Here is a 57,671-nt window from a genome sequence, read left to right as displayed (position 1 = left end):
GACGAGATTCCACCAGAACTGGATGTCACGGGTGGTGACGGGCTTGCCGTCGGACCACGTGTTGTCCTTCAGCGTGATCGTCAGCGTCTTGCCGCCGTCGCTCACCTCGGGCGGTTCGGCCATCGAGCGCCCGGGGTCGATGTTGTACTTCGCCGAGCCGTCCAGCAGGTACTCGTACAGGTGACGGTACTGGGCGGAGCCGAAGATGACGTTCTCGCCCTGGGTGAAGCCGGGTGCCGAGATCGGCAGGATCCAGTTCGGGGTCCTGAGGGCGACGGTCACGCCGTCCTTGCTCTGGCCCCCGCTCTGGGCGCCCTTCTGCGCGCCGCCGGCGGACCCGCTGCACGCGGTCAGCGCCAGCCCGAGGGCCAGCACGCCCGCCAGGGCGCCGGTGCCGCGGAGCCCGCGCCGGTGGAATCTGCTCCCCATGGGATCTCCTCGGTTGACGTCGCACGGCGCCCTGCGCTTACCGGGGGGCCTGGTGCGTTCGATGCGGAGAATGTATAGATGGTCCCGCACGAAGTCAACGGAACTAATTCGCTTTGTTCGCTGACTTCTTTCGGTTTAGAGTCGAAGTCGCCGGTGCCTCATGATGGGGCTCTGTTGCGACGACGGGCCTGCCGGGGAACCGGCCTGAAAGAGGAGCGGCATGCCGGAGCCATCGAGTCCCGCCAACCTGCGTGAGCAGGCGCTCAGCCTCTTGGCCAGCGGTGCGGCGACGTCGCGCGCCGATCTGGTGGAGACCCTCCAGGTGGCTCCGTCCACGGTCTCCAGCGTGGTCCGGCGGCTGCTGGAGGAGGGCGCCATCCTGGAGGAGGGCGTCGGCCGCTCCACCGGCGGGCGGCGGCCGCGGATCCTGCGGCTGCGCGACGTCCCGGGCGCCTTCGCGGTGTCCGAGCTGGGCGCCCAGCACGCGCGCGTGGGGCTGTGCGCGCCCGACGGCCGGCTGCTGGCCGTACGGGAGATCGCCACCGACATAGCGGAAGGGCCCGGCCAGGTCTTCGACGCCATCTGGCGGGCGTACGAGCAGCTCAGCACCGCCAAGGCCCCCGGCCAGACGCTGCTCGGCATCGGCGTCGCGCTGCCCGGCCCGGTCGAGTACCCGCACGGCCGGCTGATCGGCCCGGCCCGGATGCCCGGCTGGAGCGGCTTCGACGCCCAGACCCACCTGAGGGAGCGCTTCGGCGTGCCCGCGGTCGTCGACAACGACGCCAAGGCCGCCGCCATCGGCGAGTACGTCAGCCGGGGCCGCGACCCAGGCGACATGATCTACGTCAAGGCCGGCACCGGCATCGGCGGCTGCCTGGTCAGCGGCGGCCAGATCTACCGCGGCGGCCGCGGCCTCAGCGGCGACGTCACCCACGTGCGGGTGGCCGACAGCGGCGAGCGCGAGTGCTCCTGCGGCAGCCGCGGCTGCCTGGAGACGGTGGCCAGCGGCGCCGCCCTGGTCCGCCAGCTCAAGGACCGCGGCCTGCGGGTCAGCACGCCGCGCGACGTCGTCGCCGCCACCGTCGACGCCGAGCCGTCCGTCGTCACCCTGGTGCGCCACGCCGGCGAGCTGCTCGGGGTCGCCCTGTCCGGCCTGGTCAACTTCCTCAACCCCGACGCCGTCGTCATCGGCGGCGCGCTGTCCAGCCTCGACGTCTACGTGGCCGCCGCCCGGAGCATGCTCTACAAGCGCTGCCTGCCGTCCATGACCCAGTCACTGTCCATCGAGGCCAGCGCCGCCGGCCCGGACGCCGCCCTGATCGGCCTCGGGCACCTCGTGCGCGCCTCGGCCGACGTCCGTCCCTCCTAGGCAAGGAGTCCCCCGCCCGTGTCCCGTCCCCTCCGCGTCGCCGTCGGCGGCGTGCACATCGAGTCCAGCACCTTCTCCCCGCACCTGAGCACCGCCGCCGACTTCGAGGTCACCCGCGGTGACGCCCTGCTGGCGCGGTACGGCTGGCTCGCCGAGCCGTGGGCGGCCGACGTCGAGTGGATCCCGCTCGTGCACGCCCGCGCCCTGCCCGGCGGGGCCGTGGCCAGGGAGACCTACGACGCCTGGGCCGCCGAGATCGCCGCCGGGCTGGCCTCCGCGGGCCCGGTGGACGGCGTCCTGCTCGACATCCACGGCGCGATGAGCGTGGTCGGGCTGGAGGACGCCGAGGGCGACCTGATCACGGTGGTCCGCTCGGTGACCGGCGGTCAGCCGTTCGTCTCGGCGGCCATGGACCTGCACGGCAACGTCTCCCACCGGTTCTTCGCCGGCTGCGACCTGCTCACCTGCTACCGCACCGCCCCGCACGTCGACGTCTGGGAGACCCGCGAGCGCGCCGCGCGCAACCTGGTGGCGGCCCTGCGCCGCGGGCAGCGTCCGCACAAGGCGCTCGTGCACGTGCCGATCCTGCTGCCCGGCGAGATGACCAGCACGCGCGTCGAGCCGGCCAAGGGCCTCTACGCCCGCGTCCCCGAGATCGAGGCCAGGGACGGCGTCATCGACGCGGCCATCTGGATCGGCTTCGCCTGGGCCGACGAGCCCCGCTGCCGCGGCGCGGTGGTCGCCACCGGCACCGACGCCGACGCCACCGCCGCGGCCGCCCGCGAGCTGGGCGAGCAGTTCTGGGCGGCGCGCGACGCCTTCACCTTCGTCGCGCCCACCGGTTCCATGGACGATTGCCTCGACCAGGCGCTGACCGCGGTCAAGGACCCGGCCCGGCGCCCGTTCTTCATCAGCGACTCGGGCGACAACCCCGGCGCGGGCGGCGCCGACGACGTCACCTTCGCCCTCGAACGCATGCTGGCCCGTCCCGAGATCGCCGGCGGCTCGGTCCGCGCGGTGTACGCCTCGCTGGTCGATCCCGAGGCCGTGGCCCAGGTCGCCGGCCTCGCGCCGGGCTCGCCGGTCAGCCTGCGCGTCGGCGGCCGGATCGACGCCCGCGAGCCGGGGCCGCTGCCGATCGAGGGCGTGCTGGAGGCGGTCGCCGACGACCCCGACGGCGGGTTGTGCGTCAGCTTGCGGGTGGGCGGTCTGAGCGTGTTCGTCACCTCCCGGCGCATGCAGTACCGCGAGCTGGCCTCCTACGCCCGACTGGGCGTCCAGGTGGAGGACGTCGACCTGGTGACGGTCAAGATCGGCTATCTGGAGCCCGAGTTGTTCGACGCGGCCGGCGACTGGCTGCTCGCGCTCACGCCGGGCGGGGTCGACCAGGACCTGCAGCGCCTGCCGTACGAGCGCCTGGCCCGGCCGGTCTTCCCCCTCGACCGCGACTTCGAGGCCGACCTCACCGTGATCACCGGCCCATAGACGCCCTGACGCGCCGGCCCCCTCAGGCACCGGACCCGGCAGGGCTTGGAGGGGGCTCCCAGTCGGCTCCAAGCCAGGAACAAGAGGGCTAACTCATCATTTCCGCCTGTGAGCGGATATTTCAGGAAAAGGCTGATGAGGGTCGCCGCGGGTGCGGCGGTCGTCGCGGCGGTCATGCTGCCCGCGCTGCCGGCGGCCGCCGACGGCGCCCCCGACGAGCGGCCCGACATCCCGGTAGGCACCTGGCTGGCGGCGCGTACGCAGCCCGCGGTGCAGCTGACCAGCTTCACCTACACGGCGACGGTGTCCGTCCCGTCCAACACGATCAACGAGGCGGCCTACAACCAGATCGTCCAGGAGGCCGTCGCCGCCGTCCAGTCCGGCAAGATCTCCTCGGACGAGCGCAGCATCGGCAAGTGGGTCTTCCAGCAGATCGCCGCCAACGTGGACACCTACGTGTCCTCGACCACGCCGATGCGTACGGTCGAGGCCGAGGTCGGCGGCATGTGCACCGGCTGGTGGGTCACCCCCGACGGCTACATGGTCACCGGCGCGCACTGCGTCCAGGTCGGCGAGACCGAGCTCAGCCAGCTCTTCGCCCAGCAGGCGCTGGCCAAGTTCAACAAGCAGGACGCCAAGGAGATCATCAGCGGCCTGGGCGACCTCAAGAACGACGAGGAGATCCTCAAGCTCGCCCAGCAGATCTATGTCACGTTCAACTCGACCCACATGCAGCTCAGCAACCTCAAGCAGAGCCTGTCGGTCATGCAGAGCCTGCCCGGCGGCGGGGTGGACAAGACGGCCAAGGCGGTCCCGGCCGAGCTGGTGTCGGTCGGCGAGAGCTACCCGGGCAAGGACTTCGCGCTGCTCAAGGTGAACGGCCAGCAGAACCTGCCGACCGTGCCGCTCGGCGACGACGCCGACGTGCGCACCGGTGACACGCTCTACATCAGCGGCTTCCCCGGCCTGGTCACCAACACGCCGTTCTTCAGCCTGGAGTCGAAGCTGGAGCCGGCCCTGACCGAGGGCCCGTACAACGCCAAGCGCACCACGCAGACCGGCGTGCCGTACATCCAGACGCAGGCGCCGTCCTACCACGGCAACTCCGGCGGGCCGGTGTTCAGCAAGGACGGCAAGGTCGTCGGCATGCTGATCGCGGGCACGGTGAGCGAGGGCGGCGAGGCGTCGGAGAGCGAGAGCTTCGTCCTGCCGGTCGGCATCATCAAGGAGAAGCTCGGCGAGAAGAACGTCAAGCCCGCCCAGGCCGTCACGACGACCCGGTACAACGAGGCGCTCAACGACTTCTTCCGGCACTACTACTCCGACGCGCTGCCGAAGTTCCGCGAGGTCCAGGCGCTGTTCCCGAACCACCCGTACGTGGCCAAGTACATCAGCGACTCCCAGCAGGCGATCTCCGCGGGCAAGGACGAGACGCCCAAGCCGATCCTCATGTGGGTGCTGATCGCCGGCGGCGTGCTGCTGCTCCTGGTGCTGGTCGCGGTCGTGGTCAAGGTCCTGCGCGGACGCCGGCGGCCCCAGCCGGCCATCGTCTCGCCCCAGCCCGGGTACGGCGCGGTGCCGCCGCCCCCGTGGCAGCAGCTGCCCGCGGCCCAGGCCCAGCTCTCGCCGCCGGTGCACCAGGCCCAGAGCCCGTACGGCCACGGCGGCGACGGCTACGGCCCCGGCGGGTACGGCGCGAACGGCCACGCCGCGAGCCCGTACGGCTCGGCCCCGGACGCCCACTTCCACCAGCCCCCTCACCAGCAGCCCTCCTACGAGCAGCCCTCCTACGAGCAGCCCGGCGGCGACCAGACCAGGTCCGTCCGCTACGGCCAGTTCAGCCCGCCCGCGGACCCCAGGTCCGGGCAGGTCGCGGACCTGGAACGGCAGATCGCCGACCTCCAGCGCCGGCTCGGCGACCAGCCCCCGAACGCCTGACGGGCCCGCGTGAGCCGAGTCCCGCCAGACACGTCAGGATGCGTGGCCCCGGAACCCCATGACGGGTTCCGGGGCCACGACGTGTGCCCGCCGGATCCGGGCCGCAGCGCCCGCCGCGGCCTACGATGACCTCGTGGACGTGCTGAGCAGCCGCGTGCTCCTGCGGCCGACCGACCCCGCCCGGACCCGCCGCTTCTACGCCGACACCCTCGGCCTGGCGGTCTACCGCGAGTTCGGCCCCGACGACGATCCCGGCGTGGTGTTCTTCCTCGGCCAGGGTTTCCTTGAGGTCGCCGGGCGCTCCGACGGCCCCGCGACCGGCGGCACGCTGTCGATCTGGTTGCAGGTGCGCGACGTCGGGCGCGAGGAGGAGCGCCTGCGGCAGGCGGGCGTCACGGTGCTGCGCGAGCCGCGGCTGGAGCCGTGGGGCCTGGTCGAGATGTGGATCGCCGACCCCGACGGCCATCGCATCGTCCTGGTGGAGGTGCCGCCCGGCCATCCGCTGCGCCGCGACCCGCGGTGAACCGCCCCGCGCTTGCCTCCGGAGCAGATCGTGTGCTAGCTTTGATCCCGTTGCAGTTGTGGTACCCATAAAAGACTTTGTGCGCACCTGACCTAGCTGGACTTTCAGGTGCGTTTTTGTTTTCCGGTCATCTCCGGGATGGGCTCATCGCGGCGACACGGGGATCCGCACGGTGCGGATCCCGTCTCTGCACGTCATCTGAAGGAGATCGTTATGGCTACCGGTACCGTGAAGTGGTTCAACTCGGAAAAGGGCTTCGGCTTCATCGCGCAGGACGGCGGCGGCGCCGACGTCTTCGCCCACTACTCCAACATCGTCTCCAACGGTGGCTACCGTGAGCTGACCGAGGGCCAGAAGGTGGCCTTCGACGTCGTGCAGGGCCAGAAGGGCCCGCAGGCCGAGAACATCGTTCCCGCCTGACCTCACGCAGCCCGCGTCTGGGCCCGCACCCTCTCCGGGGTGCGGGCCCAGACCGCTTTCAGGGGCATTTGATCGGGTATGGACCGATCAGCTCCGCGCGGTTATGTTGCGAGAGCGTCAGGCACGTTGTCAGACGACGCCGGGGAGCACCACCAGGACTGCGTCTGAGAGGACCCTCGCATGTGCGGCATCGCCGGATGGGTGGACTTCGACCGCGACCTGACCAGCGAACGGGCCACCGCCCTCGCCATGACCGCGACCATGAGCTGCCGGGGCCCCGACGACCAGGGCCTGCACCTCGAACCGCACGCCGCGCTCGGCAACCGCAGGCTCGCCGTCATCGACGTCGAGGGCGGCCACATGCCGATCGAGGCCGAGGGCCTGGCCGTCATCACCTACAGCGGCGAGGTCTACAACTTCCGCGAGCTGCGCGAGGAGCTGGCCGCCAAGGGCCACCGCTTCCGCACCAGGAGCGACACCGAGGTCGTGCTGCGCGGCTACCTGGAATGGGGAGAGGGCGTCGCCGACCGGATCAACGGCATGTACGCCTTCGCCGTCTGGGACGAGCGCGCGCAGGAGCTCGTGCTGATCCGCGACCGCATGGGCATCAAGCCCCTGTTCTACTACCCCCTGCCCAACGGCGTGCTGTTCGGCTCCGAGCCCAAGGCGATCCTGGCCAACCCGCTGGCCCCGCCCGTGGTCGACCTCGACGGCCTGCGCCAGCTCCTCAGCATGGCCACCGTCCGGCAGCGGTCGGTCTACAAGGGGCTGTGCGAGCTGCCGCCCGGCCACCTGCTGCGCGTGGGCCGGCAGGGCGCGCGGCTGCGCCGCTACTGGTCGCTGGAGGGGCGCGAGCACACCGACGACCTCGACACGACCGTACGCACGGTGCGCGAGCTGCTCGACGACATCGTCGGCCGGCAGCTGATCTCCGACGTGCCGCTCTGCACGCTGCTCTCCGGCGGCCTCGACTCCAGCGTCGTCACCGCGCTGGCCAGGACGCACGGCCCGATCCGCTCCTTCGCCGTGGACTACGCCGGGTACGCCGAGCACTTCCGGGCCGACGAGTACCGCGGCGACCCCGACCGGCCGTTCGTGCGGATGCTGGCCGAGCACGTCGGCTCCGAGCACACCGACATCGTCCTCGGGCCGGCGGAGCTGGCCGACCCCGGGCTGCGGGCCTCGGTCGTCCGGGCCTGGGACGCGCCGAGCTTCCTGGGCGACATGAACTCCTCCCTCTACATGCTGTTCCGCGCCATCCGCGAGCATTCGACCGTGGCGCTGTCCGGCGAGTCCGCCGACGAGATCTTCGGCGGGTACGCCTGGTTCCACCTGCCGCAGACGGTCGAGGCCGACACCTTCCCGTGGCTGGCGATGGTGATGCGCGAGCAGCAGCCGACCGACATGCTCGACAAGTCGCTGATCCGGCAGCTCGACCTGGACGCCTACACCGCCGACGGCTACCGTACGGCGCTGGCCGAGGTGCCCCACGTGGCCGGGCAGGACGCCCGCGAGCGGCGCATGCGCGAGATCTGCTACCTGCACCTCACCCGCTTCCTGCCCTTCCTGCTCGACCGCAAGGACCGGATGAGCATGGCCGTCGGGCTGGAGGTGCGCGTGCCGTTCTGCGACCACCGGCTGGTCGACTACGTGTTCAACACACCCTGGTCGATGAAGACGTTCGACGGCAGGGAGAAGAGCCTGCTGCGGGCGGCCGGGGCCGACCTGCTGCCCGAGCCCATCGTGCGCCGGGTCAAGGCCCCGTACCCGGTGACCCAGGACGTGGGCTACGAGCAGGCGCTCCGGGACGCGCTGCGCGAGCTGGCCGCCGACAAGGACGCCCCGGTGCTGCAGCTGCTCGACGCCGACGCCGTCCGCGAGGCCGCCTTCGCGCCGGCCGAGAAGGTGACGACCACGATGAGCAGGTACGGCCTGGAGCTGGCGCTGGATCTGAACGTCTGGCTGACCACCTACGGCGTGCGCCTGGAGGTGTAGCGGGCACACTGGGCGGATGACGTCCACTGATCATCTGCCGGCCACGCCGTTCGAGGAACAGTTGTGGGCGGCCCACCAGGACGGGCAGACCGCCCTGTGCCTGGGCCTGCTCCGCGACGCCGACCTGGCGTTGCCGATCACCGCCGCCGCGGCGGCCGGGACCGAGCCGCCCGCCTGGGCGACGGCCACGGACTCCGGCCGTACGTGGGTGCTCGCCTTCACCTCGGTCGAGGCGATGGTGACCGCGACCGGCGGCCTGGCCACGCACTGCCGGATCGTCTCGCCCGCCGAGCTGGCGGCCGGCTGGCCGGACCCGCGATGGGGCCTGGCCGTCAACCCGGGCCTCGGGGCCTCGTTCCTGCTGGAGCCCGGGACGCTGGCCAGGCTGGCGGTGCCCACGCTCGTCCAGGACCTGCGGCTCGCGCCCGGGTCGGGGGTGCCGGTGGTGCAGAAGCTGCTGTCCCCGGCCGACATCGCCGACCTGCTGGCGACGGCCGAGCCGCGCGTCTCCGGCTACTGCCACCACGCCCTCGACGTCTCGCACATCGCCACGCCCACGGTGCTGGCCGACGCGCTGAAGCAGCCCGGCATGCTGACCGAGAGCGGCTCGCTGAACATCCTGCGCTGGCATCCCGTCGGCCTCGACCTCTACCGCACCCCGTACGGCGGGCTCGACGAGCAGGGCCGGGACGCGGTGGCCGGCTGGGTGGTCGAGGAGCCGCCGTTCGTGGGCATGGGCCTGGTGCCCAACGTCGACCAGGTCATCCGCGAGTACAAGGTGTACGGCGTCGGCCTGCCGCACGGCGCGGAGATCTGGGAGCTCACCCACGAGGGCACCGAGCACCGGCGCGCGCTCTACCACGGCGACCTGCGGCGATGGCTGCTGATCGGCCGGAAGGCGGCGGCATGACCTGGCACTTCTACCGCGCCCACTGGCAGGGCGCCGACTACGTGGCCAGCCCCGAGCCGCACCCCCTTGAGCTGTGGGTACGCCTGCGCGTCACCGGCCCGGCCGACGGCTTCGAGGAGGTGGAGCCCGGCTGTCACGTCCGCACGGTGCCGTTCACCGAGTGCGCGTCCCTGCAGTTCGTCACCACGGAGTGCACCTGGCGGGGCGAGCGGTTCCAGGTGCACGACGAGCGGGACGGCCTGCTCCTGCTCGAATACCTGGGCGGCTCCGCGCCCGCGGCGCTCGCGCTGGGGCTGGAGCGGGTCGAGCGGGGGGTGTACCGGGCGTGGGCCCCGCGGACGGAGATCACCGAGCTCCGCGAGGAAGTTGTGGCGATAAGTCCACAGGATGGGCCTTTTTGAAGATTGACTCTTGTCTCCTGTTGTTCATGTGACAGAAACTGACCTGAAAGGTGCATGTGACGTAAGAAACACGCGGCATGGGGGCGGGGGTGTCATGGATTCTCCTGACGTGGCGGGGATGCGGGCATACGGCGACGAGCTGCGCGACATGTTCCGCCAGATCCAGGACGTGGGCATGGAGCTGCACCAGCAGGCCAAGGCCGTCCAGGTGACCGAGACCTCGAAGGACGGCCTGGTGTCGGTCACCGTCGGCTCGCGCGGCGAGCTGATCCGGCTCGACCTCGACCCGCGCATCTACCGCCGCCCCGACGCCCGTCAGCTCGCCGACACCATCGCCGAGACCACTCGCCTGGCCGCCGAGCGCGCCCAGGAGCGCGTCACCGAGATCTTCGAGCCGGTGATCCCGCGCGAGGACTTCCAGGCGCATCTGAGCGGCGATCTCGAAACCGTCATGGCCCGGCTCGCCGACCGCATGGGAGGCAGCCGATGAGGCCCTGGGACGGCACCCAGATCATCCGGCCCGTCGTGAACTCGGGCATCTCCCAGTGGACCACCGTGGCCGAGGACTGGGAGAAGGAGTCCGAGCGGCTGGTCGCCGCGGTCGTCGAGGCGCTGGCCGCCGCGCCCTGGGGCAACGGCGCCGAGGGCCAGGCGTTCATGAACTCCCATTTCCGCGACGACGGCCCCAACCGCATGCTCAACCAGTGCGTCGAGCTGTCCAAGCAGATGATGGACGCGTGCGGCAGGCTGCGCGCGAGCATCGACAACACCCTCGGCGTGGACGCCGCCATCGAGCAAGACCTCAAAGCACGAGAGGTCTAACGCGTGACGCACAGCGCCACCGGCCCCCAGGGGTCGACTTCTCAGAATTCGTCGGATGTGTCCACCGTCCAGCCCCCGGTCCGCATCGACCGGGACGTGGAGCCGGTCTGGGAGACCGAGGTGCTGCCCGACTGGGTGGTCAACTGGTTGATCCCGATGTTGTCGGCCGGTCAGAAGTGGCCGGAGGCGAGCGAGAGCGGGATGTCCAAGCTCGCCCACGCCTACCACGCGCTCGCCGCCGGGGCGATCGGCACCGCGCCGCGCGCCGGCTCGGCCGTGCGCACCGTGGCGACCGGCTGGTCCTCGCCGGCCAGCGCCGACTTCGTCTCCCGCGCCAAGTACCTGTACGGCCACGGCGCCGGCATGGCGGGCGCGGCCGGCAAGTCGCAGAACTACCTGAGCCAGTCGGAGAACTTCGCGGTCGAGACCCAGTACTCCAAGCTGTCGGTCAACGTGGCGTTCTGGGTCACGGTCGTCGCCATCGCCATCGCGCTCTTCGTCGCCTTCTTCACCGCCGGCTCCGCGACGGCGATCATCGGGCCGTACGCCGCCGCGGGCCGCGCGGCGATCAGCCGGATCCTGGTCCGCCTCGCCATGATCGGCGCCAGGGAGGTGGGCGCCGGCAAGCTGGCCCGGGTGACCGCGCTCAGCGGCGCCACCGGGCGCGGCCTCATCGCCCGGCTGCTCGGCTCCGCGATCGGCAAGGAGCTGATCGAGGAGATCGGCGAAGAGTTCTTCATCGACGCCGGCGCCCAGTACCAGCAGATCCAGATGGGCACCAGGAAGGAATGGGACTGGAAGAAGTCCCGGGCGGCGATCATCGGCGCCGGCGGCGGCGCGCTCGCCGGCACCGCGCTGTCCGGGCCCATATCCAAAGTCACCCGGCACATGCCGGGCTTCCCCGGCCGTGCGATGACCACCGGCCTGACCAACACGATCGCTTCCCCGTTCGGCAGCTTCTTCGCCAACGGCCTGGTGTACGGCCAGTGGGACAACCCGTTCACGGCCGACGCCATCTTGGGCGGCTTCATGGGCGGCGCCGGGCGTACCGGGTCGATCAGCCCGTTCAACCCCGAGGTGTACACGACGCTGGCCAACCCGGTCACCGCCCTGGCCTCGGCCTACGACAGCGCGGCCCGTACCGACGCGACCCGCGCGGGTGGCGGCGACCCCAACGCCGGGGTCGGGAACCCGCCGGCCGGCGGCCCGGCCCCGTCGGGCGGCGGGCCCGTCGTCCCCGCCGGGGCGGCGCCCTCCTCCAGCCAGAACGACGACGTCAGGCGCGGCACACCGGCCACCTCCGCCCCCGACTCCGACGCCGGCCCGCGCCGCGGCTCCACCTCGCGGGACGACCGCCAGAACACCGACCGCGAGCCCCGGGCCGAGACGAACGAGGACTCGACCGACGACACCGCCGACGACGACGCCGCGGCGAACACCGACACGACGCCGCAGGCCCCGGACCCGAAGGCGAAGAGCAGCTCCGCACCGGCTCCGCAGACCACCGCCGCCCCCCAGACCCAGGACGACTCCCAGACCCAGGACGACTCCCAGGACGCCCAACAGGACGACCAGCAGCAACCGGCCCCCCAGCAGGACGCCCAGCCCGCCCCGGCAGCCCAGCCGGACGCTCAGCCGGACACCCAGCCGAACGCACAACAGGACGCCCAGCAAAACGCACAACAGGACGCCCAGCAGGACAACCAGCAGAGCGCACAACAGGACAACCAGCAGAACCCGCGGCAGGACAACCAGCAGGGGCCGATCGCGCAGCAGGGCGACCAGCAGGGAGCGGCCGCCCCGCAGAACGACGACACCCCCGCCACCACGTCGGCCGCCGCCCCCGACGACGCGCCGCCGCCCACGCCCGTCCTGGCGACCGTCCGGGCCCGTAACGCGCTGATGAACTCGCTCACCGTGGACTTCCCCGGCGCGGTCGTCGGCCCGAACGGCGACCTCCTCATCCCCTCCCCCGACGGCAGCGTGCGGGTGATCCGCGCCGCCACCATGAGACGCGTGCGCGCCGCCCTGGACACCCGCGCCGACGAGGTCACCGACGCCGACGAGCTGCAGGCCGAGGCCACCGCGCTGGTGCTGCTGGCCCAGGAGACGGGCGAGACCCGGCAGCCCGCCACGAGCAGGCCGGGCACGGTCACGTCCAGGCCCGTCCCGGGCACCCGGCACGTCCCCGACGCCCGGCCGGGCACCTCGTTGCAGCCCGACGAGGTCCAGGAGGGCGCCGACGCGCTGCGGACGTCCCACTTCCTCAACCAGGACGTGCAGGACATCACCTGGTCGGCCGACGGCACGCTCGTCGTCCGGACCAGGAACAACGGCACCCACCACTTCCGCCCGGTCATCGGCGGGACGACCGAGGGGCTCATGGGCGAGACCGAGCTCTCGACCGGCGAGGACGCCCAGAACGCCCACGTCGTGCACTTCGCCCCCGGCATGAACCCGAGCCAGGTCTCCCGGGTCTGGCTGCACGAGATCACCGACACCCTGCAGAAGCTCCAGGAGGACACCGCCCCCAAGCGGCGCGGCTTCCTGCGCCGCAAGCCGGCGACCAGCGAGCCCACGCAGGACATGTGCGCCCAGGCCCAGCTCAACGAGCTGGCGTTCCTGGCCGAGCAGTGGCACGCCGCGCAGACGCCGCAGGAGCAGCGGCTGCTCGCCCTCGACATCGACGGCGTGTCCCGCCAGCTCACCGAGCGCGGCCACACCCCGCCGCTGCCGCCGTGGGCCCCCAAGCCGGGGTCCCGGCCCACGCACGCGCCGCCGCTGCCGCAGGGCCGCCCGGCGCGCGAGGAGCTGCCGGCCGTCATCGACGCGCTCAAGCGGGCCGAGGCGGCGATGCAGGAGCAGATCGACGCCAAGCGGAAGAGCGCCGAGGAGGCCAAGGAGGCGATCCGCAAGTCGCGGCAGGAGGCGCGGAAGGCCGACAGGCAGCACGACCAGGGCCACGCGGAGCGAGCGCGCAAGGCGCGGGCGGAGAGCCGCACCCATCGCGCCACCCGGGAACGGCACACCAGGATCGCCGACGCGTACGAGGTCGCGCTGCGCGAGGCGACCCGGACCCGGCAGACGTACGAGCAGCTGCTCACGGCGTTGAACGAGATCGAGAACCCGAGCGCGCCCGCCGGGCCGGTCGGCATGCGGCCCGTCGCCGAGCGGCTGGCCAACCAGGTCCTGCGGCAGCACGCCGCGTACCTGGACGCGCTGGCCGCCGCGTTGCCCCAGGAGATCAACCTGGCCGCGGCCCAGCCGACGGGCCGGCTGGCCCACGTGTCCGCCCTCACCACCGCCGTCAACGACCTGCTGGCCGACAACGGCATCGGCCACAGGTTCACGACGCACAAGCTGGAGGGGGCGATCCGGGCGGACTTCCACAAGGCCGTCTCCGCCGACGGCCTCGTCGTGCAGGTGGGACAGCACGGCAAGGCGGCCGAGGTGCGCATCAAGCTGACGCTCGCCGACCTGGTCGAGGTGCTCGATCCGGCCATCAAGGGGTCGGAGATGATGGTGGGCCTGTTCCACCAGGCCGGCCGTACGGCCTCGGTCACCCAGGCGGGCAGCGGCGGGCTGTCGATGGGCTTCGACACCAGCGTCCTGGCCCAGTTCCTGCCCGAGGACACCGCGACGCGGATGATGACCGAGCTGTTGGGCGTCGGCATCGGCGCCTCGATCGGGCGCAACTGGTCGAACGGCGGCGGAGCCGGCATGTTCGCCCAGACGGGCTCGGTCACCGACAACCGGAGCGAGTCGCTGCTGTTCGACGCCGCCGCCACCTGGACGGCCGAGATCCGCACCGGCCAGGAGGAGAACTGGCGGGGCACCGTCACGGTCGACTCCGGCGCTCCCGGTGACTCTTCGAGCCAGCGGTTGTGGTTCTCGCACTCCGCCACCGACCAGCCGCCGCGCAGGCTGGAGTGGATCGACAGGGCCAAGCGCCGCAAGGAGATGCCCAACGTCGTCGTCCAGAGCATGAGCGACCTGGAAGGCGCCGTCGACATGCTCGCGGACGTGCTCGGCGGCGACTACGCCGAGATCGGCACCTCGGCCCGCGACGCGCTGCGCGGGTTCGTCACCCATAACCTGCCCCACAGCCTGCGGACCGCGGTCAACGAGGGGCTGGAGCGCGTCTTCACCAAGAACGGCGAGCCGCAGGTCCGGGTACGCGCCGAGAGCCGGGTCGTGGTGGAGCTCTCCGAGCCGGTCGGCGGCTCGACCTCCGAGGAGTGGGAGGAGGAGGTGCTGGTCGACTTCGTCGCGACACCCGCGAGCGCGTCCTCGGGCGCCTCGCTCGAAGGCAACGCCTCGGCCGGGTTCAACGCCCCCGGGCTGGCGGCCGTGGATCTCGGCGGGTACCAGCCCAAGATCGGCCCCAAGGCCAACGGGGCGAGAGGGGCGTCGCGGTCGTACTCGGCCACGGCCAACAAGCAGGCGATCCACCCCAGCGTGCGCCGCATGACCCACCCCATGCAGAGCTACCGGCTCGTGGTGGTCACCACGTTCACCGTGGAGCGGTTCGGCGAGCCGCCCGTCACGTTGACGCCGGTGCGCAGCACGGCGCTGGCCGACATGCGCGAGAAGGCCGCCTTCCATTTCGGCCTGCCCGTGGACAGCGCCGCGCTGGTCCGCAAGAACGGACAGCCGGTCACCGACGCCAACGGCGTGCCGGTCCTGCGCGGCGACCCCAACCCCGCCCCGCCGCCCGGCCGCAAGCCGGAGCTGCCCGTATGGCTGGGCGAGGGGCCGGGGAAGATGCGCGGCGCGGGCCCGGCGCTGGTGGAGGAGATCGAGGGGCTGGCGGAGTTCCGGGAGAAGGTCCTGGAGGAGCTGGCCGCGCGGGGGGTCATCCCCAAGGTCGTGAACGGCGTGCCGGAGTACGCCACCAACGATCTCGCCCGCGCCAGCCAGATCCTCAACCGGCAGGAGCTCCTGGAGCAACTGTCGGAGCAGCGGATCCGCGCCGCCTACGACTCCCTGGCTCAGGACGGCATCGTCCTCGACCTGACGCTGCACGGTCTCAACGCCGCCCCCGAGCACTACATGCTGCACCTGTCGCTGCAGCAGGACTTCGACGACGTGACCTACGTCGGGCACACCGACACGCAGACGGTGGTCAACCTCGACATCGGCTCCGACACCTCGGCCCGCGGCATCAGCAGGTCCAGGACGTACAGCGGCGGCGCGTCGGTCAGCGAGAGCGACGGCCCGGACAAGGGGCACGACGGCCTCACGCACGAGGTCGGCGTCAACGGCGGCGGCAACCGCACCCGTACGGCGGGCTCCAGCGCCGGCGGCACGACCAACATCGTGGGCCTGGCTGAGAGCAGCGGCCCGGTCGCGATCCTGAAGCTGGGCCACCATATGGCCGCCGCCCTGCTGCACAACGGCACGACGACGACGATCGCGACCACCGAGGGCTCGGCCCGGCTCGTCTTCGCCGCCGACCTGCTCCCGTCGACGAAGGAGACGCCGCCCGCGCCGATCGGGCGGATGTCCCCGAAGCTCAGGTCCATCGCACAGCTGCTGCACGTGGACGTGGGCCGTCCCCTGGACGCGGCCCGCCAGGTGCTGCCACGCGGCACGACCGCCGACTCCGTGGCCCTCCAGCACCTCATGACGTTCCTGAACGTGCGCAACCTGGTCGCCCATCCGAAGCTGCTGAACCGGCCGTTCACCACGGACGGCGCGATCCGGCCGAACGGCGGCCCGACGCGCTCGTCGCTGTCGGTGTCCGGCGAGATCGGCGAGACCGAGGTGCTGGGCATCATCGACCCCGTCACGGGCGTGATCAAGTTCGGGCTCGGCAGCGCGGGGATCTCGTGGGGCGGCTCGTCCGGTTTGTCCGCGGGGATGTCGACGAGCGCCTCCGACCTCGACGACGGCGGCACGACCAGCGACGGCGGCTCGCTCTCGCTGCCCTCCCGGTCCGGCGGCACGTCCGAGTCCACCTCGCTCCTGGACATCTGGGGCAGCGAGGAACTGCTGATCAAGTATGGCCGCCACTACATGCTGCGCAGCACGGTCGATCTCACCCTCACCGGCTCAGAAAGCGCCGAGCACGGGGTGCCGACCGGCGAGCGCATCACCGTCAGCGGGTCCAGGACGGAGACCGTCTCCGGCACCGCGCTGTTCGCGGTGCCCGAGGACGACGCGCTGCTGATGTACGGGGCAGGCGACCTCGACCTGCCGCTCCACCTGGTCGGCGACGCGGTCGAACGGTTCCTCAACGGCAGCCTGACCCTCGACCGGAGCATCGCGGTCCCGCTGGTGCAGCGCTACGTCAAGGACATGGCGCAGTCGGGGGTCACCAACGAGTACACCGAGCGCCACACCCCGCAAGCCCTGCTGACCAAGCTCAAGGAGGTCGCCGGGCTCGGCTCCCCCGCCCCGGGAAGCCCGCAGGAGAAGCTCGACCAAGCCCTGGACGACGCCGCCGAGCAGCTCGAACGCTCCAGGGACGTGGTGCTCGCAGCGCCGTACGACCGGTCGGTGGGCGCGAGCGCGACCGAGTCGCTGACCCTGACGGACGAGAACGGCGACCCGGTCGACCTGATCGACGCGGTCCGGAGCGCCGTGCAGGACGCCGTGCCCGGGGCGCTGGACGAGAGCACCACCCTCGGCGAAGAGCTGAACGTCGACTTCTCCGAGGACGCCGCGGTGATCCACGTCGCCGACATGTGGTCATCGCGGGGCTTCGAACGCAGCTACCACGTCCAGCAGGGCGCGCAGGTGACGCAGGCCGAGGAGGTGACGGTCAGGGTACGCCTCGAACCCGTCGGCGACCCGCGCACGGCCAGGATGCTCAGTCAGACGTCGCAGGCCGGTCTGATCGTCCAGCACTACCGGTACACCGACCAGACGCATTCGGAGTCGTACAACGGGTCCTATTCGGCCGGCCTCGACTCGTCCACCGGCGACCCGACCGGCGGCCAGGGCGGCGGCCTGTCCACCGACCGCGGACGCGGGTACTCGGGCTCCACCAACCACCAGAACACGCGGCTGCAGCGGATCGGCCTGTTCAACGGGCTGACCCAGGTGGAGCAGCAGATGCGGGTCGTCATCGAGGTGGAGCGCCGTCCCGTACGGGGAGGCAGGATCCCGGCCGGCGCCAAGAAGGCCGCCGACAGGCTCCAGCGCAAGCCGCGCGCCACGCCGCCGGTCGTCTACAACGCCGCGCTGGTGCGGCGCATCCCGACCGGCATGACCAGGCCCGTCGCCGAGGACCCGGGGCCGGTCGTCATGAACACCGACCCCCGGCAGGCCGAGCTGCATCCCGGCTTCTTCCCGCAGGCGCTGTGGGAGAACCCCGCCAAGCCCAGCCTGTACGAGGTCATCACCGCCCAGCTCACCAAGATGCTGGGCGCGGCGGCGGTGCAGGAACGCCGTCCCGAGCTGATCAGGCGGCTGGCGCCGTCGGCGTTGCTGACCGCGTTCGAACGGATGACGGACCCCGCCGGCGAGCCGATCGTCCCGGTGTCCAGGCAGAAGTTCAAGGACCAGGGCGTGACGGTCACCGCCCACGCCCGCCTGTCCGACCTGACGATCGTGGCCGGGCCGTACGACGGGGAGAAGGGGCAGGTCGACCGGCAGGCCGACGCCCAGAACGTGACGGTCTCCCGCGGGCACACGACCCCGGTGGGCTGGGGCGTCAACGGGTCGGACAAGTCGACCGGGGTGAACGGCGGCGTCAAGGGCGGGGAGCAGACGTCCGAGAACGTCAGCGACCACCACGGGGCGCGCCGCGAGCGCAGCATGTTCGAGAAGGGCAAGCTCTACACCGTACGTCTGCGGGTGGACTACGACCTCGACTTCCAGTACATGGCGCGGCTGCGCGACGGCAACGAGCACCCGGTCGGCGACCCCGTGCACCTGCCGGGCGCATCGACCGGCGAGGTGGACGTGGTCATGTTCGGTGAGGAGATCGAGGAGCTGCGCGAGCGCATGGCGGCGGGCGTACGGCTCGGGCCGCCGCGCCCCGGCGGCCCGCCGCCCGCGACGTTCACCTTCGTGCCCGCCGCCGACAACCAGAACCCGATCCAGACCCTCCAGGAGGCCCGCATGGCCGCCCGCGACCGCGGCGAGGTGGCCAGGGTGGCGGTCCGGGAGGCCGACGGCCTGCACCGCTACCGCGTCCTGCCGGACGGCTCGTTGTACAGCGAGACGCCCGACGGCGGCTACGCCGACGCGTTCGCGGGCCTGGCCCCCGATCTGCTGGACGCGGCCGTCGGCGCCGGGCTCGACCTGCGCGACGTCTACATGAACCCGAGCACGGACGGTACCTTCACCGAGCAGGTCAAGGCCGCGCTCGCGGCCGTCGACGCCCTTCCCGCGCCCGCCCCGCCGCCCGCCTGGCCCGCCCCCGCCACCGCCGAGCACACGAACCCGGTGGGCGGCAGCGTGGCGCAGGGCGTGACGCCGGCCGCCGGGATGCCGTCCCCCGCGATCGAGAACACGCCGTTCAGCAGGTCGGCCCGCCCCGAAGGGGTGCCCGACCTGAGCCTGGACGAGCTGCGCGGCCAGCCCCTGTCCGCCGTCGACCTCGGCGGCGCCGCCGCCCACGTGGGCTGGACCGGGGACGACGTCCTGACCGTCCAGGTGCCGGGCGCGCCCGACCAGCACGTCCGCGTGGAGGTCGGCGAGCCGGGCGAGGGCCTGAACGCGCTCACCGTGCCGCGCGCGGGCACGGCCGAGGACCCGCACCTGCTGCGGATCTGGGGGCGCGTGCATCCGGACCTGGTGTCGTCGGTCCTGGTCCACGACCTCTCGCACGTCGTCCAGACGGCGACCGCGGCGGCGGCCGGCATGCCGCAGGGCGTGCTCAGGACGTCGCCGCAGGGCGAGCAGACCGAGGGCACCGACCTGTGCCTGCTCCCCCGCATGGACGAGCACGCCCACCTGTCCGACAAGTGGCACGCCACCACCGACCCGGCCCGGCGCGAGCGCCTGGCGGCGGCGATCGACGCCGTCGCCGAGGACATCCGCCGGCGCGGCCACACGCCCCCGGCCCCGCCGTGGGGCACCGGGCCCCGCGCGCCGGCCGCCCCCGAGCCGCAGAGCCGGATCGCCCGCCTGCTCAACGGCGGCTCGGCCACCGGCCTGGACACCTCGCCGCCGGGCCTGGGCAAACTGGCCGAGATCGCCGGCGTGCCGGCCATCACCCCGGGAGCCGCTCCCGTCAACGGCGCCGCCCCGCACGTGGGGCCGGCGGACACGTTCACGGTGACCACCCCAGGCGGCGAGTTCACGCTGACGCTGGCCGAGGCCGCGCCCGGCGCGGCCGGGGTGACCGTCGAGTCGAGCGCTCCCGGCCACCTGACGCTGCGGGTGCCCGCCGACGCCGGCTCCAAGGCCACGGCGGCCGTCGCCGAGCACGTCGCGGCCCACGCCGCCACGCTCGCGGGCGACCCCGCCACCGGCCGTCCGGCACAGGCCCGTCCCGCCGAGGGCGGGCGGCCCGGTCCGGCCGAGGCGGCGGCGCTGGCCCGGCTGCGCGGGCTGGCGCGGGCGGTCGCCGAGGCGGGCCCGATCCGCTCGCGCGCCGAACGGGCGGCGCTCCAGGAGGAGGCCCGGCGGCTGGGGCTGACCGGCGACCAGCAGGGCGCGCCGTCCAGGCTGGCGGAGCTGTCCCGCTCGGGCGACCTCACGCCCGCTGACGTCACGGCGATCCGCGGCCACGCGACGCTCCCCGAGACGGCCGCCGCCGGGGCCGTCGTACGGGCCGCCGCCCTCATGGGCGGGCGCGTCGTGATCCACGGCCCCGGCCTGCTCGACATCGTGCTGCCCGGCCGGGCGCCCATCACCGTCGACGTCCGGCGGCCCGGGTCCGGCGAGCCCGACCCCGGCGTGCTGACCTACGACGTGGACCCGGCCCGCACGGTCGGCGCGAACGAGCGGGCCGCCGCCGGGACGGCCGCCGCCGCCGTCGCCCGCGCGCTGGGCCTGCCGCCCGCCGACAGCCAGGAGCTGGCCGAGCTGCACGAGGCCGTGCGCCAGGTGCTTGCGGCCAACATCAGGCAGCGCCTGGGCCGCCTCGGCGTGCTGTTCGACCTGGTCACCGGGGCCCGCCCGGAGATCCTGCGGTTGCTTCCGCCGCAGGTGGCCAACGAGCTGGCCACCCTGGCGGACGGCCGCCGCCCTCGCGACTGGTCCGCGATCCTGGACCAGGTCCGCGCGCTGGCGAACACGACCGGCTGGAACCCGCCCGAGGACGAGTGCGTGTGCCCGGACGACGGCCCGTGCGTGTGCGGCCTCCGGCTGAACGACACCCCGCTGGTGACGCCGGACCCCGAGGCGGTGGCGGTGTGACAGGCGGGACGTCGGGCATGATGGGAACCCCGAGGAGAGGACGGCTATGGCTTTCGCGGTGGCGCGGACAAGGGACGAGGCGCATCTCTACCTCGACCTCAACCCCTGCGCCTGCGGGTCCACCGACACGACCTGGCGCAACGGGCTGGTCGACGTCGAGGGCGAGCTGGTCAACCGCTACTTCGGCCCGTGCGAGGAGTGCGGCACGCCGCGCGAGTTCGTGTTCGGGCTGCCGGAGCGTCCGGTGCTGCCCGCCGGGTTCCCGACGTTCGGCGGCCCCGAGCCGTCGGAGCTGCTCGACGCGGGCGAGTGGTTGTGGGTGGCCGACCTGACGGCCAGCGACGTGCCGGTGGCCGACCGGGCCGAGGCCCTGCGCACGCTGAGGATCGCCGCCGCGGCGGTGGAGGAGGTCGTCAAGTTCGTGCCGGCGGGCGCGGACGCGGTGCCCGACGACGGGTTCTGGTCCGAACGCGGACAGGGGCTGCGCGCGGCCGAGCCCGGCAGGTTCCAGCTCGACCGGCTGCTGGTCGTCCGCGACACCTACCAGGCGCTGGCGGGTGAGTATGCCTGAGCAGGGTCTGGGCCGCTCGCTGGTCGAGGCGTACGTCTACATCGACCTGGTGGCCCACTCCGGCACGCCGGGCGCCTCGCGCGACGCCGTCGTCGACCAGGACGCCGAGAGCCTGCGGGTGCGGCTCGGCGACGTGGAGGTCGAGGTCCCCGTCGAGGCCGAGCGGGCGGCCAGGGAGACCGGCGCGACGTTCGGCACCGGCCTGTCGGAGCTGCTCGACCCCGGCCAGTGGGTGCTGATCGCCACCACGTACGCGAGCCGGGCGCTGGAGGAGGGCCTGTTCTACGCCGCCGGCCCGGCCTCCCCCGAGCGGTACGACGCCGTGGCGACCGGCTGGCGCTTCGCCGCCGACGCCCTGGCCGAGGCGCTGAAGTTCTTCCCGCCGGAGGCCGCCGAGCTGCCGCCCGACGCCTTCTGGAGCGACCTGGGCCGAACCGTGCGCGAGACCGAGCCGCAGCGCCTGACCCGGGCGAAGCTGGAGGACGACCTGGCCTTCTACCGCAAGAGCTTGGACGACTTCGAAGGCCTGCACACAAGGCCCTGACCGGCAGAGTGCGCCCGCCGGAGGGTAAGGCTCTCATTACCGATTGGCTACTCTACTTTTAGTAGCCGAATAACTACTTTCGGTAATGTCCTGCTCCTCCTGAGGGAAGAGGCGCGCCATGCCCCAGTACGCCGCGGTCCCGCGGCTCCCGACCGGCCCCACCGGCCTCGGAACCTCCGCGCTCCACCTTCCGGCCTCGGCCCCACCCCCCGCGCCCGTCCCCGCGCCGCGGCAGCTCCCGGCGCCCGTTCCCTACGTCGAGCGGGAGTGGGGCGACGGCTCCTACCCGCCGCTCTACTGCCCCGAGACGGTCCGCGACGACCCGGCGCTCGGCGCGGAGGTCGACCGGCGGCTCGTGGCGTGGGCCGAGAAGGTGGGCCTGCACGCCGGGCGGATGGACGAGTTCGCCGCCACCGGGTTCGGCCGGCTGGCGATGCTCGCCCACCCCGACAGCGACGACCCCGACCTGCTGCTGATCGCGGCGCAGATGAACACCGCCTGGTGGGCGGCCGACGACTACTACGCCGACGAGACCGAGCTCGGCGCGAGCCCCACCGAGCTGCCGCCGCGCCTCGCGCTCGTCATGTCGGCCATGGACCCGCCCCCGCCCGCGGGGGTGTACACCGAGCAGCTCGAAGAGGCGATCGAGGCCGACCCCGTGCTGGTCGCCCTGCGCTCGGCCACCGGCCACCTGTCCCGCCACGGCACCCCGTCGCAGGTCATGCGGGCCTGCAACACCACCTTCCAGATGTACGTGAGCTGGACCGCCTACGCCGCCTGGCGCCATCTGGAGACCCCGCCGCCCGTCTGGCGCTACCTCGCGGCCCGGCAGCACGACAGCTTCTACACCTCCATGACCCTCATCGACGTCGTCGCCGCCTACGAGCTGCCCGCCAACCTGTTCTACGACCGGCGCTTCCACACCGCGCTCATGCAGGCCGGCACGGCCAGCGTCATCGTCAACGACCTCCACTCCGTCGCGCGGGAGGCGGCCGACGAGCTGCCCGACTCCAACGTCGTCCTGCTCATCGCGGGCGAGGAGAAGTGCTCCGCGCGCGAGGCCACCGAACGCGCCGTCGCGCTGCACAACGACTTCGTCAAAGGCTTCGAGACCAGCCAGCGCGAGCTCGCCGCCGTTCCGTCGGTGGAACTGCAGCGATTCCTGCGCGGCGCCCAGGGCTGGATGGCCGGTTGCCTCGAATGGCACGGCAGCAGCAGCCGCTACCACTCATGACGACCGGCCGCCCCCGGCCGGAAAGGAGCTCTTCCCAGGTGACCGTCAACACCCAGTCCCCCGTCCTCACGAGCCACTACCAGCACTCCGTCGCCAGCTACTGGAACGCCGAGAAGAACCCGGTCAACCTGCGCCTGGGCGACGTCGACGGCCTGTACCACCACCACTACGGCATCGGCGAGGTGAACTGGACGGTACTCGACGGCCCCGAGGACACCCGCGAGGACCGCATCGTCAAGGAGCTCCACCGCCTGGAGACCGCCCAGGCCGACCTGCTGATCAGCCATCTCGGCCCGCTCGAACCCCACCACCGGGTGCTCGACGCCGGCTCCGGCCGCGGCGGCAGCAGCCTCCTGGTCAACATGCGGTACGGCTGCGAGGTCGAGGGCGTGTCCATCTCCGAGTCGCAGGTCGCCTTCGCCAACGACCAGGCCAAGAAGCGCGGCGTCGACGACAAGGTGCGTTTCCACTTCCGCAACATGCTGGAGACCGGGTTCGAGACTGGATCGTTCCAGGCGAGCTGGAACAACGAGAGCACCATGTACGTCGAGCTGTCCCTGCTGTTCGCCGAGCACGCCCGGCTGCTGCGCCGGGGCGGCCGGTACGTCTGCGTCACCGGCTGCTACAACGACGCCTACGGCCTGCCGTCCCGGGCGGTCAGCCAGATCAACGCCCACTACATCTGCGACATCCACCCCCGCAGCACGTACTTCGAGCAGATGGCGGCCAACCGGCTGGTCCCGGTCAGCGTCGTCGACCTGACGGCGGCCACGATCCCGTACTGGGAGCTGCGCGCCCGCACCCACCTGGCCACGGGCATCGAGCAGTCCTTCCTCGACGCCTACAAGAACGGCAGCTTCCAGTACCTGCTCATCGCGGCCGACCGCGTCTGATCAACCGGCCACCGCGGCGGCCAGCTCCCACGGGTCGTGGGCCGAGAAGACGCTCACCTGGTCGCCGTGGTCCCGTACCAGCTCCCGCAGCCGGGCCTGGGTGCCGAGCCGCAGGTCGTGATGGACCTCCGAGCGGGTCTGCACGACGTCCATCAGCGGGTGCGGATGCGGGTCCTGCTGGAGCTCGCGGTGGTAGTAGTAGGCGTCGCCGCAGTGCAGCAGCCAGCGGTCCCCGTCGCGGACGGCGACGCCGGTGTGCCCGGCGGTGTGCCCGCCGAGGGGGACCAGCCTGATGTCCTCGGGCAGGCCGTCGAGCTTGATCGAGGCGAAGCCGAACCAGTCGTCGTTCGCCTCCGGGGTGTAGGTCACCCAGTCGGGACCGTGCGCCCAGTGGGCCGGGCGGTAGCGGTAGCTCGGGGCCTCGGCCAGCGCCGCCTCCAGCTCGGCGGCCAGCAGGTGCACCCGCGCGCCGGGGAAGTCGGGGAGCCCGCCGCAGTGGTCGACGTCGAGGTGGGTGACGATGACGTGGCGCACGTCGTCCGGGCGGTAGCCGAGCCGGGCGACCTGGCGTACGGCGGTCTCCTCCTCCTCCAGCGCGGGCTCGGCCATGGCCACCCAGTCGGCGCCCAGCGTGCCGGCCGGGTCGCGCACATTGCCGAGCCCGAGGCCCGTCTCGACCAGCACGAGCCCGTCGGCCGGGGTCTCCACCAGCAGGCAGTGGTTCACGGCGGGGGCGGCGGGCGGGCCGTCGTAGGTGGCTTCGATCGTCCGTACGGACCCGCAGTTCAGGTGATGAATCCTCATGGGGACGATCGTCGTACTTGAACCGCGGTTCAAGTCAACTCGTCAGCCGCCCGCCATCATGTCGCCGAAGGCGCGAGCCGCCGGGCCCGAGGTGAACAGCCGATCGAGCCGCGCCCTGGCCAGCCGGCGGCGGAACGGCCCGGCCAGCGTCTCGTCGCCGGCCTCGTGGGTCATCTCCGTCATCCAGCGGGAGAACTCCTGGTGGTGCCACACCCGTTCCAGGCAGGTGGCGGAGTAGGCGGCCAGCGGCTCCTCGTCGCCCTCGCGCAGGGCGGCGCGCAGCGCGCGGGCCAGCACGTCGGCGTCGGCCACCGCCAGGTTCATGCCCTTGCCGCCCATGGGCGTGATGATGTGGGCCGCGTCGCCGACCAGGAAGAGCCGGCCGTAGCGCATCGGGTCGACGACGTGGCTGCGCATCTCGACGAACGCCTTCTCCCCGATCGGGCCGTCCGGCAGGCCGTCGTCGGCCAGGCGCAGCCGCAACTGGGCCCAGATGCGCTCGTCGGGCCAGTCGGCGGCGGTGGCGTCGGGGGTGCACTGGAGGTAGAAGCGGCTGGCCCGCGGGCCGCGCGGGAAGTGGGCGGCGAACCCGTGGGCCGTGATCGCCATCAGCGGGTAGCCCGGCGGCGGGACGTCGGCGAGCACCGTCAGCCAGCCGATGCCGTAGTCGTGGGAGTAGGTGGTGAGGGCGTGCGCGGGCACGCCGGCCCGGCTGACGCCGTGGCGGCCGTCGCAGCCGGCGACGTAGGAGCAGGCGATCTCGTGCGTGACGCCGTCGGCGTCGCGGTAGGTGACCGTCGGCGCGGCCCCCTCGACGCCGCGCGGGGTCACCTCGGCCGCCTCGAACCGCAGGTCGCCGCCGGATTCGAGGAGACGGGCCAGCAGCCTGCCGACGAGCACCTGCTGCGGCACGAGCCGGCCCGTCCGGCCCTCGGTGATCGCGGGGACGTCGAGGAAGCGCCGCTCCCCGTCGACGCGGAACTCGAACCTGGTCTCCTGCGGCATGCCCGCCAGGACGGTGTCGGCCAGGCCCCACTCCTCGAAGACGCGGGCGCCGTGGTGGTCGAGGATGCCCGCGCGCTGGCGCTGCTCGACGTACGGGCGGCTCTGCCGTTCGAGCACCACGCACTCGACGCCGGCCTGGCGGAGCAGGCTCGCCAGGGTCAGCCCGGCCGGACCGGCTCCGACGACGACGACCTCGGTGCGCTCTCGCCTGCTGGTCTCCCCGGACATGGCGGTCCTTTCGCCTCGGTGACGCGCAGTGGTACCCGGCCAGGATGATCACGATGATAGTCCGTGCGGTCACCACCGCACCGGGAGACTGAGCACCCCGTGGATGTCGGTGCCGGCGCGCACCGGCACCTCCTCGGGCGCGACGGCCAGGCGCAGGCCGGGGAAGCGGGTGACCAGCGCGGGAAGGGCCGTGCGCAGCTCCACCCGGGCGAGCTGCTGGCCGAGACACTGATGGATGCCGTGGCCGAAGGACAGGTGGCCGGTCGCGTCGCGGCGCAGGTCGAGGCGGTCGGGGTCGGCGTACCTGCGGGGGTCGCGGTTGGCGGCCGAGAGGGACACGACGACCGACTCGCCCGCCCGGATCAGCCGGCCGGCCAGCTCGACGTCCTCCAGCGCGGCCCGTACGCCGGTGTGGGCGATGGTGAGGTGGCGCAGCAGCTCCTCCACGGCCTGGGCCGCCCGCTCCGGCTCCGTCCGCAGCACGTCGAGCTGGACGGGGTCGCTGAGCAGCGCGTACGTGCCGAGCGCGAGCATGTTGGCGGTGGTGTCGAGCCCGGCGGCCAGCAGGAAGGTGCCGACGCCGGCCAGCTCCTCGTCGGTGAGGTCGGTGGCGGTCAGGTCGCTGAGCAGGTCGTCGGCGGGTTCGCTGCGCTTGGCCTGGACCAGGCCGTCGATGTACCGCTGGAGCTCGCCGTAGGCGGCGAACTGTTCCTGCTCGTCGGTGTCCACCCCGGTCAGCGCGGCGGCGTGGTGCTGGAAGTTGTCGCGGTCGGCGTACGGGACGCCCAGCAGCTCGCAGATCATCAGCGCGGGGATGGGCTGGGCGAAGACGCGTACCAGGTCGGCGGGCGGGCCCAGGCGTTCCATGGCGTCCAGGTGGTCGGCGGTGATCTGCCGCACGCGTTCGGTGAGCAGGTTCATCCTGCGGACGGTGAACCTGCCGGTGAGCAGCCTGCGGTAGCGGGTGTGCTCGGGCGCGTCGAGGCCGGTGAGGTCGCCGGGCGGGGCGGCCGGCAGCGGGCCGATCGCGGCCGTCGGGTGGTGCAGGAACTCGTAGCGCGAGCTGAACCGCCGGTCCGCCAGCACCGCCCTGACCTCGGCGTGGCCGGTCACCAGCCAGCCGCGGTGGCCGTCGGGGAAGTCCAGCGGGGTGACGGGCGCCTGCTCGCGCAGCTCCGCCAGGCCCGCGGGCGGGTCGAAGGGGCAGCCCGCGGGGCGGGTGACGGGAAGCGTGACAGGGGCGTCGTTCATGAGGATCTTCCTTTCAGTGGGTCGCGGTGAGGGACGGTTCCTGGGCCGGCCTGCGTTCGCCGCGCATCACGACCAGCGCCAGGACGGCGGCGGCGACCACCCCGGCCGCGCTGATCGCGAAGGCGGCCGACATGGCCGAGGTGAACGCCTCGCGGGCCACCTGGGCCAGACCGGCGTCGCCGAAGGCGAGGGCGTCGCCGATCGAGCGCCGGGCCGCCTCGGGCGCGCCCGCCGGCATCCCCCGGGTGTAGGCCCCGGCCAGGACGCTGCCGAGGACGGCCACGCCGAGCGCCGCGCCCGCCTGCTGGATGGTGTCGTTGAGCGCCGAGCCGACGCCGGCGTGCTCGGGCGGGATGGTGCCCATCAGCGCGGCGATGGCCGCAGGCATCGCCAAGCCGCCGCCGGCGCCCATCACGAACAGGGCCGTGCCGGTGAGCAGGATGCCGCTGCCGGAGGAGACCATGGCGAGCAGCCCGAACCCGGCGGCGCAGACGAGCAGCCCGGTGACGATCATCGGACGGTTGCCGAGCCGGGCGCCGAGGCTCGCGCCCAGGCCGTTGAAGAGCAGCGAGGCGACCGCCATCGGCAGGAACGCCAGCCCGGCCGCGGTGGGCGTGTAGCCGAGCACGTACTGCAGGTACTGGGTGAGCACGAGCAGCAGCCCGCCGTTGCCGATCTGGACGAGGGTCAGGGAGAAGCTGCCGCCGCTGAACGTGCGGTCGCGGAACAGGGCGAGCGGGACCATCGGGTGCGGCGTGCGCAGCTCCCAGATCACGAAGCCGGCCAGGCAGAACACGGTGAGGGCCAGGGCCGGCCAGGACACGCCGTGCGGCAGCTCGATGATCGTCCACACCAGGGCGGACATGCCGGTCGCCGACAGGATCACGCCCAGCGGGTCGGGCTTGGTCCAGGGGCCCTTCGACTCGGGCATGAGCAGCAGGGAGGCGACGATGGCGAGCAGCGCGACCGGCACGTTGATCAGGAACACCGCGCCCCACCAGAACCAGGCGATCAGCGCGCCGCCCAGGACCGGGCCGCCGATCATGCCGATCATGGCCACCGCGCTCCAGACGGCCATCGCTTTGCGGCGCTCGGCCTCGTCGAACACGGTGATCAGGATCGACAGCGTGCTCGGCATGATCAGCGCGCCGCCGACGCCCATCGCGGCGCGGGCCGCCACGAGCTGCGCCGGATCGGCGGCGTAGGCGGCCAGCAGGGACGCGGCGCCGAAGAGGGCCAGGCCGATGATCATCACCCGGCGCCGGCCGTAGCGGTCGGACAGGCTGCCCGCGGTCAGCAGCAGGCCGGCGAAGACCAGGATGTAGGAGTCGAGGATCCATTGCAGGTCCTGGGCGTCGGCGCCCAGGTCGGCCGCCAGGGGCGGGACCGCCACCGTCAGCACCATGTTGTCCACGACCAGCACCAATGTGCTGAGGCACAACACCACCAGGATCCACCAGCGGCGGTTCATGGGTTTCTCCCCTTCGACTTGCGTACGTCGCTCTCGGAATGCGCACACTGTACGCATATGAAAGAGATGTACGCAAGCAGGTGTTCGCGGATGCGTACACTGTGCGCTAGGCTCGGGTCATGCCAGCATCGCAGCCGCCTGTCCCCTCGGTCTGGGTCCGTCAGCGCCGGCAGCGGGAGCGGCCCGCGCTCAGCCTCGACCGGATCGTGTCCGAGGCCGTCCAGCTGCTCGACGAGGAGGGGCTGGAGGCGCTGAGCATGCGCAGCCTCGGCACCCGGCTCGACGCGGGCGCGACCTCCCTCTACCGCCACGTCGCCAACAAGGACGAGCTGATCGAGCTGGTCGTCGACGAGGTCTACGGCGAGCTGCGCGTGCCGTCCGTGGAGGAGGCGGGCGGCTGGCGTGACGGGCTCGCCGTGTCCGCCCACAGCCTGCGGGCGGTGATCCTGCGCCACCCGTGGATGGCGTCCGTGCTCGGCCAGGTCGGGCTCACCAGCCTGGGGCCCAACGTGATGCGGCGCTCGGAGGAGCTGCTGGCGCTGGCGCACTCGGCCGGGTTCGTCCCCGGCGAGGCCGACCGGGCGGTCAACACCGTGCTGGCGTACGTGATCGGCGTGGCCATCGCCGAGGCGGCGTACCTGTCGACGCTGGCCCGCAGCGGCCGTACCGAGCAGGAGTGGATCGACGCCGTGCGGCCGACCGCCGAGCAGGCGTTCGAGGACCACCCGTGGATGCGGGCGGAGTACGCGGCCAAGGGGTTCGACGACCCCGAGCGCGTCCGGGAGGAGGACTTCCGCTACGGCCTCGACCGGGTGCTCGACGGCCTGCGGGCCCGGCTCGACTCATCGGCCGGCTGACCCGCGCCGTGCGCCCCGGCGTGAGAACCTCGGCGTCATGGAAATCTGGATCAACCCCGACTGCTCCAAGTGCCGTTCGGCCCTGTCGATCCTCGACGCCGAATCGGCCGACTACAAGGTCCGCCGCTACCTGGAGGACCCGCCGTCGCCGGACGAGCTGCGCGCCGTCCTGGCCCGGCTCGGGCTGGAGCCGTGGGACATCACCCGTACGGGCGAGCCGGTCGCGGCCGAGCTGGGCCTCGACGCCTGGCCGCGCGACCCGGACGCCCGCGAGCGCTGGATCGCCGCGCTGTCCGCGCACCCGATCCTGATCCAGCGGCCGATCATCACCGCCGACGACGGGCGCGCCGTGATCGGCCGCACCGAGGACGCCGTGCGCGGCACGCTGCCCGGGTGAGCGGTCAGTCGTTCATGCGGCCCGGGTGAGCGGTCAGTCGTTCATGCGGCCCTCCTGCTGGCCGAAGCGCTCGGGCCCGGACATGCTGGAGCCGCCGGCCGGCACGTCGACGCTGCCCGGGGAGTAGTAGCGGCGCAGCCACTCGGCCAGCCCGTCGAGGCCGGGCAGCAGCACCCGTTCGGTGATGCCGGCCTGGTCGAGCCGCCGCCGGATCTCGACCTTGACCCCGGCCGGGATCGACCAGCCCCGCCACAGCCCGGGATGCTCGGCCAGCCAGTCGTCGAGCTGGTACCTCGCCCCCGACATCGCCGACAACACCGACGACTGGTTGACCATGCGCTCGTCCAGCGACGGCGGCTCGAAGAAGGCGACGAACGGGCGGTCGCGGCCGAGCGCGTCGAAGCCGGCCAGTCCGGCGGCGCGTTCGGCGAGCATCTCGGTGCTGAACAGCAGCGCGCCCTCGCCGTCGAGCACCTCGCGCAGCGGCTCGGGCAGCAGGCGGTGCGCGCCCGCGCAGTCGACGGCCAGCAGCACGGCGTCGTCCCCGGGCCAGGACGCCGTGGCGAAGTGCAGCGCGACCAGTGGGGAGAACGTCCAGTCCAGGAGGCGGGTGGGCAGGCCGTGGTGCTGGCCGAGGGCCAGCCAGTCCCAGACGGAAGGGCCAGGGGCAGCCCTGTGCGCGTATTTCCTAAAATTTCGTATCAAGTGGGTTTCTAGGGTGGCGTAGTCGCCCGCCAGCCGCGCCAGGCTGTGCACGTGCGAGTACGTGCTCTTGGCCAGGCCGCGGAAGACCAGCGTCGAGTGCGCCTGGGCCGGGCCTCCGGTGTGGGCGGCCGCGCTGATCGCGTCGTCCAGCTCGCGCCAGGACGACACCGTCACCATCCCCATCCGCCTCCGGTGCCCCTGGACGCCACTGTCACACCTGCCGCCGAGCCCTTGAGGTGGAGTGGACTCCAGGTCCTAGAGTCGCGGACTATGACAATGCGCTACCGCGTACTCGGCGGCACCGGCATCGAGGTGAGCGTCCACTGCCTGGGGGCGATGATGTTCGGCGCCGTCGGCAACCCCGACCACGACGATTGCGCCCGCATCATCCACGCCGCGCTCGACCAGGGCGTCAACTTCGTGGACACGGCGGACATGTACTCCGCGGGCGAGTCCGAGGAGATCGTCGGCAAGGCGCTGAAGGGCCGCCGGGACGACGTCGTGCTGGCCACCAAGGTGCACTTCCGGATGGGCGAGGGCCCGAACCGGTCCGGGAACTCGCGTTTGTGGATCATGAAGGAGGTCGAGCAGAGCCTCCGGCGGCTCGGCACCGACTGGATCGACCTCTACCAGATCCACCGGCCCGACCACACGACCGACATCGAGGAGACGTTGTCGGCGCTGACCGACCTCGTGCGGCAGGGCAAGATCCGCGCGTTCGGCTGCTCGACGTTCCCGGCGGCGGAGATCGTCGAGGCCCACCAGGTGTCGGAGCGACGGGCGCTGCACCGGTTCAGGACCGAGCAGCCGCCGTACTCGCTGTTCGCCCGCGGCATCGAGAAGGACCTGCTGCCCGTCTGCCGCCGGTACGGCATGGGCGTCCTGACCTGGAGCCCGCTCGCGTCGGGCTTCCTGAGCGGCCGCTACCGCAAGAACGGCGACATCGACCTGACCACCGGCCGGGCCGCGCTGACCCCCCACCGCTTCGACCCGTCGATCCCCGAGAACGCCGCCAAGCTCGACGCCGTCGAGCGGCTGGTCGAGCTCGCGGACGACCTCGGCTGCACGCTCCCCCAGCTCGCCGTGGCCTTCGCCGCCGCGCACCCTGCGGTCACCTCGGTGATCACCGGGCCGCGCACGATGGCGCAGCTCGACGACCTGCTGAAGGGCGCCGCGCTCACGCTCGACGACGCCGCGCTCGACCGGATCGACGAGATCGTCCCGCCGGGCCGTGACATGTACCAGCCGGACGGCGCGTGGCGTCCCGCGTCACTGACCGACCCGGCGCTGCGCCGCCGCCCGCTCGCCGAGCGCGCCGCGGCCGGCTAGATCCACAGGCTGTGGACGACGGCGGCCACCCGCCGGCCCTGCTCGCGGCCGGCGTGGGCCGCCGGTGACCGTACGGCGGGGTCGAGCGGGTTGGCGCCCATGGCCGCGACGGCCCCCTCGTCCGGGCTGACGACCTCGACCGCGGAGCCCTCCTTGCGCAGCAGGGCCACCTCCTGTTCGAGCGACGTCCAAGGGGAGGCGGGGGCGCCGGGCGGCTGGGGCGAGACCACCAGCACCCGTTCGAAGCCCGCCGCCAGGTCGGCGTTGTCGCTGGACCGCACGCCGCCGTCGATGTAGCGGCGGCCCTCGATGGTGACCGGCGGCCAGACCCCGGGCACGGCGCAACTGGCCGTCACCGCGTCCACCAGGCCCACCCCGGACGCCCGGTCGAACAGGCGGGTCTCTCCGGTCGCCGCGTCGAGCGCGACCAGCACGAGCGGGCGCTCCGGCCAGTCGGTCTCGGGCAGCCGCGAGGCCACCGCCGCGCGCCGTTCCGGCTCGCCGACCGTGGGGGCCTCCAGCGCCCAGGCGCCGATGCGCCGGTGCAGCTCGTCCCGGTCGTGGGCGCCGGCCAGGATGCCCTGGAGGGCGGCCGCGAAGGAGGCCGCGTCGAACACCGCGGGGATCTCCCTGGCCTGCAGCGCGGGATCGACCTGCCGCTGGAACAGCTCCTCGACGGTCAGCCGGCTGCGGGCCTGGGCGCCGACCGCCGAGCCGGCCGAGGTGCCCACGATCAGGTCGGCGTCCCGTACGTCCACGCCCTCGTCAGCCAGCCCGGCCAGCACGCCGGTCGCCCAGGCGATGCCGGCCACGCCGCCGCCCCCGAGCACCAGGGCCCGGCGACGGTCAGAAGCTTCAGTTCGGTCCATGAGCATCATCATTCACCAATCAGGAACAAAGCGCGCGTCTCATTCGAGCCGTCCGTGTGTATGGTGAGCCTGTGGAACGTACTCATGATTTTGGGTACAACCCCGCCGTCGAGAGCCTGCGACTCATCGATCACGGGCTGCCGAGATCCCTTCCCGGCAACCTGAGCGGACGCTTCCGCTTCACCCCTGCCTCCCTGTACGTCGGCGACCGGATCGCGGCGACCGCCTTCGCCCGTCTGGACGGCTTCGGCCTGTCCTGGGTGGACATCTGGCTGCTGTCGTTCCGGCGCGGACGCTGGGCACTGCGCGCCGGCGACAGCATGTCCGCCGCGCGCAGCGACGACCTGCTGGCCCACCGCCAGGGCGTCTCGGTGCTCAAGGAGCACGGGCTGACCGACGAGAACGGGCGGTTCGACACCAACGCGGGTCGCTGGTTCCCCCGGCCGAAACGGTGGGTGGCCTACGGGCTGCTGCGGCTGTCGGCCGAGGTGGAGACGGTCAGGCTGGGCGGGCGGGAGGTGCCGGTGCCGGGACACGGCCTGCAGGCGCTCGCCTGGCGGCTGCAGACCGGCCCGGTGGTCGCCGACCTGCTCGACGACATGGGCGAGACGATCGCGGCGGTGAGCCTGACCGCGTAGGCGCGCCACGGCCTTTTGGCGCGCCCCACCTCTTGGCGTGCCCCCGAGCGCCACCGTGGCGCGGGCTTCAGGCCGCGAGGAAGTCCGGGGCGTGGTCGCGGGCCCAGGAGCGGAACGTGCGCGCGGGCCGGCCCAGCAGCTCCGGCACCGTGCCGGTCACGCGTTCCGGGGTGTGCGTGAACGACTCCCACGCCCTGAGCCGGGCCTCGACGAACGCCGGATCACCCCAGGCGGCCGTCAGCTGCTCGCGGGCGATCTCCGGCGGCAGGTCCTCCCAGCGCACCTCGCGGCCGATCTCCTCGCCGACGGTCCGCGCCAGCTCCTCCTGGGTGATCGACTCGGGGCCGGTGATCAGGTATTTGGCGCCGTCGTGGCCGGGGGTGGTGAGCACGTGGGCGACGACGTCCGCGATGTCCCGCTCGTGGATCAGCGATCTGGCGGCCTTTCCGTACGGGAGCCGGACCACTCCTTGCCGGATCTGGGCGGCCCAGGCCAGCGTGTTCGTGGCGAAGTCGATGGCCCGGACGAACGTCCACCGCGTCCCGGACGTCCTGATCAGCCGTTCGATCTCCTGGTGGTAGATCGTGGCGGGCTCGCCGTCCGCCAGGTCGGGCACGTCCGCCGACAGGTACACGACGTGCTCGGCCCGTCCGGCCACCGTGGTCACCATCAGGGGGTCCACGGGGATGCCGGGCCACATCAGGTACACCCGGTCGACGCCGCGCAGGGCGGGCTCAAGACTGCCGGGGTCGGCCAGGTCGCCGCGTACGGGCTCGACGCCGTCCGGGAGCACCACCCGGGCCGGGTCGCGGACCAGCGCCCGCACCTCGTGTCCCGCCTCCGCCAGGGAGGAGACGACATGCCTGCCCACGTTGCCGGTCGCGCCGGTCACCAGAATTCCGCTCATGAAAGGCAGCCTAGAACCTCAACCGCAGTCAAGGTCTAGTCATAGAACCGACTCGGCTAAGTGATACGCCGCACATTCCGGGTAGCGGCAGGAACGGTGATCGCGCTTCAAGGGATGGGAAGGGCTCGGCTGCGGCCGGGCCCTTCCGCTGTTCCCGGGGCCTCCTGCGCGTCGGAAGCGCGTCACAAGCGCGTCCTCATGCGCGTCACAAGCGGTCCTCAGACAAACCTCATGCGCGACCGGCATCGTTTCCGGCATGCACCCGACCGGTCCGACCGTCACGCCCGGATCCGCGCGCGACTCGTACGCCGTCCTCGTCGTGGACGAGCGCCCGCTCGGCGCGTCCCTCTCCCGCGCGATGCGCCGCTGGGACGTGCGCAGCCTGGGCGGCGGCGAGGCGGTCAGGGCCGTGCGCGGGTTCCGTCCGGGGGCGATCGTCCTGGACGTCAGGGGCGGCGGCCGCTTCCTGCCCCGGCTGCGGGCCGCGCTGCCCGGCGTGCCGGTCCTCTTCCTGACCGCGCCGGACGCCCTGCCCGACCCGTCGCTCGGACTGCGCGCGGGCGCCGACGACTACGTGATGCGGCCGTTCGCCGTGGACGAGGTCGTGATCAGGCTGCACGGCCTGCTGCGCCGCTCGGCCGACGCCCTGTCCGTCGCCCTGTCCGTCGGCGACCTCACCCTGGACCAGGAGACCCGCCAGGTACGGCGGGCCGGCCAGGAGGTCAGGCTCACCCCGACCGAGTTCGAGCTGCTGCGGCTGCTCATGCGCCATCCGGGACGCGCGCTCAGCAAGGCGCACATCCTCGACCGGGTGTGGGCCTACGACTTCGCCGGCCAGGGCAACATCGTCGAGCTGTACATCTCCTACCTGCGCCGCAAGATCGACGCGGATCGCCGTCCGATGATCCACACCCTGCGCGGCGTCGGCTACGTGCTCAGACCGGCCGCCTGACGTCCCGCTAGATCCCGTCTAGCGGACGTCTGGCGGCCGTCTCGCGCCTCCTTGGTGAGAGCCCGGAACGGGCCGAGGGAGGTGGACGATGACGGGCAGGGACGACACCGCCGGCGGGAGCGCCGCACCGCTCCGCCTCGCGGTGATCATCGCGAGCACCCGCGTCGGGCGGATGGGCGAGACGGTGGCGAAGTGGTTCGCCGCCCGCGCCCGCGACCGTCCCGACCTGGCGGTCGACGTCCTCGACCTGGCCGACTACGCCTTCCCCGACCGCTACCCGGAACGCAGCACCCCCTCGATGCGCCGCTTCACCGCGGCCGTCGGCGAGGCCGACGCCTTCGCCGTCGTCACCCCCGAGTACAACCGCAGCTTCCCGGCCTCGCTCAAGCAGGCCATCGACTACGCCTACGACGAATGGCAGGCCAAGCCGGCCGGTTTCATCGCCTACGGCTCGGGATCTTCCGGTCTGTACGCGGTCGAGCAGCTCCGTACCGTCTTCTCCGCCCTGCACGTCGTGACGATGCGCGACTGGGTCGGCCTCGACCTGCTGAGGGACGACGTGGCCGGAAGCGGCGAACCGTACGACACCGACGACCGCGCGCGTGCGGTCGCGGCCATGCTCGACCAGCTCACCTGGTGGGGCCGGGCGTTGCGCGACGCCCGGCGCGCCCAGCCGTACTGCTCATGAGAGGAACACCCATGCGAGACCTGGCGATACAGACCTCCGGCCTGGTCAAGGTCTTCGGCGACAACCGCGCCGTGGACGGCCTCGACCTGGAGGTGCCGGCCGGCACCGTCTACGGCGTGCTCGGCCCCAACGGCGCGGGCAAGACCACCGCCGTCCGCATGCTGGCCACGCTGCTGCGGCCGGACGGCGGCGAGGCCACCGTGTTCGGGCACGACGTGGTGCGCGAGGCCGACGCCGTACGCGGCCGCGTCAGCCTGACCGGCCAGTACGCCTCCGTGGACGAGGACATGACCGGCGCCGAGAACCTGGTCCTGCTCGGCCGCCTGCTCGGTCACCGCAAGCCGGCCGCCCGGGAGCGGGCGGCGCAGCTGCTGGAGGCGTTCGGCCTGACGGAGGCCGCGGGACGGCAGGTCAAGACGTACTCGGGCGGCATGCGGCGGCGCATCGACATCGCCGCCAGCATCCTCAACACGCCTGACCTGCTCTTCCTCGACGAGCCGACGACCGGCCTCGACCCGCGCAGCCGCAACCAGGTCTGGGACATCGTCCGCATCGTCGTCGCCCACGGCACCACCGTGCTGCTCACCACCCAGTACCTGGAGGAGGCCGACCGCCTGGCCGGCCGCATCGCGGTCATCGACCACGGCAGGGTCATCGCCGAGGGCACGCCGGGCGAGCTCAAGTCGTCCGTCGGCGCCGGCTCGGTCCACGTGCGGCTGCGCGATCCCGGCACCCGTCCCGAAGCCGAACGGCTGCTGTCCCAGATCCTCGACGCGCCCGTCTACCTGGACGCCGACCCCGTGTCGCTCACCGCCCGCATCACCGGCCACGGCCGCGAGGCCGCCGCCGCCGAGCAGGCCTCGCGCGCGCTCGGCCGCCTGGCCGAGGCGGGGATCGTCGTCGACGACTTCTCCCTCGGCCAGCCCAGCCTGGACGAGGTCTTCCTCGCCCTGACCGACCACCCCGCCACCGGGACCGCCACCGGGACCGCCGAGTCCGCGACCGCGCAGGAGGCCGCAGCATGACCGCCACCACCGAGACCGCCACGACCTACTCCCCCGCCGCCGACGTGCTCGGCACCGTCCTGGCCCCCGGGGTGAAGCCGCCCCGGCCGAGCGCGTGGTCGGCGTCGGTCACGTTCGGCTGGCGGGCCATCCTGAAGATCAAGCACGTGCCCGAGCAGCTCTTCGACGTGACCGCGTTCCCGCTCATGATGACGCTGATGTTCACGTACCTGTTCGGCGGCGCCCTGGCCGGCTCCCCGACCGACTACCTGCAGTTCCTGCTGCCCGGCATCATGGTCAGCAGCGTCGTGATGATCACCATGTACACCGGGGTGGAGGTCAACAAGGACATCGAGAAGGGGGTGTTCGACCGCTTCCGCACCCTGCCGATCTGGCGTCCCTCGACCATGGTGGGCTACCTGCTCGGCGACGTCCTGCGCTACACCATGGCCTCGACGGTCATCCTCGTCGTCGGCCTGGTCCTCGGGTTCCGTCCGCAGGGGGGCGTCACGGGCGTGCTGGCCGGGATCGTGCTGCTGCTCGGCTTCTCCTTCGCCTTCTCGTGGGTGTGGACGATGTTCGGCCTGCTCATGCGGAGCGAGAAGTCGGTGATGGGGGTGAGCATGCTCGTCCTGTTCCCGCTGACCTTCCTCAGCAACGTGTACGTCGACCCGGCCACGATGCCCGGCTGGCTGCAGATCTTCGTCAACGTCAACCCGATCACCCGTCTGGTGGCCGCCGTCCGCTCGTTGATGGCCGGCACCCCGGACGTGGGCGAGCTGACCTGGGTGCTGATCGCGTCCGTCCTCCTCATCGCGATCTTCGGCACCCTGACCATGCGCCTCTACAACCGCAAGTAACCGGCCGCCACCCTGATCGGGCGCGAAGGCATTCCCAGCCTTCGCGCCCGATTCGTGCTGCGCGGTTCTCCATGGGCTAGCAGTAGTACTGGACCATCCCGGCGGGAGCTTCTCCAGGTCCAGGTAGGCCAGGGCCCCGGGCAGGGGCGGTGCGGTGAGGCGTGCCTGGTCCACGAGGGTCCCGTCATCCTTTCGGTAGACGACCACACCGTCCGGCGGGCGTGCGCACCAGGCCATGACCAGGGTCAGCCTGCCGTCGGCGTTGACCGTGACGCCGGTCAGGCCGCCGAAGCTCGGAGTGGTCGGGAACGGAAGGCAGCCGGTCGCGGCGGTGAGTGCGAGCAGGGCGAGAGCACGCCGCCCGATCGTGGTTCTGGAGGCCGACGGCATCAGGGCGTCTCCTCTGGCTGGGGGTCTGCGGGATGAGACCCGCCTGACGCGGGAGAGGTTCGGCGTTCCGAGATCTCGATGCGATCGCGATCGAACCGGCGCGGGCCGGAGCGGCTTCGGTCAGAGGTGCCAGGTGACGGGGGTGGTGGGCTGGTAGCGGCAGGTGGCGCCGGTGGAGATGGTGGCGCGGAGGTGGGTGGCGAGTTCGGGGTGGGTCTGGGTGAGTTTGCGGAGGGTGTCACGGATTCTGGCGGTCACCGTCTTGCGGGCCCGTTCGGCTTCGTCGCCCAGACGGCGGGAGCGGCCGCCCAGCCCGGCGGCCGTGCGGAGCTCCTCCAGCAGGGCAGCCCTTTCGCGGTCGTACTCGGCCGCCCGGTCGTCGTCGCCGCGGCCGGTGGCCCGGTCGATCTCGTCGTCGAGGACGGACAGGCGGCGGCGGTAGTCGGCCTTGGCCTCCTCGTCGAGCACGGCGTCGCCGCCCATCGCGCGGGCGGCCAGCACGACGTCGCCGCCCTCCGGGGCGAGCAGGGCCACGGCGGGGATGTCGGCGCCGGGGTGGCCGAGCAGGTGATGCAGGTCGCGCAGGCCCTTGGCGTCGGGCATGTGGGCCAGCCGCCCGGCGAACCGGAGGGCCCAGACCTCGCCGTCCTTGCGGAAGTGGCCCGTGGCCGGCTCGGGGCCCTCGTCGCGTGCGGGGGCCTGCGGGGGCGCGGGCTCGGCGGCGGCGCTCCCCTGCGGCGGGAGGGTGTCGAGGACGTGGTGCATACCGAGCTCGGCCGCCTCGCGCCGGACCTCCGCCAGCACGGGACGGGCCCCGACGGTGTCGCCGCCGGCCAGCAGGGCCTCGGCCAGGCGGGCACGGGCCAGGACCGACCACGGGCGGGCCCGCATCCGGTCGGCCGACCGGTACGCCCGCGCGAACCCCTCGGCCGCCTCCGCCCACCGCCCCTCGGCCAGGTCGAGCACGGCGATCCACAGGTCGTAGGGGCCGCTGATGTCCCAGCCGTAGTAGGACACCGCCCACCGCCCCCGGTGCGGCAGCAGCGCGGCCCGCGCCCCGGCGGCGAGCTCGCGGTCGTGGGTGGCGGCGGCCAGCTCCGCCTGGAAACGCAGCCACAGCGGCTCGGCCATGCGCCCCACCCGCGCGCCGGCCGCGTGGTGGCGCAGCGCGGTGCCGACGTCGCCGGCCTGCAGGGCGGTCAGCGCCTCCAGCAGGCCGCGGTCGGGGTGGCGGCCGGCCCTGAGCCTGCGCAGGACGTCTTCCTGCTCCTCCACCCTGCCCTGGAGCCAGCGGATCGCCCAGCGGTGGTGGTCGAGCATGACGTCGAAGTCGTGGTCCTTGCCGTCGAGGGACAGCCCCGTCATCAGCGACTCGGCCTCGGCGAAGCGGCCGGCGAGCGCGGCCACGATGCTGGCGTCGACGGACGTGGTGAGGTTGAGGTGGGCGTCGTCGGTGCTGCGGCCTTTGGCCGCGTAGTCGTGGAACCGGTCGAGGTAGCGGGGGTCGCCCTCTTCGATCATGGCCACCCAGCGCAGGGCGCCGGCGAAGTGTTCGAGCTCGCGGTCGGAGGTGCGCCGGGCGATGTCGAGCAGCTCGCCGGTCAGGGCCACCCGCTCGCCCGCCGTGCCGGGGCCCCAGATGATGTCGTGGTGGGCCCACAGGCTGAAGGCCAGGACGTCGTCGTCGCCGCCCTGGCGTGCCTGGGCGGTGAGGTGGAAGACCAGGTCGAGGGCCAGGCGGTCGTCGGGGGCCGGCTCGCCGACGAGCGCGGCGTGGGCCCGGCGCAGCCGGTCGAGGGAGTCGTCGTGGCCGTGGTGGGAGCGGAAGACCAGCGCGACGCGGGCGGTCAGCTCGGGGTCGCCGAGATCGGCGGCGACGGCGCCGGCCTCCTCGAACAGCCGGCGGCCCGCGTCGCGCTCGCCGCGGTGGTGCAGCTCGCGGCCGAGGTCGAGGCAGATCAGCACGCGCCGGCGGGGCGCGGCGGCGGCGCTCAGTTCGTGGGCGCGGCGCAGATGGCCGAGCTCCTCCTCGCCGGCGAGCCGGCTGCGGGCGGCGCGGGCGGCGGCCTGGAGCAGGTCGATCGCGCGCTCGGGGTCGACGCGGTCGCCGGCGAGGTAGGCGTGCCGGGCCAGGTCGCTCGGCAGCATGCGGCGGGCCAGGTCGGGGGCGCCGTCGAGGGCGCGCACCACGGCGGCGTGCAGGTCGCGCACGTCGGGGACGGCGTCGTAGAGGGTCTCGCGGACGAGGTCGTGGGCGAAGGCGAACCGGCCGCCACCCTTGGTCACCACCAGCCTGGCGATCACGGCGGTGTCGAGGAGACGGTCGACGTGCGCGACGGGGGCGGCCACGGTGGCGGCCAGCACCTGGCGGTGGAACTCGCGCCCGAGCACGGCGGCGGCGGGCAGCAGCTCCGACACCGGACGCGGCAGCAGGGACAGCCGGCGCAGCAGCGCGTCGCGGACGCCGGGCGCCACGGCCGTGGCCGAGCCGCCGCTGCGCCACAAACGGGCCGTCTGCTCGACGAAGAACGGGTTTCCGCCCGTGCGCACGTGGACCTCGGCCACCAGGTCGGCGGGCGGGTCGAGCCCGGCGGTGCGGGCCATGAGGGCGCCCACCCCGGCCTGGTCGAGGCCGGTGAGCGTGATGGTGGTGGCCTTGGCGACGAGCGGCGACAGCAGGTCGCGCAGCGGGTGGTCGACCGGCTCGACCTCGGCGTCGCGGTAGGTGCCGACGAGGAGCAGGCGTTCGAACCAGGTCTGGCGGGCCGCGAACTCAAGGAGCCGCAGCGAGGCCGGGTCGGCCGCGTGGAGGTCGTCGATGACGATCACGAGCGGGTGGTGCTGCGAGAGCGACACCAGGGCGGTGGTGACCGCGTCGTAGATCTGAAACGCCGAGGCGGGGTCGGTGTCGGCGGCGGTGACCTCCAGGTGTGGCTGGGCGAGCGCCGCCGCCTCGCCGAGCAGGGCGGCCAGGCTGCCGCCGGCCGCCTGCTCGGCCTCGGCCCACTCGTGGGGGGCGGCCGAGCGGCGCAGGGCGCGGATGACCTGGACCCAGGGCCAGTAGCCGGGGGCGCTGCCGGAATCCCAGCAGGCGCCGCCGACCACGAGCGCGCCCCTGCGCCTGGCCTCGGCGGCGGCGCTGGTGACGAGCGTGGTCTTGCCGATGCCGGCCTCGCCGGTGACCAGGACCAGGCCGCCGTGGCTGTCGACCACCCGCGCGACCTCGGCGCGCAGCAGCGCGGCGGGGTGGTCCCTGCCGATCAGCTCGTGTGGCCTGGCTTCGGTTGGCATGACACCCGCACGTTATCCGCCGCCGCCGACAAAATCCGCGTGCGCGCCGCTACCAGGCGACCTCCAGCTCGGTCAGGCCGTAGACGACGTTGAAGGAGCGGAACTCCGGCGTGGACTCGGTCGGGCGCAGGCCGGGGAAACGCTCGAAGAGCGCGGGGAAGGCGATCTTCATCTCCATGCGGGCGAGCGGCGCGCCCAGGCAGTGGTGGACGCCGTGGCCGAAGGCGACGTGGCCGGGGGCGCCGCGGGTGATGTCGAGGGTGTCGGGGTCGGCGATGAAGCCGGGGTCGCGGTTGGCGGCGGGCAGCGAGCACAGGATCATCTCGCCCGCGCCGATGGTCCGCCCGGCCAGCTCGACCTCCCTGGACGTGATCTTGATCGTCCCGGAGTGGACGATGCTGAGCCAGCGCAGCAGCTCCTCGACCGTCGCGTCGATGCGCTCGGGCTCCTTGCGCAGGAGTTCGAGCTGCCCGGGGTTGCGCAGCAGGGCGAGCGTGCCGAGCGAGAGCATGTTGGAGGTGGTCTCGTGCCCGGCGAGCAGCAGCAGGTTGCCGATGCCGACGAGCTCGCTGGTGGTCAGGTCGTCGCCGTGCTCGCGGATGAGCATGCCGAGCAGGTCCTCGCCCGGGTCGGTGCGCATGCGGGTGACCAGTTCGCGCATGTACGCCCGCGACTCGAAGCTGGCCGCCACCCGTTCCTCGACCGGCAGCGACAGGTCCAGCATGCGGCCGGACCGCCGCTGGAAGTCGGCGCGGTCCTCGTACGGCACGCCCAGCAGCTCGCAGATCACCAGCGACGGGATCGGCAGCGCGAACGACGACACCAGGTCGGCCGGGGAGCCCGCGGCCTCCATGGCGTCGAGGTGCTCGTGCACGATGTCCCTGATGCGGGGCTCCAGCCGCTTCATCCGGCGGATCGTGAACTCGGGCGTCAGCATCCGGCGCAGCCGGGTGTGCTCGGGCGGGTCCTGGCCCAGCAGGTTGCCCGCGCGCAGCTCGGCGAGCTGTTCCTCGGTCAGTTCGGGCGCTCCGGGCATGCGGGCGGAGCCCTGCCTGGCGAGCCTGAACCGGTCGGCGTCGCCCAGGACCTCGCGGACGTCGGCGTACCGGGTCACCACCCATGCCTCCAGGCCGAGGAGGGTGTCGATGCGCTTGATCCGTTCCTGGTCGCGCACCTCGCCCAGCTCGGGGGCCGGATCGAACTCCACCCGCCGCATGTGCAGCGGCACCGCCGAGGACTCAGTCATGCAACGACCGTAACAAGTCCGGCGGCCGTCCTCTAGATCGTTTCCGATCGGTGATCCGGCCAGGGTTTCGGCCCGAGCTTGACGTGGGACGCGCGGCGCTTGGAGTATGCCGATGATCACCATGACGAATGGGAGCAAAGCGTGCGCCAGACCGACATACCGGTACTGATCGCCGGAGGCGGGCCCGTCGGGCTGGCGACGGCCGTGGAGCTGGCCCATCACGGCGTGCGCAGCATGGTCGTCGAGCCGCGCGAGAGCGTGTCGTGGCTGCGTCCGCGCGCCAAGACCACGTCGGCCCGGTCGATGGAGCTGCTGCGCAGGTGGGGGCTGGCCGAGACGGTGCGCGCCCGCGCGCCGCTCGCGGTCTCCTGGTCGGACGAGGCGGTCTTCACGACCGGCCTGCTCGGCCGCGAGATCACCAGGATCGGCGGCTGCTTCGGCCTCGACCTGACCGGCTCCGACCTGGCCGCCGAGCCGGGCCAGCAGGTGCCGCAGCCGATCGTCGAGGAGGTGCTGCGCGAGGCCGCCGGTGACGCGCTGCTCACCGGCTGGCGGGTGACCGGCCTGCGCGAGGACGCCGACGGCGTCACCGCCGACCTGGCCGCCGCGGGGGGCGAAACCCGCCAGGTGCGCGCCGCGTACGTCGTCGGCTGCGACGGCGCCCGCAGCGTGACGCGCCCGGCCATCGGCGCCCGCTACGAGGGCCGCCAGGACGCCAGGCCCAACTTCAACGTCGTCTTCCGCGCGCCCGGCCTGGCCGAACGGGTGCCCCACGGCCCCGCCGTGCACTACTGGGTGCTGAACCCGGCCCAGCCCGGCATGCTCGGCCGGCTCGACCTGGAGGACCTGTGGTGGTGCATCGCCCAGGGTGTCCCGGCGGAGGGGACCGACCCGGTGCGCCTGGTCCGCAACCTGGTCGGGGCCGACGTCGAGGTCGAGATCCTGGCCACCGACCCGTGGACCGCGCGCATGCTGCTGGCCGACCGGTACGCCGGCGAGCGGGTGTTCCTGGCGGGCGACGCCGCGCACCAGAACCCGCCCTACGGCGGCCACGGCTTCAACACCGGCCTCGGGGACGCGGTCAACCTCGGCTGGAAGCTGGCCGCCGTACTGAACGGATGGGCTCCCACGACCCTGCTGAACAGCTACGAGGCCGAACGGCGGCCGGTCGCGGCGGCCACGATCGAGGCCGCCGCCGCCAACATGGCCACGCTCGCGCCCGAACTGGCCGATCCCGCGCTGATGGGTTCGGACGCCGACTTCGAGCGGGTGCGCCCGGCCGTCGCGGAGGCGGTGCGGCGGACCAAGGACAGCGAGTTCCACAGCCTGGACCTGGTGCTGGGGTACACGTACGCGGGGTCGCCGGTGGTGGCCGGCGGGTGCGGCGAGCGGCTGCCGCACCGGTGGCTCGCTCCGGGCGAGTCGCTCTACGACCGGCTCGGGCCCGGGTTCAGCCTGGTGGGCGACCTGTCGTCGCCGGAGGCCAAGGTGCTGGTGGAGCGGGCGGCCGAGCTGGGCGTGCCGCTGCGGGAGGTGGACCTGCCGGACGCGGCCGGCACGCCGGCCCTGGTCCGCCCCGACCAGCACGTGGCCTGGCGCCCGACGCCGGGCCAGGACGCGGCCCACGCGCTCGACCTGGCGATCGGGCGCTCCGCCTGATCCGCCCCCTGGACCTGGCGATCGGGCGGCCTGCCTGATCGCCCCCCGGGCCCCGCGATCGGGCGGCGCGCCTGATCGCCTCCGGGCCCGGGGATCGGGCGCCCGGTTCGAGCCGGTCTAGGGTGGGTGCATGCGCGTAGTGGTGATCGGGGCGAGTGGGCACATCGGCACCTATCTGGTCCCGCGCCTGGTGGACGCGGGCCACGACGTGGTCGCGGTGAGCCGGGGCAAGCGGGAGCCGTACACGCCGCACGGCGCGTGGCAGCGGGTCGCCACCGTGGTCGCCGACCGGGAGGCCGAGGAGGCCGCGGGCACGTTCGGGCGGCGGATCGCCGAGCTGGAGGCCGACGTGGTCATCGACCTCATCTGCTTCACCGAGGCGAGCGCCCGCCATCTGGCCGGGGCGCTGGCCGGCCGGGTCCGGCAGTTCCTGCACTGCGGCACGATCTGGGTGCACGGCCCGAGCACCCGCGTCCCGACGACAGAAGACCGCCCGAAACGCCCCATCGGCGAGTACGGCCGGCAGAAGGCCGCGATCGAGGCGTACCTGCTCGACCTGGCCGCGCGGGAGGGGTTCCCGGCCACGATCGTCCATCCCGGGCACATCACCGGCCCGGGCTGGATCCCGGTCAACCCGGCCGGCAACCTCGACCCGGCCGTGTTCCAGGCCCTCGCCGACGGCGAGGAGGTGCGGCTGCCCAACCTGGGCATGGAGACCGTGCAGCACGTCCACGCCGACGACGTCGCCCGGCTGTTCGTGGACGCCATGAACAACCCGGCCGCCGCCAGGGGCGAGAGCTTCCACTCGGTGGCCGTGACCGCGCTGACGCTGCGCGGCTACGCCGAGGCGGTGGCGGGCTGGTCCGGCCGGGAGGCGCGGCTGTCGTACCTGCCGTGGGAGCAGTGGCGGGAGACCGTGCCGGAGCTCCACGCCCGCGTCACCCACGACCACATCGCGCACAGCCCCCACTGCAGCATGGAGAAGGCCGGACGGCTGCTCGGCCACCGCCCCCGGCACACCTCGCTGGAGGCGGTCGCGGAGGCGGTCGACTGGCTGGTCCGGGCGGGCACCCTGACCCGCTGACCCCCACCTGACCAGCGAGCGCACCAGGGCCACGCACTAGAGTCACCCGCCATGACACCTTGGGAGATGGCCGCGGTCTTCGCGGCGGGCGTCGGAGCGGGAGGCATCAACGCCGTCGTCGGTTCCGGGTCGCTGATCACGTTCCCGACGCTGCTGGCCGTCGGCCTGCCGCCGGTCACCGCCAACGTCTCGAACAACATCGGCCTGGTGCCCGGCGGGGTGACCGGCGTCCTCGGCTACCGCGCCGAGCTCAAGGGTCAGCGCGGCCGCCTGCTCCGGCTGGCCTCGGCCTCCGCGCTGGGCTCGCTGATCGGCGGGCTGCTGCTGCTCAACCTGCCGGAGCGCACGTTCACGGCGGTCGTGACGGTGCTGATCGGGTTGTCGTGCGTGCTGGTCCTGGCCCAGCCCAGGATCAGCCGGCTGCTGGCCAGCCGTCCGCGGCAGGCGCACGGCGGACCCTGGTTGTGGCTGGGCGTGCTGGCCGCCGGGGCGTACGGCGGCTACTTCGGGGCGGCGCAGGGCGTGCTGCTCATCGGGCTGCTCGGCATCTTCCTCGACGAGGAGCTGCAGCGCGTCAACGCCGCCAAGAACGTGTTGTCGCTCGTGGTCAACGCCACGGCCGCCGTCCTTTACACGCTGGTGGCCGACGTCGACTGGTGGGCCGTGCTGCTGGTGGCGCTGGGCTCGACGGTCGGCGGGTTCCTGGGGGCGCGGGTGGGACGCAGGCTGCCCGCGCCGGTGTTGCGCGGTGCGGTCGTCTGCATCGGGGTGGTGGCGATCGTCAAGCTGCTGACCGCTTAGGCGGTCACCGGCTCGTCCCAGTCGAGGTGGTGGCGCTGCTCGGGGCCGAGGGCGCGTTCGGGGGCGAGGAACGTCCGGGTGGCCAGCGGCATCATCAGCCGCATCATCGTGACGGCGAAGGGCCCGAGGGTCTTGCTGCTGTTCGTCCGGGAGGCGCGGGCGGCGACCCGCTCGACGCGGTCGCGGCGCAGCCGTACGTAGGCCTCGAACGCGGCGGGCACGGCGGGCAGGTCGCGCAGGCAGCGGGCGAGCTGGACGGCGCTCTCGGCGGCCAGCGACGCCCCCTGCCCCGAGCTGGGCGAGGGCGCGTGCACCGAGTCGCCCACCAGCACCATCCTGCCGCGGTGCCAGTGCGGGACGCTCGGCATGATCTCCACCGTGCCGAGCGCCACCAGGTTCTCGGGGGACGTGTGCCGCACCAGCTCCTGCCCCGGCTCCTCACCCGCGAAGAGCTCGCCCAGGCGGCGCAGCCACTCCCCGGCCGGCACCCGGCGCGCCTGCGCGGACGTCGTCGGCTCGGCGTGCGGCACGTTGCAGAACCAGGCCGTGCGCCCGTCGGGCTGCACCCAGTAGCCGAGGAACGCCCGCCGCCCGAACACGAAGCAGGACGCCTGCTCCCCGGCCGGCACGGCGACGTCGGCCAGGCCGCCGAAGTTCAGCAGGGGCACGTGGCGCGGCCCCGGGGCGGCCGGGTCGATCAGGGACCGGACCACGGAACGGATGCCGTCGGCCCCGACCAGGATGTCGGCGCTCGCGCTGCCGCCGTCGGCGAAGCGCGCGGTGACGCCGCCGGGGTGCTCCTCGACGCCGACCAGGCGCCGGCCGTACTCCGTGCGGATGCCGGCGGCCAGGGCCCGGTCGCGGACCGCGCCGTAGAGCTGCGAGCGCCACATCGCCTGGCTGGGCGGCAGGTCGGGCAGGCCGGCCAGCTCGCCCATGCGCCTGCCCGCGCCGTCGCGGACGACCGTGTGCGCCACCGGCTGGCCGACCGCCCGGACGGCCTCCTCCGCGCCGACGGCCCGCAGCGCCGCGAGCCCGTTCGGGGCGATCGTGAGCGTGCCGCCGACGCCCTCCGCTCCCCGGTCGTACGCCTCGTACAGCGTCGCCTCGATCCCCGCGCGGCGCAGCGCCATCGCGGTGACGGGGCCGGCGATGCCCCCGCCGATCACCAATGCCGTGCTCACTGCTGTCATTGCCGACTCCCGAACATCTCGTGCCAGGTCCTGGCGTAGTCAGGTGCGCTGAGGGACTCGACGAGGCGGGCGACGAAGGCCAGCTCGGCGTCGAGCACCGCGAGGCGGTAGTCGTCCTCCACGAGGAACACCCAGGCCACGCCACCCGCACGGGCGGCGTCGGCGGTCCGGGCGAGCTCGGCCCGCTGGGCGGTCATCGCCGCCGCGCGCCGCTCCAGCAGCCCGACGGCCTCGGCCGGGTCGAGCACGCTGATCAGCGACAACGCGACGCCGAAGTGCGGATAGTCCTCCTGCGGCGTCGAGACCAGCTCGCGCAGCCAGTCGTAGAGCTCCGCGCGGCCCTCGCCGGTGAGCTCGTAGAGCGTGCGCTCGGGCCGCTCGGTGTCGCGGACGGTCTCCCGCTCGACGATGAATCCCGCCTTGGCGAGCTGCTTGACGACCATGTAGAGCGAGCCGCGGTTGTACTTGAAGCTCTTGTCCTTGTCGGTCTCCTGCAGACGGCGGCCCAGCTCGTACGGGTGCATGGGCTCGACCAGCAGGAACGCCAGCACCGCCAGCGCGAGCGGGTTGGCCACCTTGCGGCGCTTCTCCATCTGAGTCCCCTTAGTTGATATCAACTATCCATCGTCGGCTAGTTGATGTCAACTATAGAGGAGTCAGCCCGCCATCCCCACGAGGAACGCCGCCGGGACCAGCGCGAGCGTGAGCACGAGCGCCCACCAGCGGGGCGCGGGGCCCGTCCGGAGCAGCGCGACGCCCATGGGCGCCAGCGCGACGACGAGCCCGGCCAGCGCGGCCAGCGCGATCGGGTCACTGCTGCCCTTGAGCACGCCGAGCGGCAGCCCGGCCGCCAGCGCCAGCGCGACGCACCTGGCCACGCCGGCCGGCCCGGCCCCGAGGGCCCCGGCACGGAAGGCGCCCACGGCCAGCACGACCCAGCCGCCCATGATGCAGACGTTGACCGCCTTGAACACGTGGAAGGCCCCGTACGTGCCGGCGACGACCCGCTCGGCCGCCTCCGGGCCGAGCGCGTCCACCAGGTGGAACGCCAGATGGCTCACCCCGGCGTGGAACACCCTGCCGAACAGCCCCAGCACCGCCAGCGTCACCCCCCACCTGGCCAGAGCCGGATGGGTGGCGGCGATCGCCCGGCCGAGCGCGGTCACCGCCGGCCACAGCAGCACGGCGCCCGCGGCGTACAGGCTGTAGGACAGGGCCATGCGGCCCGGGTCGGCGGCGTAGGCGGCGAGCTGGCCGGGGAAGAAGTCGTCGGCGCCGAGGCGGACGAGGACTCCGGCCAGCAGCAGCCCCGGTCCGAGCACCAGCCCGGCGCCCTCCACCCAGCGCCCGGGGATCGTCATGCGCGTGATCGTCATGCCCGCCATTCAAGTGACGGACGCGTCCGGGCACATTGGCGCGGCCGCGAGGACCCGCACTCCACCTGGCACTACCACGACATGAAAGTTTCAGGCGTTCCCGCAGTTCAGAGGGGTTGACAGGCGTTCTCGCATTGACGTGCCCGAACGCGGCGGCCGAGCATGACGCCGCGTTCCCCCTCGCGGAAAGGGCACCCCATGCAGACCTCGAAGGCGGCACTGACCGCCCTGGCCACGGTGGTGGCCGGAGCGGCTGTCGCCGTCGCGCTGACCACCACCCCGGCGGGCGCGGCGACCGGCACAGGGACCGGCTACCTGCACACCAGCGGCAACAAGATCCTCGACAGCACCGGGGCGACCGTCCGGCTGACCGGGATCAACTGGTTCGGCATGGAGACCGACAACAAGACCTTCCACGGTCTGTGGTCGAGCAACCCCTGGAAGAGCCAGATCGACAAGATGGCCTCGCTGGGCTACAACACGCTGCGGGTGCCGTACTCCAACGACGCGCTCAAGCCGGGGGCCACCGCCACCGGGATCAACGACTACGTCAACCCCGACCTGGTCGGCCTGTCCCCCATGCAGATCCTCGACAAGGTCGTGGACTACGCGGGCGTCAAGGGCATGCGGATCATCCTCGACCGCCACCGCCCGACCGCGGCCGGCCAGTCCCCGCTCTGGTACGTCAGCGCCACCCCCGAGAGCACCTGGATCAACGACTGGAAGACCCTGGCCCAGCACTACGCGAACAACCCCACGGTCATCGGCGCCGACCTGCACAACGAGCCGCACGCCGAGGGCACGAACCCGAACGCGACCGGCACCTGCTGGGGCTGCGGCGACCAGGCCCGCGACTGGCGCCTGGCGGCCGAACGGGCGGGCAACGCCGTCCTGGGCGTGAACCCCGACTGGCTGATCTTCGTCGAGGGCGTGAGCTGCCCGAGCGGCGGCCTGTCGAACGTCTGGGACAACGATCCCGGCAACGACGAGGACTGCGGCTGGTGGGGCGGCAACCTGTCGAAGGCCGGCCAGTACCCGGTACGGCTCAACGTCGCGAACCGCCTGGTCTACTCACCGCACGAGTACGCCACCTCGGTCTACCACCAGACCTGGTTCGACGCCCCCGACTACCCCGCCAACATGCCCGCCATCTGGGACAAGTACTGGGGCTACCTGTGGAAGCAGAACATCGCGCCGATCATGATGGGCGAGTTCGGCACCACGCTGACCTCGAACGTCGACAAGGTCTGGCTCCAGGAGCTCATGAAGTACACCGGCACCGGGGTGAACGGCATGTCGTTCACGTACTGGTCGTGGAACCCGAACTCGGGCGACACCGGCGGCATCGCCAATGACGACTGGACCACGATCAACCAGGCCAAGCAGGACATCCTGCAGCCGTACCTGATCCCGCCGGCCGGGGGCGGGGGCAACCCCACGACGTCGCCGACGGCGAACCCGCCGGGGCAGTGCACGGTCGGCTACAAGCAGACCAACGCCTGGCAGGGCGGCTTCCAGGGCGAGGTGACGGTGAAGAACACCGGGACGTCCCCGATCAACGCCTGGACCGCGACCTGGACGCTGCCCTCGGGCGTCACCCTGAACAACGCCTGGAACGCGGTGGTGACGGTCTCGGGCACCACGTGGACCGCCAAGGGGCCCGACTGGGCGCGGAACCTGGCGCCGGGGGCGTCGGTGGCGATCGGCTTCACCGCCAACGGCACGGCCGCCACCCCGGCGAACACGACCTGCTCCTGACCCCGGCCCCTGACCCCCGCCGCCCGCCCGCGTTCCCCCATCGGAGCGCGGGCGGTCAGCTGAACGGGCGGGACATCTCGTCGAGCATCTCGGCCATGACCTCCCGCAGCGAGCGCGACTGACGCTCCTCGACCCACAGATGCGACCCGAGCCGCAACGCCGTGAGGAACCCGGCCGCCATCACCTGCGGACGCACCGGGCTCTCCCGCTCGGAGATCGCCTGAGCCAGGTCGCGCTCCAGCGCCGCGTGGTTGGCGAGCTGCCGGGCCAGCAGCGACGGGTGCCGCTTGGCCAGGCGGGCGCGCACGGCCCACTCCCGCGCCGGCTCGCCCACCTCCTCGAACACGTCGTCGATCGCCCCGCAGAGCGCCTGCCAGGCGGTCCGGCCGGCCGGCTGGGCGCCCACCTTCTCGACCAGGTCGCGGATGCGCTGCTCCTCGCCGTAGAGGACGGCGTCCTCCTTGCCGGCGAAGTAGTTGGAGAACGTGCGGCGCGAGATGTTCGCGGCGTCGGCGATGGTCTCGACCGTGACGGCGTCGAGGCCGTGCTCCCCGACCAGCCGCATGGCCGCCTCGTGCACGGCCTGCCGCGTCTCGGCCTTCTTGCGTTCGCGCAGCCCGCCGGTGCTGTCCATGATGCGCCAAGCCTACCGTCCGGGAATATATGCTCAGCGGGCAAACTTTCCCATTGGGCATTGTTTTAACGTAGGAGGAGGCCGCGCATGAGCGCACCGACCGTCCCGGCCGCGCCGCCGGGTCAGATGAGCCATCGGCAGATCATGGAGGCCCTGAGCGGGCTGCTGCTCGTCCTGTTCGTGGCGATGATCAGCGGCACGATCGTGTCGGTCGCGCTGCCGCAGATCATCGGCGCGCTGAACGGCACGCAGTCGCAGTACACCTGGGTGATCACCGCCTCGTTGCTGGCGTCCACGGCCTCCACCCCGATCTGGGGCAAGCTGGCCGACCTGTTCAGCAAGAAGCTGCTGTTGCAGATCTCTATCGTGATCTTCATGGTCAGCTCGGTGGCCTGCGGCTTCGCCCAGGACACCGCCCAGCTCATCGCCTTCCGCGCCCTCCAGGGCCTCGGCATGGGCGCGCTGCAGGTCCTGGTCCAGGTGATCATCGCGGCGATGATCAGCCCCAAGGACCGGGGCAAGTACAACGGCTACCTCGGCGGCGTCATGGCCGTCGCGACCGTGGCCGGGCCGCTGCTCGGCGGCCTGATCGCGGACACCTCCTGGCTCGGCTGGCGCTGGTGCTTCTTCGTGGCGGCGCCGTTCACCGTGGTCGCCTTCTTCCTGCTGCAGAAGACCCTGCGGGTGACCCACGTGCGCCGCGAGGGCGTCAAGGTCGACTACGTCGGCGCCACGCTGATCGCGGTCGGCGTGAGCGTGCTGCTCATCTGGGTGACCTTCGTCGGCAACTCCTTCGACTGGCTGTCCTGGCAGACCGCCGCGATGGTGCTCGGCGGCGTCGCCGTCCTGGCGGTCGCGACCTGGGTGGAGACCGTGGTCAAGGAGCCGGTCGTGCCGCTGCACGTCATCCGCCGCCGTACCCCGGCGCTGGCCATCCTGGCGAGCCTCGCGGTGGGCATGGCGATGTTCGGCGGCTCGGTCTTCCTCGGCCAGTACTTCCAGATCGGCCGCGGCTACAGCCCGACCGAGGCGGGGCTGCTGACGATCCCGATGATGCTCGGCGTGCTGCTGTCCTCGGCGATCTCCGGGCGCATGGTGTCGAGGAGCGGGAACGTCAAGCCGTACATCGTGACCGGGGCGGTCGTGCTGACCGTCGGGTTCCTGGTGCTGTCCACGATGGACCACCAGACCTCGCTCGTGCTCATCGCCGGCGCGATGGTGCTGGTCGGCGCGGGCGTCGGCATGTCGATGCAGAACCTCGTCCTCGCGATCCAGAACACCGTGCCGCTGCGCGAGCTGGGCGCGGCCAGCGGGGCCGTGACGTTCTTCCGCTCGCTGGGCGGCACGGTGGGCGTGTCGGTGCTCGGCGCGGTGCTGGCCAACCAGGTCGCGACCGGCATCGCCGAAGGGCTGGCCAAGGTGGGCATCGACCCGGCCAAGGCGGCCGCGGGCGGCAAGAGCACGCTCAACATCGCGGCGCTGCCGGAGCCGTTCAAGGGCATCGTCCGGGCCGCGTACGGCGACGCCACCGGGCACATCTTCCTGATCTCGGCGGGCATCGCCGTGATCGGCGTGATCGCCACCCTGTTCCTCAAGCCGGCCAAGCTCCGCGACAGCGTGGACCTGGCCGAACCCGCCCCGGCGGGCGACGGCAGGACCCCCGTCGCCTCCTGAGGCGCCACCCGCGCGGGACGGGGCGGCCGAGGGCGCCGGGATCACCGGCGCCACCAAGGGCACGGCATTTGACCGGAAAACAGAGGGTTGACCCGCGCTGACCTGTGATGGATAACAGTATTCCGACAGGGGGAGTAAACCTGCACTGTTACGGAGACCCCGATGACAAGCCTGGCTTCTCCTGGGTTGATCGGGCGTGACGCCCAGTTACGCTCACTCGTCGACGCCATCACCGGCCCTCCGGCCGTCATCCTCGTGCAGGGCGAGGCGGGCATCGGGAAGACCCGGCTGGTCAGGGCCGCGCTCGACCTGTTGCCCGACGGCGAACGCACCGTCCTGATCGGCCATTGCCACCAGATCCGCGAGCCGTTCCCGTACGGCCCGGTGTTCGACGCGCTGCGGCACGTCGGGTGCGCGCTGCCGGAGACGGGCACGCTCAACCCGGTCACCGGCGCCCTGCGCGGCTACCTGCCGGAGCTGGCCGGGCACCTGCCACCGGTGCCGTCGCCGCCCCCGCTGGACGACCCGCGCGCCGAGCGCCACCGCCTGTTCCGCGCGGTGCACGCGCTGCTGGCCGCCGCGGCCCCGGCGGTGCTGGTGATCGAGGACCTGCACTGGGCCGACGACGGCACCCGTGACCTGCTGCGCTTCCTCACCGACCAGCCGCCGGCGGGGCTCGCGCTGGTGGTGACGTTCCGCCGGGAGGGGCTGCCGGTGCCGGGGCTGCCGTTCGGGCGGGCGTACCGGCGTCCGCCGGGGGTGCGCAGCGAGGTGATCTCGCTGACGCCGCTCGACGTCGAGGGGGTGCGCCGCCTGACCGGGGCGCTGCTCGGCCGTTCCACGCTGACCTCCGACTTCGTCACGAAACTGCGCGACCGCACGGCGGGGGTGCCGTTCGTGATCGAGGAGGTGGTGCGCTCGTTGCTCGACGACGAGGGCCAGTTACTCGGCGGCGAGGAGGAGCCGGAGGTCCTGGAGCGCATGGCGGTGCCGCTGCTGCTGCGCGAGGCGATGACCGAGCAGCTCACCGGGCTCTCACCGGCCGCGCTGCACGCCGTGCACGCCGCCGCCGTGCTCGGGCTGCCCGCCGACGAGCAGCTCATCGCCGCCGTCTCCGGCCATCCCCTCGGCGACGGGCTCAGCCAGGCGCTCAAGGCCGGCGTGCTGCTCGAACAGCACGACGGCCAGTACGGCTTCCGCCACGCCCTCGCCCAGCAGGCCGTCTACGACGCGATCCCCGGCCCCGACCGGCGGCTCACCCATCAGCGGGCGGTGACCGCGCTGTCCGCCCTCGAACCGCCGCCGCTCGTCCAGCTCGCCTACCACGCCAGGCGCGCGGGCGACTTCGAGTCCTGGCAGCGGCACGGCCCCGCGGCGGCCGACCACGCCGCCGCCATCGGCGACATCCCGCTCGCCGTCGAGGTGCTGGCCGGCATGCTGGCCGACCCGAAACTGCCGCACGACGCGCGCGGCCCGCTCGCGCTGCGGCTCAGCCGGGTGGCCGCGATCGGGCTGTCCTACCGGCGGGTGGTGCGCTCGCTGCGCCACCTGCTGGCCGAGGACTTCCTGTCCCGGCACGTACGCGGCGAGGCCCGGCTCAACCTGGGCGTGCTGCTGTCCAATCAGGCGGGCGTGGTCGCCGCCGGCCGTCAGGAGATCCTGCTCGCCCTGCCCGACCTGCACGACCGGCCGAGCCTGGCCGCGCGCGGGCTGGCGCTGCTGGCGATGCCCGCCTGGGGCGACGAGCCGCTGGCCGTCCACGAGGAGTGGATGAACCGGGCGGAGAAGCTGCTGGCCACGGTCGAGGACCAGGATCCGGAGCTGACCGCCGCCGTGCACGCCAACAAGATCAGTCTGGCCATGATGCTGGGCTCGCCGGACGCCTTCGACCTGGCCGCGGCCCTGCCCGCGAACGACCCGTCGGCGGCGGTGCGCAGGCAGGTGGCGCGCGGCTACGCCAACCTGTTCGACTCGGCCATCGCGCTCGGCCACTACGCGGCGGCCGAGCGCTTCGCCGACCAGAGCAGGCGCATCGCCGAGGAGACGGGCGCGCAGTACCCGGTGTTCCTGGTGGAGATGTCCTCGATCCGGCTCGCCCTGCTCACCGGCCGCTGGGAGGGCCTGCGGGAGCGGGCCGTCGCGGCGGTCGAGATGACGGCCGAGGCGCCGCTGCTGGCCGTGGACGCCCGGCTCGCGCTGGGCATGCTGGCCCTGGCCAGGGGCGAGTGGGAGGAGGCCGCCGAACACCTGGTGGCGGCGGGGGTCAACGACGTGGAGTCGGGGTTCCTGCCGGTCGCCGCCGTGGCCTCGGGCGGCCTGATCGAGCTGCACCTGACCCGCGACTGCCCGCACGAGGCGCTGGCCGAGGCCGAGCGGGCGGTGGCCAGGCTGCGACGCAAGGGCATGTGGGTGTGGGGCGACCAGCTCGTGCCCCCGGCCGTGACGGCGCTGCTGAGAGCCGGACGGGCGGAGCAGGCCGAGGACCTGGTGGCCGAGTTCGCGGCGGGCATCGAGGGCCGCGACGCGCCCTCCGCGCACGCCGGCCTCGACGCGGCGGCCGGCGCGCTGGCCCTGGACCGGGGCGCGTACGAGGAGGCGGCCAGGTGCTTCGCCAGGGCGCGGGCCGCGTACGAGGCGATGCCGAGGCCCTACACCGTGGCCAGGACGGCCGAGTCCGAGGCGGCGGCCCGGCTGGCGACAGGCGACCGGGCACGGGCCGCCGACCTGATCGCGGACGCCTGCGAGCGGTACGCCGGCCTGGGCGCGACCCACGACGCCGCCCGCTGCCGCCACCTGCTGCGCGAGATCGGGCCGGGCAGCGCGCCGCGCCGGGGCAGGAAGGGCCGCAGCGGGGTGTTGTCGCCGCGGGAGGCCGAGGTGGCCAGGCTGGTCGCGCTGGGCCGGACGAACAGGGAGATCGCCGAGGTGCTGTTCCTGTCCCGGCGGACGGTGGACACGCACGTCGCGCGGGTGCTGCAGAAGCTCGGCGTGCGCACCCGCAACGACGTGAAGGAGCCCCGGCCGGATGACCGGCCGGGGCTCCTCAACCCTGATTCCGACGGTTAGACCGTGATGCTCCAGGAGTCCAGGAAGCCGGTGTCACCGGCGTAGACGTCCTCGATGTCGAGCGTCCAGGTGCCGGCGGCCTGCTGGCTGACCGGGATCGAGAAGGTCCTGGTGCCGTACTGCGTGCAGGTGGTGCCGCCGTAGGCGTCGACCACGTACCAGGTGCCGCTCGGGCCGCGGAGCCAGATGTCGAGGTCCTCGGCGCAGGTGTGGCTGATCGTGATGGACACCTTGACCGGGGAGGCCGCGGTGCCCGTCGCGGTGGACGTGATCGAGCTCTGGGTGTTGGAGTAGTCCCTGATCTGGTAGTCGGTGTCGTTGGTGAACGTCCGGCCACCCGAGGTGCCCTGGACGGTCAGCGCGTACGACGTGGTGTGCGTCGCCGTCTCGCCGGTGCCGGTCACGGTGATCGTGTAGCTGCCCGCCGGGGTGGTGGGCGAGGTCGCGATCGACAGGCTGGACGAGCCGCCCGACGTGATGCTGGCCGGGTTGAACGAGGCCGTGGCGCCGGTCGGCAGGCCGCTCGCGGACAGGTTCACCGTCTGGGCGGTCCCGTTCGTGGTGGTCGAGCCGATCGTCGTCGTGGCGGTGGAGCCGGCCTGCACCGTGCCCGAGCCGGGGTTGGCGGAGAGCGAGAAGTCACGCGGCTGGGTGGTGCCGCCGACCGCCTGCTTCCAGATGGCGTACGCCGCGGCGTCCGCCGCCCGGTCGAGGACGGTGTCGTTGATGTTGGAGGTGGTGTCGCAGGAGGAGTGGTAGCAGGAGTCGTAGGCCCGGTTGGCCGTGCCGCCCCACTTGGTCGCCTGCGCCGACGTCTTGGTGGCGCTCGCGCCCGCCGCCACGCCCGAGCTGGCGATGCCGGCGTTGCGGAAGGAGGCGTCGTCGGACCGGTTGGCGCCCTCGGTGTTCTCCTCAGGCTGGAGGTTCAGCTTGTCGTAGAACTCCTTCAGGTAGGACGCGCCGGTGGTGGTGATGTTGTTGATGAAGTAGCCGCCGTTGGGCGAGCCGACCATGTCGTAGTTGTAGTAGACCTTGATCTTCGACCGGTCGGTCGAGCTGAGCGAGGCGACGTAGGCCTCGGAGCCGTTCAGGCCCTGCTCCTCGTCGGTCCACCAGCCGAACCGCACGTGCTTGGTCATCGTGGGGTTCTTCTGGGCCAGGGTCAGCGCGACCTCCAGGAGGGTGGCCGAGCCGGAGCCGTTGTCGTTGATGCCCGGTCCCGCGGACACGCTGTCCAGGTGGGCGCCGGACATGATGACCTGGTTGGCGTCGCCGCCGGGCCAGTCGGCGATCAGGTTGGGGCCGGCGCCGCTGGTGCAGTAGGAGACGCTGCAGGTCTGACGGGTCACGGTGTACCCGGCCGCCTGGAGCTTCTGCTCGACGTAGGAGACCGACTGCAGGTAGCCCTGGCCGGTGGACCTGCGGTTGCCGCCGTTGGCGGTGGCGATGCTCTGGAGCTGCGCCAGGTGCGTCTTGACGTTGGCGACGCTGACGTCAGGCGGGTCCTGGCCGCCGGGGCCGCCGCCGCCCACCGTCAGGGTGTACGTCGCGGTGTGCGTGGTCGAGCCGGTGCCGGTCACGGTCACCTGGTAGGTGCCCTGGGCGGTGGAGGCGCCGACCGACAGGGTCAGCGTGGAGGAGTTGCCCGAGGTCACCGAGGCCGGGTTGAAGCTGGCGGTGGTG

The 57,671-nt window shown here is 72.7% G+C and carries 43 protein-coding genes and 1 pseudogene (1 of these 44 running past the window's edge); 29 read left to right on the top strand and 15 right to left on the bottom strand.

The genetic code is table 11. The features are described 5' to 3' along the window. A protein-coding gene (locus ACIBQ6_RS48015) for a peptide ABC transporter substrate-binding protein (RefSeq protein ID WP_358296410.1) crosses the window boundary here: on the bottom strand, positions 1 to 429 show its 5' end (the start). It extends 1,383 nt beyond the left edge of the window; the window shows 429 of its 1,812 coding nt (coding positions 1-429); its start codon is at positions 427 to 429; the stop codon falls past the left edge of the window. 220 nt (positions 430 to 649) lie between these two features. Between ACIBQ6_RS48015 and ACIBQ6_RS48010 the strand changes: the two genes are divergently transcribed. From ACIBQ6_RS48010 to ACIBQ6_RS47940, 15 genes are all read left to right on the top strand, one after another. Further along, positions 650 to 1,798, top strand: a complete 1,149-nt coding sequence (locus tag ACIBQ6_RS48010) for an ROK family transcriptional regulator (RefSeq protein WP_358296407.1) — start codon at positions 650 to 652, stop codon at positions 1,796 to 1,798. 18 nt (positions 1,799 to 1,816) lie between these two features. Beyond that, positions 1,817 to 3,283 carry a M81 family metallopeptidase gene (locus ACIBQ6_RS48005; protein ID WP_397219259.1) on the top strand — a complete coding sequence of 489 codons (1,467 nt, stop codon included), beginning with the start codon at positions 1,817 to 1,819 and terminating at the stop codon, positions 3,281 to 3,283. A gap of 135 nt (positions 3,284 to 3,418) precedes the next feature. Next, on the top strand, positions 3,419 to 5,221 hold the full coding sequence (locus ACIBQ6_RS48000) for a serine protease (protein ID WP_358296401.1): 1,803 nt from the start codon (positions 3,419 to 3,421) through the stop codon (positions 5,219 to 5,221). Between the two features lie 133 nt (positions 5,222 to 5,354). Further along, on the top strand, positions 5,355 to 5,744 hold the full coding sequence (locus ACIBQ6_RS47995) for a VOC family protein (protein ID WP_352320544.1): 390 nt from the start codon (positions 5,355 to 5,357) through the stop codon (positions 5,742 to 5,744). A gap of 213 nt (positions 5,745 to 5,957) precedes the next feature. Further along, positions 5,958 to 6,164 carry a cold-shock protein gene (locus ACIBQ6_RS47990; RefSeq protein WP_055509312.1) on the top strand — a complete coding sequence of 69 codons (207 nt, stop codon included), beginning with the start codon at positions 5,958 to 5,960 and terminating at the stop codon, positions 6,162 to 6,164. 180 nt (positions 6,165 to 6,344) lie between these two features. Further along, positions 6,345 to 8,159: an asparagine synthase (glutamine-hydrolyzing) gene (gene asnB / locus ACIBQ6_RS47985; RefSeq protein ID WP_358296398.1), complete on the top strand. Its 1,815-nt coding sequence runs from the start codon at positions 6,345 to 6,347 to the stop codon at positions 8,157 to 8,159. 16 nt (positions 8,160 to 8,175) lie between these two features. Further along, a complete protein-coding gene (locus ACIBQ6_RS47980) occupies positions 8,176 to 9,069 on the top strand; it encodes an SseB family protein (RefSeq protein WP_358296395.1) in 894 nt (297 codons plus the stop codon). Continuing rightward, complete coding sequence (locus tag ACIBQ6_RS47975; protein WP_358296392.1) at positions 9,066 to 9,470, top strand: hypothetical protein; 405 nt, start codon at positions 9,066 to 9,068, stop codon at positions 9,468 to 9,470. Before ACIBQ6_RS47980 ends, ACIBQ6_RS47975 begins: the two co-directional genes overlap by 4 nt. 94 nt (positions 9,471 to 9,564) lie before the next feature. Continuing rightward, entirely contained in the window at positions 9,565 to 9,960 is a 396-nt protein-coding gene (locus ACIBQ6_RS47970) for a YbaB/EbfC family nucleoid-associated protein (RefSeq protein WP_352360836.1), read from the top strand. Continuing rightward, positions 9,957 to 10,292, top strand: a complete 336-nt coding sequence (locus tag ACIBQ6_RS47965; RefSeq protein WP_397219258.1) for a hypothetical protein — start codon at positions 9,957 to 9,959, stop codon at positions 10,290 to 10,292. Before ACIBQ6_RS47970 ends, ACIBQ6_RS47965 begins: the two co-directional genes overlap by 4 nt. 57 nt (positions 10,293 to 10,349) lie before the next feature. Further along, complete coding sequence (locus ACIBQ6_RS47960; RefSeq protein ID WP_397219257.1) at positions 10,350 to 20,609, top strand: hypothetical protein; 10,260 nt, start codon at positions 10,350 to 10,352, stop codon at positions 20,607 to 20,609. Positions 20,610 to 20,655: 46 nt separating this feature from the next. Next, positions 20,656 to 21,180, top strand: coding sequence for a hypothetical protein (locus ACIBQ6_RS47955; RefSeq protein ID WP_358296383.1), 525 nt, complete (start codon positions 20,656 to 20,658; stop codon positions 21,178 to 21,180). After that, positions 21,173 to 21,724 (top strand): hypothetical protein, encoded by a 552-nt coding sequence (locus ACIBQ6_RS47950; protein WP_397219256.1) that lies wholly within the window; start codon positions 21,173 to 21,175, stop codon positions 21,722 to 21,724. The genes ACIBQ6_RS47955 and ACIBQ6_RS47950 overlap by 8 nt, the downstream gene beginning before the upstream one ends. A 118-nt stretch (positions 21,725 to 21,842) precedes the next feature. Then, positions 21,843 to 22,958 carry a family 2 encapsulin nanocompartment cargo protein terpene cyclase gene (locus tag ACIBQ6_RS47945; protein ID WP_397219255.1) on the top strand — a complete coding sequence of 372 codons (1,116 nt, stop codon included), beginning with the start codon at positions 21,843 to 21,845 and terminating at the stop codon, positions 22,956 to 22,958. Then, positions 22,955 to 23,851, top strand: a complete 897-nt coding sequence (locus ACIBQ6_RS47940) for a geranyl diphosphate 2-C-methyltransferase (RefSeq protein WP_397219254.1) — start codon at positions 22,955 to 22,957, stop codon at positions 23,849 to 23,851. The genes ACIBQ6_RS47945 and ACIBQ6_RS47940 overlap by 4 nt, the downstream gene beginning before the upstream one ends. On the opposite strand, the gene ACIBQ6_RS47935 is transcribed toward ACIBQ6_RS47940, so the two are convergent. From ACIBQ6_RS47935 to ACIBQ6_RS47920, 4 genes and pseudogenes are all read right to left on the bottom strand, one after another. Further along, complete coding sequence (locus tag ACIBQ6_RS47935) at positions 23,852 to 24,655, bottom strand: MBL fold metallo-hydrolase (protein ID WP_397219253.1); 804 nt, start codon at positions 24,653 to 24,655, stop codon at positions 23,852 to 23,854. A 42-nt stretch (positions 24,656 to 24,697) separates the two neighbouring features. Continuing rightward, positions 24,698 to 25,915, bottom strand: a pseudogene (locus ACIBQ6_RS47930) (4-hydroxybenzoate 3-monooxygenase); the annotation flags it as partial. Between the two features lie 42 nt (positions 25,916 to 25,957). Further along, a complete protein-coding gene (locus ACIBQ6_RS47925; protein ID WP_397219252.1) occupies positions 25,958 to 27,139 on the bottom strand; it encodes a cytochrome P450 in 1,182 nt (393 codons plus the stop codon). 13 nt (positions 27,140 to 27,152) lie between these two features. Further along, on the bottom strand, positions 27,153 to 28,610 hold the full coding sequence (locus ACIBQ6_RS47920) for an MFS transporter (RefSeq protein ID WP_397219251.1): 1,458 nt from the start codon (positions 28,608 to 28,610) through the stop codon (positions 27,153 to 27,155). Positions 28,611 to 28,729: 119 nt separating this feature from the next. Here ACIBQ6_RS47920 and ACIBQ6_RS47915 point away from each other — a divergent pair, with 119 nt between their 5' ends. Together ACIBQ6_RS47915 and ACIBQ6_RS47910 are read left to right on the top strand one after the other, a co-directional pair. Then, complete coding sequence (locus ACIBQ6_RS47915) at positions 28,730 to 29,467, top strand: TetR/AcrR family transcriptional regulator (protein ID WP_358296367.1); 738 nt, start codon at positions 28,730 to 28,732, stop codon at positions 29,465 to 29,467. 37 nt (positions 29,468 to 29,504) lie between these two features. Further along, positions 29,505 to 29,864: an arsenate reductase family protein gene (locus ACIBQ6_RS47910; protein WP_352320574.1), complete on the top strand. Its 360-nt coding sequence runs from the start codon at positions 29,505 to 29,507 to the stop codon at positions 29,862 to 29,864. A 33-nt stretch (positions 29,865 to 29,897) separates the two neighbouring features. Here ACIBQ6_RS47910 and ACIBQ6_RS47905 read toward each other — a convergent pair whose 3' ends face one another. Further along, positions 29,898 to 30,746, bottom strand: a complete 849-nt coding sequence (locus ACIBQ6_RS47905; protein ID WP_397219250.1) for an FRG domain-containing protein — start codon at positions 30,744 to 30,746, stop codon at positions 29,898 to 29,900. A gap of 93 nt (positions 30,747 to 30,839) precedes the next feature. Here ACIBQ6_RS47905 and ACIBQ6_RS47900 point away from each other — a divergent pair, with 93 nt between their 5' ends. After that, on the top strand, positions 30,840 to 31,898 hold the full coding sequence (locus ACIBQ6_RS47900; protein ID WP_397219249.1) for an aldo/keto reductase: 1,059 nt from the start codon (positions 30,840 to 30,842) through the stop codon (positions 31,896 to 31,898). Here ACIBQ6_RS47900 and ACIBQ6_RS47895 read toward each other — a convergent pair. Then, a complete protein-coding gene (locus ACIBQ6_RS47895) occupies positions 31,895 to 32,767 on the bottom strand; it encodes a patatin-like phospholipase family protein (RefSeq protein ID WP_397219248.1) in 873 nt (290 codons plus the stop codon). The two genes, ACIBQ6_RS47900 and ACIBQ6_RS47895, sit on opposite strands and share 4 nt — an antisense overlap. Before the next feature lie 71 nt (positions 32,768 to 32,838). Here ACIBQ6_RS47895 and ACIBQ6_RS47890 point away from each other — a divergent pair, with 71 nt between their 5' ends. Beyond that, positions 32,839 to 33,405, top strand: coding sequence for a hypothetical protein (locus ACIBQ6_RS47890; RefSeq protein WP_358296355.1), 567 nt, complete (start codon positions 32,839 to 32,841; stop codon positions 33,403 to 33,405). Positions 33,406 to 33,472: 67 nt separating this feature from the next. On the opposite strand, the gene ACIBQ6_RS47885 is transcribed toward ACIBQ6_RS47890, so the two are convergent. Beyond that, positions 33,473 to 34,312, bottom strand: a complete 840-nt coding sequence (locus ACIBQ6_RS47885; RefSeq protein WP_397219247.1) for an NmrA family NAD(P)-binding protein — start codon at positions 34,310 to 34,312, stop codon at positions 33,473 to 33,475. Between the two features lie 256 nt (positions 34,313 to 34,568). Between ACIBQ6_RS47885 and ACIBQ6_RS47880 the strand changes: the two genes are divergently transcribed. The 4 genes from ACIBQ6_RS47880 (at position 34,569) to ACIBQ6_RS47865 (ending at position 37,816) form a co-directional block, all read left to right on the top strand. Then, on the top strand, positions 34,569 to 35,264 hold the full coding sequence (locus tag ACIBQ6_RS47880) for a response regulator transcription factor (protein ID WP_397219246.1): 696 nt from the start codon (positions 34,569 to 34,571) through the stop codon (positions 35,262 to 35,264). A gap of 88 nt (positions 35,265 to 35,352) precedes the next feature. Beyond that, positions 35,353 to 35,952: an NADPH-dependent FMN reductase gene (locus tag ACIBQ6_RS47875; protein WP_397219245.1), complete on the top strand. Its 600-nt coding sequence runs from the start codon at positions 35,353 to 35,355 to the stop codon at positions 35,950 to 35,952. An 11-nt stretch (positions 35,953 to 35,963) separates the two neighbouring features. Further along, a complete protein-coding gene (locus tag ACIBQ6_RS47870) occupies positions 35,964 to 36,977 on the top strand; it encodes an ATP-binding cassette domain-containing protein (RefSeq protein WP_358296344.1) in 1,014 nt (337 codons plus the stop codon). Continuing rightward, complete coding sequence (locus ACIBQ6_RS47865) at positions 36,974 to 37,816, top strand: ABC transporter permease (protein WP_397219244.1); 843 nt, start codon at positions 36,974 to 36,976, stop codon at positions 37,814 to 37,816. Before ACIBQ6_RS47870 ends, ACIBQ6_RS47865 begins: the two co-directional genes overlap by 4 nt. Before the next feature lie 510 nt (positions 37,817 to 38,326). Here ACIBQ6_RS47865 and ACIBQ6_RS47860 read toward each other — a convergent pair. After that, positions 38,327 to 41,497, bottom strand: a complete 3,171-nt coding sequence (locus tag ACIBQ6_RS47860; protein ID WP_397219243.1) for an ATP-binding protein — start codon at positions 41,495 to 41,497, stop codon at positions 38,327 to 38,329. 49 nt (positions 41,498 to 41,546) lie between these two features. Beyond that, the gene (locus ACIBQ6_RS47855) at positions 41,547 to 42,743 is read right to left on the bottom strand and encodes a cytochrome P450 (RefSeq protein WP_358296333.1); all 1,197 of its coding nucleotides are present in this window, start codon (positions 42,741 to 42,743) and stop codon (positions 41,547 to 41,549) included. A 141-nt stretch (positions 42,744 to 42,884) separates the two neighbouring features. Between ACIBQ6_RS47855 and ACIBQ6_RS47850 the strand changes: the two genes are divergently transcribed. The 3 genes from ACIBQ6_RS47850 to ACIBQ6_RS47840 all read left to right on the top strand — a co-directional run bounded on the left by ACIBQ6_RS47850 (position 42,885) and on the right by ACIBQ6_RS47840 (position 46,287). Next, positions 42,885 to 44,402, top strand: a complete 1,518-nt coding sequence (locus ACIBQ6_RS47850; protein WP_397219242.1) for an FAD-dependent monooxygenase — start codon at positions 42,885 to 42,887, stop codon at positions 44,400 to 44,402. A gap of 130 nt (positions 44,403 to 44,532) precedes the next feature. Then, positions 44,533 to 45,486 carry an NAD-dependent epimerase/dehydratase family protein gene (locus tag ACIBQ6_RS47845; protein WP_397219241.1) on the top strand — a complete coding sequence of 318 codons (954 nt, stop codon included), beginning with the start codon at positions 44,533 to 44,535 and terminating at the stop codon, positions 45,484 to 45,486. A gap of 51 nt (positions 45,487 to 45,537) precedes the next feature. Continuing rightward, complete coding sequence (locus ACIBQ6_RS47840) at positions 45,538 to 46,287, top strand: sulfite exporter TauE/SafE family protein (protein WP_352360786.1); 750 nt, start codon at positions 45,538 to 45,540, stop codon at positions 46,285 to 46,287. Here ACIBQ6_RS47840 and ACIBQ6_RS47835 read toward each other — a convergent pair. From ACIBQ6_RS47835 to ACIBQ6_RS47825, 3 genes are all read right to left on the bottom strand, one after another. Then, the gene (locus ACIBQ6_RS47835) at positions 46,284 to 47,480 is read right to left on the bottom strand and encodes an FAD-dependent monooxygenase (protein WP_358296317.1); all 1,197 of its coding nucleotides are present in this window, start codon (positions 47,478 to 47,480) and stop codon (positions 46,284 to 46,286) included. The two genes, ACIBQ6_RS47840 and ACIBQ6_RS47835, sit on opposite strands and share 4 nt — an antisense overlap. Then, positions 47,477 to 48,073: a PadR family transcriptional regulator gene (locus tag ACIBQ6_RS47830; protein ID WP_358296314.1), complete on the bottom strand. Its 597-nt coding sequence runs from the start codon at positions 48,071 to 48,073 to the stop codon at positions 47,477 to 47,479. Before ACIBQ6_RS47830 ends, ACIBQ6_RS47835 begins: the two co-directional genes overlap by 4 nt. Positions 48,074 to 48,136: 63 nt before the next feature. Continuing rightward, positions 48,137 to 48,856: a hypothetical protein gene (locus ACIBQ6_RS47825; RefSeq protein ID WP_397219240.1), complete on the bottom strand. Its 720-nt coding sequence runs from the start codon at positions 48,854 to 48,856 to the stop codon at positions 48,137 to 48,139. Positions 48,857 to 49,054: 198 nt separating this feature from the next. On the opposite strand from ACIBQ6_RS47825, the gene ACIBQ6_RS47820 reads away from it, so the two are divergent. Then, entirely contained in the window at positions 49,055 to 50,614 is a 1,560-nt protein-coding gene (locus tag ACIBQ6_RS47820; protein WP_397219239.1) for a cellulase family glycosylhydrolase, read from the top strand. A 55-nt stretch (positions 50,615 to 50,669) separates the two neighbouring features. Here ACIBQ6_RS47820 and ACIBQ6_RS47815 read toward each other — a convergent pair whose 3' ends face one another. Beyond that, positions 50,670 to 51,248, bottom strand: coding sequence for a TetR family transcriptional regulator (locus tag ACIBQ6_RS47815; RefSeq protein WP_358005084.1), 579 nt, complete (start codon positions 51,246 to 51,248; stop codon positions 50,670 to 50,672). A gap of 144 nt (positions 51,249 to 51,392) precedes the next feature. On the opposite strand from ACIBQ6_RS47815, the gene ACIBQ6_RS47810 reads away from it, so the two are divergent. Then, entirely contained in the window at positions 51,393 to 52,922 is a 1,530-nt protein-coding gene (locus ACIBQ6_RS47810; protein ID WP_358296807.1) for an MDR family MFS transporter, read from the top strand. A gap of 162 nt (positions 52,923 to 53,084) precedes the next feature. Beyond that, positions 53,085 to 55,988 (top strand): ATP-binding protein, encoded by a 2,904-nt coding sequence (locus ACIBQ6_RS47805; RefSeq protein ID WP_397219238.1) that lies wholly within the window; start codon positions 53,085 to 53,087, stop codon positions 55,986 to 55,988. Here the strand turns inward: ACIBQ6_RS47805 and ACIBQ6_RS47800 are convergent. Then, on the bottom strand, positions 55,985 to 57,671 hold a 1,687-nt coding region (locus ACIBQ6_RS47800; protein WP_397219237.1), incomplete at its 5' end, for a M28 family peptidase. The genes ACIBQ6_RS47805 and ACIBQ6_RS47800 overlap by 4 nt on opposite strands.

It is taken from the genome of Nonomuraea sp. NPDC049655, from assembly GCF_044465465.1.
In the GTDB taxonomy this organism is placed as follows: Bacteria; Actinomycetota; Actinomycetes; order Streptosporangiales; family Streptosporangiaceae; genus Nonomuraea.
Note: the sequence above shows the minus strand (reverse complement) of the source record. Positions and strands in the feature narration are given on the sequence as shown.

Excerpts from the sequence above, each read along its gene's own strand:
- ACIBQ6_RS47810 (WP_358296807.1), top strand. The coding sequence starts at position 51,393 with ATGGAGGCCCTGAGCGGGCTGCTGCTCGTCCTGTTCGTGGCGATGATC.
- ACIBQ6_RS47990 (WP_055509312.1), top strand. The coding sequence starts at position 5,958 with ATGGCTACCGGTACCGTGAAGTGGTTCAACTCGGAAAAGGGCTTCGGC.
- ACIBQ6_RS47825 (WP_397219240.1), bottom strand. The coding sequence starts at position 48,856 with ATGACGATCACGCGCATGACGATCCCCGGGCGCTGGGTGGAGGGCGCC.
- ACIBQ6_RS47905 (WP_397219250.1), bottom strand. The coding sequence starts at position 30,746 with ATGGTGACGGTGTCGTCCTGGCGCGAGCTGGACGACGCGATCAGCGCG.
- ACIBQ6_RS47965 (WP_397219258.1), top strand. The coding sequence starts at position 9,957 with ATGAGGCCCTGGGACGGCACCCAGATCATCCGGCCCGTCGTGAACTCG.
- ACIBQ6_RS47900 (WP_397219249.1), top strand. The coding sequence starts at position 30,840 with ATGACAATGCGCTACCGCGTACTCGGCGGCACCGGCATCGAGGTGAGC.
- ACIBQ6_RS47975 (WP_358296392.1), top strand. The coding sequence starts at position 9,066 with ATGACCTGGCACTTCTACCGCGCCCACTGGCAGGGCGCCGACTACGTG.
- ACIBQ6_RS47855 (WP_358296333.1), bottom strand. The coding sequence starts at position 42,743 with ATGACTGAGTCCTCGGCGGTGCCGCTGCACATGCGGCGGGTGGAGTTC.
- ACIBQ6_RS47835 (WP_358296317.1), bottom strand. The coding sequence starts at position 47,480 with ATGACAGCAGTGAGCACGGCATTGGTGATCGGCGGGGGCATCGCCGGC.
- asnB (WP_358296398.1), top strand. The coding sequence starts at position 6,345 with ATGTGCGGCATCGCCGGATGGGTGGACTTCGACCGCGACCTGACCAGC.
- ACIBQ6_RS47865 (WP_397219244.1), top strand. The coding sequence starts at position 36,974 with ATGACCGCCACCACCGAGACCGCCACGACCTACTCCCCCGCCGCCGAC.
- ACIBQ6_RS47820 (WP_397219239.1), top strand. The coding sequence starts at position 49,055 with ATGCAGACCTCGAAGGCGGCACTGACCGCCCTGGCCACGGTGGTGGCC.
- ACIBQ6_RS47945 (WP_397219255.1), top strand. The coding sequence starts at position 21,843 with ATGCCCCAGTACGCCGCGGTCCCGCGGCTCCCGACCGGCCCCACCGGC.
- ACIBQ6_RS47915 (WP_358296367.1), top strand. The coding sequence starts at position 28,730 with ATGCCAGCATCGCAGCCGCCTGTCCCCTCGGTCTGGGTCCGTCAGCGC.
- ACIBQ6_RS48000 (WP_358296401.1), top strand. The coding sequence starts at position 3,419 with ATGAGGGTCGCCGCGGGTGCGGCGGTCGTCGCGGCGGTCATGCTGCCC.
- ACIBQ6_RS47970 (WP_352360836.1), top strand. The coding sequence starts at position 9,565 with ATGGATTCTCCTGACGTGGCGGGGATGCGGGCATACGGCGACGAGCTG.
- ACIBQ6_RS47980 (WP_358296395.1), top strand. The coding sequence starts at position 8,176 with ATGACGTCCACTGATCATCTGCCGGCCACGCCGTTCGAGGAACAGTTG.
- ACIBQ6_RS47920 (WP_397219251.1), bottom strand. The coding sequence starts at position 28,610 with ATGAACCGCCGCTGGTGGATCCTGGTGGTGTTGTGCCTCAGCACATTG.
- ACIBQ6_RS47895 (WP_397219248.1), bottom strand. The coding sequence starts at position 32,767 with ATGGACCGAACTGAAGCTTCTGACCGTCGCCGGGCCCTGGTGCTCGGG.
- ACIBQ6_RS47880 (WP_397219246.1), top strand. The coding sequence starts at position 34,569 with ATGCACCCGACCGGTCCGACCGTCACGCCCGGATCCGCGCGCGACTCG.
- ACIBQ6_RS47950 (WP_397219256.1), top strand. The coding sequence starts at position 21,173 with ATGCCTGAGCAGGGTCTGGGCCGCTCGCTGGTCGAGGCGTACGTCTAC.
- ACIBQ6_RS47925 (WP_397219252.1), bottom strand. The coding sequence starts at position 27,139 with ATGAACGACGCCCCTGTCACGCTTCCCGTCACCCGCCCCGCGGGCTGC.
- ACIBQ6_RS47815 (WP_358005084.1), bottom strand. The coding sequence starts at position 51,248 with ATGGACAGCACCGGCGGGCTGCGCGAACGCAAGAAGGCCGAGACGCGG.
- ACIBQ6_RS47910 (WP_352320574.1), top strand. The coding sequence starts at position 29,505 with ATGGAAATCTGGATCAACCCCGACTGCTCCAAGTGCCGTTCGGCCCTG.
- ACIBQ6_RS47805 (WP_397219238.1), top strand. The coding sequence starts at position 53,085 with ATGACAAGCCTGGCTTCTCCTGGGTTGATCGGGCGTGACGCCCAGTTA.
- ACIBQ6_RS47955 (WP_358296383.1), top strand. The coding sequence starts at position 20,656 with ATGGCTTTCGCGGTGGCGCGGACAAGGGACGAGGCGCATCTCTACCTC.
- ACIBQ6_RS47935 (WP_397219253.1), bottom strand. The coding sequence starts at position 24,655 with ATGAGGATTCATCACCTGAACTGCGGGTCCGTACGGACGATCGAAGCC.
- ACIBQ6_RS47860 (WP_397219243.1), bottom strand. The coding sequence starts at position 41,497 with ATGCCAACCGAAGCCAGGCCACACGAGCTGATCGGCAGGGACCACCCC.
- ACIBQ6_RS47940 (WP_397219254.1), top strand. The coding sequence starts at position 22,955 with ATGACGACCGGCCGCCCCCGGCCGGAAAGGAGCTCTTCCCAGGTGACC.
- ACIBQ6_RS47870 (WP_358296344.1), top strand. The coding sequence starts at position 35,964 with ATGCGAGACCTGGCGATACAGACCTCCGGCCTGGTCAAGGTCTTCGGC.
- ACIBQ6_RS47885 (WP_397219247.1), bottom strand. The coding sequence starts at position 34,312 with ATGAGCGGAATTCTGGTGACCGGCGCGACCGGCAACGTGGGCAGGCAT.
- ACIBQ6_RS47840 (WP_352360786.1), top strand. The coding sequence starts at position 45,538 with ATGACACCTTGGGAGATGGCCGCGGTCTTCGCGGCGGGCGTCGGAGCG.
- ACIBQ6_RS47830 (WP_358296314.1), bottom strand. The coding sequence starts at position 48,073 with ATGGAGAAGCGCCGCAAGGTGGCCAACCCGCTCGCGCTGGCGGTGCTG.
- ACIBQ6_RS47845 (WP_397219241.1), top strand. The coding sequence starts at position 44,533 with ATGCGCGTAGTGGTGATCGGGGCGAGTGGGCACATCGGCACCTATCTG.
- ACIBQ6_RS47875 (WP_397219245.1), top strand. The coding sequence starts at position 35,353 with ATGACGGGCAGGGACGACACCGCCGGCGGGAGCGCCGCACCGCTCCGC.
- ACIBQ6_RS48010 (WP_358296407.1), top strand. The coding sequence starts at position 650 with ATGCCGGAGCCATCGAGTCCCGCCAACCTGCGTGAGCAGGCGCTCAGC.